The sequence below is a fragment of the Paenibacillus sp. YIM B09110 genome (assembly GCF_037167145.1).
Taxonomy (GTDB): Bacteria; Bacillota; Bacilli; order Paenibacillales; family Paenibacillaceae; genus Pristimantibacillus.
Window position 1 is genome coordinate 1 of record NZ_JBANSP010000027.1, and the last position, 57,671, is coordinate 57,671.

Here is a 57,671-nt window from a genome sequence, read left to right on the forward strand (position 1 = left end):
TTTTCCATTTTCGCGCAAGAAAAAGAGCAAGTTATCTTTTCGATAACCTGCTCTTTCCTTAACTTCGGCTCTTCGCCTTAACTTAATGACATTGGCCCAGCGGCTCGCCTTTTGTTGTTTACGTTTACTTCTCAGGTGCAGTGAGATTATCTATTCTTGCTCAAGCGTATCGGGATAGATCACCGTATCAAAAACTTCTCCCGTACTTTCGTCTTTGATATCAATTACGACTTTCGTCTTGCTGGAATCGATACCCTCGTACATTTGGTACATCATGCCTTGCAGCCCTATGCCGAAAGCAGCGAAAGCATCCATGCTGCCTTCGTATGCTGCCTTGTCCACGGTAAGTGTAAATTGGCTGAAAGAATCGTTAGCGGTGATGTCCTTAATAGAAGCAAAGGTTTGTTCTGTCTTCATTTCATCTATGGATTGCGTAATCGTAGCTCCTAGTTCCTTCAGCATTTTGTTATGAGCGGATTTCGACATCTTATACGTAACGGAGCCGTCTTCGTTTTTCGTTGCTTCCTTGACGCCGTCTTTTTTGGCTAAAGCAATCACTTCGTCGATGTTTTGCCCTTCGAATAGCGATGCGGGCAGCGTGACGGTTACGTTTAATAGATTTTTATCGACTTCGATGCCTTTTTCTTCTTCCTGCTCTTTGTTCGTTTCTTCCTTCTGCACGCCGGCAGCCGTATTCGTTGCATCCGCCTGTTCTGTGCTTTCCGGAGAAGCATTTTCGGTTTTGTCGCTCGAGCATCCTGTAATAACTACTGCTAACGCCAATGCAAAAGTAAATAATTTGATTTTCATAGCTGATTTCCCCCTTTTATGTACGAAAGCGTCCTAACGCTTTACTGTATTGCTATATACTTCCTTACACGCGCAAAGGTTTCAAATAAAAATAACCCCGACCTTAGATGGTCGGGGTTATCGGGTGTCCCGAAAGGGGCACCTGCATCGCTTAAAAACTAAACTATACGAGTCCTAATAGGCGATACAGAATGACCGCAGCTTGCGCGCGAGTCAGAAGGCCGCCAGGTTCAAGCGCGCCGCCGATACCGTTCACGATACCGGAAGCGACGAGTGCCGCTGCGCTTTCACGCGCATAGTCCGCGACTTCGGCAGCATCCGAGAAGCTAGCCAAGGATCCTTCGGAGTTAATCCGCTGTCCCGCCGCTTCGAGCGCGCGTGCCGTCAGCACCATCATTTCCTGACGCGTAATCGGAGCGTTGGGGTTGAAGCGTCCATTGCCATCGCCTTTCGCAATGCCAAGTCCTTTCGCAATGCGAACCGCGTCGTAATAGTAAGCTGTTGCCGCGACGTCTGCAAATGCCGATTCGCCATCGCTCTTAAGCTCAAGAGCTCGAACGAGAAGGAGCAGGAAATCTGCGCGTTTAATGTTGGCCGCCGGCGAATAGACAGTGCTGGATGTGCCTTTAATAATATCACGCGCTGCCAGTGCTTCAATCGCCGGTTGCGCCCATACATAACGCTCGATATCTTCGAAGCTTCTGTCCACGTAAGCAACAGCGTACATGCTGAAATGCGTAGTATGGAACACGATGCTTCCAGTTTCCACATCATAATGTCCGTTCGGAACTGCCGTTACGACGCCATTGTCATCCACGTACCATACGACAAGGTTGCCCGGCGATTCAAGCTCTTCGGCCGTCGGCTCATACGGAGCGATAATCGTTACGGGAGCATTGTCGTTGCTCCATGTTACAACTTCATTGTTCACAAGCACATGCAGGTCGAACACCGGCCGATCACCGATTTCGTCACGTACAGCCTGGCTTAGATCCTCTAGGCTTGCCGGACTGAATACGATCGTTACCGTATCCGACGAGATATCCATGCCTGCGAGCATGCTGCTCGGTAACTGAATGATGCCCATATCCGTCTTGATGGAAATGACGTATTCCTCATCATCGATCAAAGCCGATGTCGGCAATTGAATTGCGTAGCCGTTCGTGCCCGTTGCAGGCACAAGTTCGAACACGATTTCTTTTACGCCGTCGGCATTGTTCCCAGCTTCAGCTAATTTGCCGCCTAACATATCGTTGCTGATAATGCCTAGAGCGCGTCCGCCTGAAACAATCGTCGGAACAACCGCGTCATTCGAACCGCTGCCCGGATTGACTGGATCGACAGAAGGCGCGTTACCCGTGCGCTTGGACACGGCATCAGACAACGGCGATTCAAGTCCATTAGCATCAACCGACGAGATTTTGTAGTAATACGCTGTCGATGTGCTTAGATTGGAATCATTGTAGGTCTCCGCTTCGATTACAGCGGCATTCCGCTTCACGAACGGTCCGGATTCGGACGTTGCTCGATATACGTTGTAGCCTGCCGCTTGATCGACAGCATCCCATTTGACTTCGAGCTTGTTATAGGATGTTGCGCGAATCGTGACATTAGCCGGCGGGTTCAGAACCGTATCCGTATTGTTCACGAATTGAAGCACACCGAGCTTGGAAGTATCCTGGTAGGATTGACCGGAAGGATCCGCCCAATTCGCAACGCTGTCTCTCGTACCATTGCCATCCTCGTCATTATTGACCTGGAAGTCGAAGCCGATGACTGTACCTTCCGCTGGGGTAATCGTATCGAGGAGGATCGCTGCCTCTACGACATAACCAACGCCAGGCACAAGCTTCGTTGCCGTCTCGTAATTGCTTTGGGAAGCGTGACCGCCCACGGTTTTGATGTTGTTGAAGTTAATCCGGTACTGGCCGTCATCGTTTTGGTACAACGGCGATTTGCCGTTGTTCTGGTCGACGAAGATTTCTACGGAGTCCTCTTCATGCGCTTGCTGACTTTCATCGCTTAACACTGCATCGGTTACAACCGCATAGACATATAGGTATTGCTCATCCCACAGCGTCTTGAACTTCGCGGTCGATCCGCTTGTTCCTTGCACCCATAATGCCGTTTCAAGCTCGGCAGCATTAGCCCATTCCGCATCCTCTTCGCCGTCGATAACCGGAGTTCCCTTCACCGCCAGTGCCGACTTAGGAGCGGCAACCAGCGTCAGCGAGCCGTAACCGGCTGTATCCTGGTGCTGAATGTTGCGCCCATCGCTCCAAGAAACGATTGCTCCATTCTGTCCATGCTCCGTTCCGTCTTGCGCGCCGCCGGTCGTCAAGCGGATATCGAAATACAATGTTTTGCCGACCGTATTGCCACTGAGCGGAATAGCGGTTTCGACGATATAACCGCTTGTCTTCTCGGTTACTTGGTCTGATGTTTGACGAGCAATTTCGTATTTCGTGAAGCCATCGTCCGTTTTGACGAACAGCTCAGCTTTGTCTTCGCTCGTCTTAACACTGTCTTGCACATCAGCGAGCACATACAGATAGTTGTCATCCCATAGTGTTTTGAAACTCGCTCCGAACGCACTCGTTCTTTCCGTTTCCATTGCGGCAACCTTATTCCAGACGGCATCTATCTGCCCATCGATAATCGGAGTGCCTTCCGCAGCGCTGCCTTCCTTCGTTACGAGCGGCAGCTTGGGAGGAACGACTTCCTTCACCGCTTCAACCATTCCCCAATAAGCGTATTTCGCTTGATGACGTTTATCGAAAGGAAATGGCGCGTCTTGACGTGTCGTGCCGCGATTATGCAGCCACGTATGGTCATCCGCTAGACCCCAGATTGTTACGTTGCTGATCCAGCCGTCCGGATTGTACGCCTCGGTGTCCGGATCGGCGTTTTTTCCTTCCTCGTCGAGCTTTACCAGCTCCTCGAACAATTCCTTGTACCGATAACCTTGGCGTACAAGAATGTCCTCGGGAATCGGATCATAAGCCGTGCTGTTGTTCGTATATACGGATATATCGAGCTCTGTCAGCTGGTTGTCGAATCCGGCCTCGCCGAACTTGCGGATCGAGTCCGACATTTGTTGAATGGAAGGTCCGCTCACGTTAATATGGGTTTGGTGGCCCACACCGTCGATCGGCACGCCTTCGTCTCTAAGCTTCGTAACAAGATCGAACAGGAAATCGCGTTTCTGCGGGTTGTGCGTGCTGTAATCATTGATATACAGCTTCGCGGTCGGGTCCGCGTTATGCGCTTCCTCGAACGCTACGCGGATGAAATCCAGACCCGTAATGCGATACCAGTGTGTATCGCGCATGCCATCCGGACGGCCCTCGTCGATCACCTCGTTCACCACATCGTAGTAATCGGCGACATCCGCATATTTAGCGACGACCGCCTGAATATACGATCTGAGGCGGGAGAGCACAAGCGCCTTGTTCGTTTCGTTCGCTTCGAGCCACTCACCCTGCGAATCCTTCAGCATCCAGTCAGCGCCTTGCTCATGCCACAACAACGTATGGAATCGAAGCTTCATATCATTGTCTTTGGCATATTTCACAATGGCGTCCGCGCCCGTATAGTTGTACGTGCCTTCAGTCGCATTGATCGAAGCCGGCTTCATGGAGTTCTCGGCTACGATAGCGCTATAATGCTTCTTAAGCAGTTGATCTGCCGTGCCGGTGAACTGAGCTGGCTCGACCGCAGCGCCAATCTCGAAATAATTCTCGTACAGATCCTTCAAGCTATCGAGCCCGGTTTGGATCGGCAGCGTTCCTTCGAGCGGACCCACATAGGCTAACGCAAAATCGTCCATATAAAACGATCTAGGCTCGCCGTTATCATCCGCCGTTTCTACATAAGCGTTCAGTACGGTCGGCTTCGTTCTGAGCGAGAACTTGCCGGACAGCTGTACCCATGCCGCATCCGTTACGGTTGCATTGGCGGATACGTTCGTGAACGTGCTGTCGCCGGATTGCACGCTAAGACGGAGCCTTGTCGGATCTTCTCCCGGAGCCATCTTCACCCAAGCCGACAACGAATACTCGTAGTTTTTGTGCATTTTGCCAAGTACGTTCAAGAACGGACCGTCATATTGATCCGATACGGTTGTCAGCAAGCTGTTAGCCCCTCCGCTTGTATGATTATCGTCGGAGGATACTTCAATATTGCCGTCACCGTTTCTACGTACCCAGTCTCCTTGGCCGTCTTCAAACCCAGTGGTAATGCCTGTCTGATCGAGCGTGCTCGGATCGGGATCAGGCTCGGTCTGACCCGGCGTTACGTCGACTATGACGAACTCGTCAATATAGATATCCGCGATGGATGCGGCCGACTCGATATAAAGAAGCAATTCAGCCGAGCCGGACGGGAGCGTATAGCCTGTTTTGCTAAACGTTGTCCATTCCGTGCTCGTAACGGTCTTCTCTCCCATATGCCAGTCGAAAGCGCTTCCGTTTTTCCACGTCACATGGAGATTGTCCGAGCCTTCGCCTAGCTTTGCCTTGAGCGAAATATCGTACGTGTGTCCCTGTTGAAGCTTACTGAAAATACTTATGCTTGGACTTGCGCTCTTCGTCAGACGATCGGCAAATTTCAACGAATGCGTGCCTTCAGAAGCAGTGTCCGTGCTAACGGACAAGCTGCCCGAACTGCCCCATGAAAGAGGAGCCCAATCTCCTATTTCACCGTCCTCGAAGCCCTGGTCTACAATTTTCGTTACAGTCTGCGGCGTAGTATCCTTAATCAATACTTCATCGATATAGATATCCGCAGTTGATGCTAGCGTCTCAATATAGAGGAGTAGCTCCGATGATCCCGTCGGGAGCGTATAGCCCGTTTTGCTAAACGTTGTCCATTCGGTGCTCGATACCGTACTCTCTCCCATATGCCAATCGAAAGCGCTTCCGTTTTTCCACGTCACATGGAGTTTATCTAAACCTTCTCCCAGCTTTGCTTTGAGCGAAATATCATACGTTCGGCCTTGCTGCAAATAACTTAGAATACTAAGGCTCGGACTGGCCGAATTCGTTGTCCGTCCCGAGAATCGAAGCGAGTGGCTTCCCGACGATGCCTGATCTTGCGAGATGGCAACGGTGCCCGAGCCGCCCCATGACAGTGGCAGCCACCCGCCCGTACTGCCATCCTCGAAATCTTGGCTCAGCACTGTTGCAGCCACCGGTGCAACCGGATCCGTCACTGGCAGCGCAACCAGCTTGGCCTTGAACGTATCGATGTAGTACGATACCGTAGCGTTGCCCGAAGCTTGAACGTACAATTGATACTTAGTCGCCCGAGGATCCAAGGTGATATTGCCTTTAATCTCTACCCACTCGCCGGCGGTAACCGTCTCCGCACGTACGGCTTTATAAGCAGCCGAATCGCCTGCCGGCAAACCCTCTTGATTAACGTTAATCTCCAGTGTAGCTTCGCCAGCCGTGTCTTCCAGCAGCTTGGCATATACGGACAACTCGTAGGTCGCCCCTTTAACCAACGTATCCAAATACGTGCCAGGACCGTTCCAGTTCTCCGTTCTCCCCGTCGTCTTGAGGCTGCCTGCCCCAGTGTGCGCCGTATAGGTCGACTGTACAACTGTTTCCGAACCCCGCTTGAACCAGCCGTCTGTGTTCGTGTCGAAATTATTGGCAAGCACGACATCTCCGACTGCGGCCGCATGAGCGGATTCGCCCGTCCATACTTGCGGCAACAACAAGGCAACCGCAAGCAGCAAGGATAAATAAACCTTCAACTTTCTTCGCATTCCACTTCTTCCCCCTTATGCATGGATGTGAGAAAGGTAGCGCTTTCATGAACTAAAAAAGCAGCAATCCCCAAATCCATCGTAAACCTAATTCCGCTCCCTATTAACCCTAAAAACTATAGAAGTTTCTGCGAAAATTTGTAATAAATAAAGGCGGCACAGGGAGAATCAACTCCATGATGCCGCCATTGCTGCCTCTACTGAAAAATATCCAACCAAATCTTAATCGCCGTAGCTAAAATAAGTACCGCCAAGATGATCTGCAGCACCTTCGTGTTCATCTTCTTGCCGGCCATCGCGCCAAGCGGTGAAGCCAGCAAACTCGCAACGACCATAATAATAGCTGGCGTATATTCGACTTGCCCCGTCGATACCTTGCCGACCGTTGATCCGATCGAGGAAATAAAAGTGATCGCGAGGGAAGTGGCAATCGTCATTCGCGTTGGTATCTTAAGCACGACCAGCATGATCGGCACGAGCAGGAAAGCTCCGGCAGCGCCGACGATACCTGCGCCAACACCGACGATTAACGCCAGTACAGCGGCAAGCCATCTGTTATATTTCACTTGATTGAACGGTATATCATCCACGCCTTTTTTCGGAATGAACATCATGATCGCCGCGGTTAGCGCCAATATGCCGTAGATCAAGTTAATGCCGCTCTCACTCATCATTTTGGAGCCAAAGCCGCCAATGAAGCTTCCAAGCAGGATAGCCGAGCCCATATAGATAATAAGCGTTTTGTTCAAATAACCGCCTTTGCGGTACGCCCACACGCCGCCGATCGTTGCGAAAAACACTTGCACCGCGCTAATTCCCGATACCTCATGAGCCGTAAAAGCTGCAATTCCGAACAACGGCGGAATGTATAAGAGCATCGGATACTTAATTATCGAACCGCCAATGCCCACCATACCCGAAATATAAGATCCAATAAATCCGATTAAAAAAATCGTTGCGATATAGGTTAAACTTAGCTCCTCCATCATGCCGCCTCCTTATCATGCCGGTTAACGAACGGCACAACGATTAGGACCGATCTCCATTTCACGCTGCTGCTCGTCAGTTGGCGTTATCCTGCCCATGTTCGTCTGACGAATCTCCACATAAGCGTTAGGCTGCGGCGGCAAGTTTGTCGTCACCATCGCTCGGAAAGACTCCTCGTCCGCAATGTTTAATCCGTGGTTGTGTTTGAAAAGCTCGCCCAGCTTCATGGCTGCTGTTCCATCTTCGTTAAGCTCGTCCATGACCATGAAATGCGCTGGCAGAACGATCAGCTCTTCAGACAGTTCTCTATAGCGAGCGTAGAGCGTTTCTCTTAAGTCCACTACCCAATCCTCAGCTAAGCCCGCGAGATCAGGACGCCCGATGGAATCAATAAATAATATATCTCCTGTAAGCAGATACTGGTCATCGATGATAAACGACGTAGAGCCGATCGTATGCCCTGGGGAGTATAGCGCTTCAATGTCGATATTCGTGCTGCCGATCTTCACCCTAACTCCGCCTACCAGCGCCACGTAATCGAATACAACTTCGCCAGCATCCTTTGGCGGCAGCCAATACGTCGCTCCCGTTTGCTCCGCTATGACGCGCCCGCCCGAGATATGGTCGGCATGCAGGTGAGTATCGAATACATGCTTGATAGCCGCATTCTTGCTGCTTGCGAACTCAGTATACACTGCAGTCATTCGCGCCGCGTCGAACAATGCCGCTTCGCCATCCGATATCGCCATGTAGGACAGGCAGCCTTTGCCAATTCGCACGAATTGATACAGCTCTCCGCCATCCTTCAGATCGCCAACCTTAAGCGGAACAAGATGCTCGCTCCAAGCTTTCATCCCTCCATGCAGATATGCGACGTTGCGCCCTTGCTCGGACAGCATCTCCGCAACCATCACGGACGAGCCCTCTTTCGCGCAAACGACGAGTATTTCTTCATTTTCCGGCAGCTGCTCCAAAATCTCTTCTACGCCGTCAATAAGGTCAAAGTAAGGAACGTTCAAATGCTGAATACTCTCGCCTTCAATTTTCCAGTTCGCGAAGTCAGATTCATTACGAACATCCAGGATAAACAGTCTTTCCTTCCTAATGGCCTTCTCTGCCGCTTCCGCTGCTTGCATCGCTCTTATTGTCATTGTTATATCCTCCCTCGCATTCGCATTTGTACAAAAAGGTTCTTGCTAGTCACTTACCCCAATCCGTCAGTATGTCCAATCCATTCGCTCATGCCCGGCACAACGTTAAAGACATTAGCATATCCGTTCTCCGCCAGCTTCCGAGCCGCCATGTCACTGCGATTGCCGGAGCGGCAAACGACGTAGATCGTTTCCTGCTTACCCAGCTCATCCATGCGCTTATCCAGCTCGCCAAGCGGAATCGATACGGCATGGGGGATATGATTGAAGGCATATTCCGCCGCCTCTCTTACATCAAGAATGATTATTGGCTCGCTATTTTGGAGTCGTTGCTCCAATTCGGCATGATTAACGACATACGGGAAGACTTGCTCGGCCGCCTCTTCATTAGCAGCTTTTCGCAAGTAATGCTTGAGTACAACGCCTTCCTCGACCGTGCCGAGATAATAATTGCCCGTGCTTTCAGCCCAAGCTTTCATGTCAGCCTTGGAGCCTTTATCGGTTGCTTCAACCTCCAATACCTGCCCCGCTTCCAGCTCCTTCATCGCTTTCTTCGTGCGAACGATCGGCATTGGACACGCCAATCCTTTGGCATCTAATTTGACGTTGGATTCAATTATTGTCATCCTTATCGAACCTCCATTTATGCTCTATACCCACAGGGGTATAGAAATGATAAAAAAAAGAACTTGCCTTTAAATAAATAAGTTCACGTTTCCTTCCTGCGCATCCGCCAGGTAGGCCGCCACGCCGGCATATTCAATATCATCTAGCAGTTCTTCCTTCTGAAGACCCAGAAGATCCATTGTCATCGTACATGCTACGAGCTTAATATCTTGCTCCTTAGCCATCTCAATCAGTTGCGGGAGCGGAACGGCATTATGCTTCTTTATGACATCCTTGATCATCTTAGGTCCCATTCCGGCAAAATTCATTTTGGAAAGACCCATCTTGTCGGCTCCGCGCGGCATCATTTTACCGAACATCGACTCCATAAAGCCTTTTTTCTTCGGCAGCATAACGTTCTCATCCTTACGCAGTGCATTTAATCCCCAGAAGGTATGAAAAATAGTTACCTCGTGGTCATAAGCCGCTGCTCCGTTTGCAATAATATAAGCAGCCATTGCTTTGTCATAGTCGCCGCTAAACAATACGATTGTTGTTTTCTTTTGTTCGTTCACTTTAATAGAACCTCCCTTATTTGAACCTTTTATATACCCCTATAGGTATTAAAATGCGCAAAAAAATTTACCCCTTACGAATCCAAAACTTCAATACATCGCCGTCTTCTTGATGCTGGAGAAGATCGTTGCCTGTAGATTTAGCCCATGCCGCAAGATCGTTTTTGGCTCCTTTGTCCGTCGCATGGATTTCCAGCACTTGACCCGGCTGCAGCTCGTCTATCGCCTTCTTCGTTTTCACTATCGGCATTGGGCACGCCATGCCTTTAGCATCCAATAATTTATCTGTTCTCATTATAATAAAATCCTCCTTTGCTCAACTGCATAAACTCATACTATACCCCATAGGGTATATTGTCAAGCAAGTTTGAGCTAGCACGACAGGCACAATTTCCGGTAAAAGAACAAAAAAAAGAAGGATGTGTCTCCACCTCCTCCTTACTCCAATAAACTATTTATTCGGAAGCTGCGACACATAGCTGTCCGACAGATGAAGCAACTCAAGTGCTCGATTGTATTGCTCCTCCGTTGTTCCCGCTTCCGACTCGCTATTGCCCTGCAAGAAGTAATTCACGCCGTCCTCAAACCCGATGCCCGGCAGGAATACGTCTGTATCCGTAATGACCGAGCCGCTCGGCAAGAAATGCCTCATCGGCAGCAGGTTAGAGGTCTGATTGAGCAAATCTTGGCCAAAATGAATTTGATTGTCCAGAGACACGCCCGTCAAGTTCGCAACCGTCGGCAAAATATCGATCTGACCGCCGGTTTGCTCCATCACCGCTGGATACGTGACGCCTGGAGCATGCATAATCAGCGGGATTTTGAACATATCCGTATATCCGTATTCATGCCCGATCAATTCCTCGATCAGCTTCTTCTCGCTGCCGTCCAGCGAGTACAGCGGCAGCCCTTGATGGTCGCCGTACATTAACACAACGCTGTTATCCCACAGCCCGGTTTCCTTCAAGTCTGCTATAAACTGTCCAAGCGCATAATCGGCGTAATTTTGCGCATGAATATAGTTGCCTACGAGCGTATCATCGTACTTGCTTGGAAGCGTCATGCGGTACTTCGATTCCGGAATATGATACGGATGATGAGCGCTCATCGAAATAACCTGCGCGTAGAAAGGTTGCTCTTCCTTATCCATCTTCACAAGCTCGTCGATCGTCTTCGCATATAGAACCTCATCAGACGAGCCGAACGCTACGTGATCCTCGTCACCGAAGAAAGCCTGATCGTAGTAACGATCCCAGCCGAGCGCCTTATACAGCTCCGTGCGGTTCCAGAACTCCACCTTATTCGTATGGAATGTCGCCGTTGTATAACCATTCGCATGAAGTAGCTTCGGCAAGCTCGGAAGAGCTTTGTCTACATTATGTTCTGTGGCAGCCTCATGCTGAGGCACATAAAGCGACGTGTTCACTACATATTCGGCATCCGATGTTGTTCCAGATCCGACCATCGTGTAGAAATGGTTATAGTGAAATTCTTCACTTACCAGCTTATTCAAATTCGGCGTAATTTCTTGGCCGTCGATTTTTGCGCCGATCAAGAAGTTTTGGAACGACTCCATCTGAAGGATAATGACATTTTTCCCTTTGGCCGCTCCCCAATATTTCGGCGTCTCCGCCTGTGTCACAGGCTGCTGAATGCCCTTAAGCTCGTCGATAGCCGCCTGAGAAATGCTCTCCATCTCCACCGGCTCCTTAGCCTCCAAGCTGTCAGCGAATATCGTGAACACCTCGTAATTAAGAATGCCCATTTCGTTGGCTTGCTTGCTTTCGTTCATGCTGGCCCGATTGGGCAAGACGCTGAAGAGGCAAAGCGCGACCGATAGCGCGAATACGAAGGACAACACAGGTCCGCGCACCTTTCTCATGCTGATCGTTTTGCGAATATGCATGTGCTTCGGTCTCCACAAAATAATGGCCAGCACGATTATATCTAAGAATATAAGCAAATAATAAGGGTCCATCAGTGAATACGTGCTGTTGCCGACCTTAGTCACCTTATCGGCTTGGCTGAATGCATGATACGTGACGATGATGCCATAATATTTGTAATACATGAGGACGGTAAAATAAAGCAGCGTGAACATCAAGTTCACTATCATGTAATACAGCATCTTGCGTTTCTTGGCTAGCCATTCGATCAAGCAGAACACGATCCAGAAGAACGGAACCTCCGTTATGAGCATGTTCCATGAAGGGCCCTCTTGGAATACGATGTCCCAAGCGAGAACACCCTTTAATATAAGAATAATTGTAAAATAAATAAATCTCCGATTGAGCAGTCTCATTAACATAGACAACTCCAGTCACCCCTTCCCATAGCATCAAGAAGAATACTCCTTTATGAAGAAAAGGTAAATGGATGTTGCTGGATTGTGCGAAAAGATTCACAACCTTACTGATTTTTACCGTTTGAACTGGTTAGGGCTTTGCATTGTTGGCATACAGGCATGTTGGAAAACGTGAAATTATCTCTCATCCATCCAGGTACACGACCAGATGGAGGTTAAAAAAAAGGAAATGCCCCGAACGATACGTTCGGGGCATTTCCTTATTCCTTACAGTTTTACAACGTTTTCGGCTTGAGGTCCGCGGTTGCCTTGAACGACATTGAACTCGACGCGTTGGCCTTCGTCCAGTGCTTTGTAGCCGTCGCCAACGATCGCGCTAAAATGCACGAATACGTCGTTGCCGCCTTCGATTTCGATAAAGCCGAAGCCCTTTTCCGCGTTAAACCATTTCACTGTTCCTTGTTCCATTCTTATTACCACCTTTGATTGATTTACATGACCTTCTTATTTCAATACCAATAAAAAATTCACATATCGTACTAGGTTATTATTTCGAAAGAATAACCCACTACGATATGTGAATTCGGTCACGCGTTCTATGGTTTGATTATACTCTGTCCGACGGTGAATAGCTAATTCCAATGGTGCCCATTATAGCTGTTTTTATAAAAAAGAGCACTAATTAAAGTGCTCTTTCTCCGTTGATCGTTCTATGAATCGGAATTTACGTAAATCTCATACGCCCACGGCGCCAAATCTACCGCATGCTCCGCTTGCAGCTCGACCGGCGAATCATCGCCGCCGCTTAACGCTTGATAGGTGCCTGCGGATGCTCCAAGCTGGACGATGCTTGTCACGCTGTCGGCGGACAGGTTCATGAGCACAATGACCGTATTGCCGTCCTTCGTGCGTTCGAAGGCAAGCAGCCTGTCGTCTCCTCCCTCAAGCGAACGGTAAGCTCCGCCCGCGCTTCCATTCCACAGCGCTGGATTGTTGTGCTTCAAATCCACAAGCTGCTTATAGAACGGCTGCATGGATAGATCATCCCATGCGATCTCGTCTTTATCGAAGAATAGCAGTCTTCTATTCAGACCCGCCTCCTGCCCCGAATAGATAAGCGGCATACCCGGCAGCGTGAAGCTGAGCGCCGCCATCGGCCCCACCGCATCCCCCAACCGCTCATACTCCGTCCCTATCCATGAGTTCTCGTCATGGTTGGACGTGAAGTTGAGCGCATACGTGCCTGCCGGATAGCTGCTCTCGAGCCGCTCTGCGTAAAGCGCGATCTGCTTCGCATTGCCCTGCCCTTTAGCCACTCGATTCATTATATTGTACAGCTGCCAACCGTAATTGGCATTGAAAGCGCGGCTCAGCAGACTGATCTGTTGATCATCCTCCGCCAGCATAAAGACCGGCTTCAGCTTCTCCAACTCCACCCTTGCCTGCTCCCAGAACGCTTTGGGCACGCCGCCGGCATAATCGGCGCGATAGCCATCGATATCGAATTCGCTTACCCAATACTTCATGCCGTCCAGCATAGCTGCCTGCATGTCGGCATTGTCATAGTTCAGATCGGCGACATCCGCCCAGTTCGTCCCCGGCGGCATCACGATATTGCCCGCTTCGTCTTGCGTATACCAATCCTTATTGGCCGTCCAAGCATGATCCCAGCCGGTATGGTTGGCTACCAAATCGAGCAGCACCTTAAATCCCATCTCATGCGCTTTGTCGACGAGCGACTTGAAATCTTCATCAGTGCCGAATTCCGGATTAACTGCCTTGTAATCGTCCACCGCATAATACGAACCCAACGTTCCGTTCCGATTCGTCTCCGAAATCGGATGGATCGGCATGAACCATAAAATGTCCACCCCAAGCTCCTTCAGACGCGGCAGATGCTCCTCGAACGCCTTGAAAGTGCCCTCCTTCGTGTACTGCCGCACATTGACCTCGTACATGACGGACTTAGCCGCCCACTCCGGAACTGGCACACCCTGCCGCACGACGACTTCCTTCGTAGGCTCAGAATCCGGATCCGGCTCATCCGCCTTCCCCGCAGAACAAGCGGATAGCGCCAGCAGGGATGCGAGCAGGAACAGAACAACCATCCCTTTCGCTTTTCTTGGCATCGGTTCACCATCCCCTTCCTATCTCTATTTGAAATGCGATCCCATCATGGATGGCATTTGCAGTCGACGCCATTACCCTTTGACAGAGCCCAGGGTGATTCCTTTGACGAAATACTTTTGCAGAAACGGATAAATAACGAGCAGCGGCAGCATGGAAATAAAGATTTTCGCCGCATTAAGCGTCTGGTTGGACAACGCCGACATCCGCTTAACCGATTCTTCATCCATCCTCGTCGGATCGATCACGACAGCCACCTGCCGAATATACGATTGCAGCGGATAATGCTCGGATTTGTTCATAAGGACAAGCGCCTGGAAAAACTCGTTCCAATGGTACACGATCGTAAACACCATAATAGTAGCCAGCACCGGTACGGATAGAGGCAGGCAGATGCTGAACAAAATGCGCCAAGGTCCTGCACCGTCGATCATCGCCGACTCTTCCATTTCCTTCGGCATATTGCGTAAATAGTTCATCACGAGGATAACGTTGAAGACAGGCAGGCCGCCGCCAAGCACGAGTCCCCAAATGTTATTCGTCATGCCAAGCGTTTGCATCGTAAGATACCAAGGCACCAAGCCGCCATTGAAAAGCATCGCAAAGACGAGCAGCCACATGATAATATTTCTTGGCCTAAACTCCTTCGGCGTCTTCGACAGCGGGTAAGCCATCAATAAGATAACGAAGAAAGCGATAGCCGTGCCGTACACGACCCTTTTCACCGAAGTGAAAAACGATTTGAAAAATTGTCCGTCTTCCATAATGGTCATATATGAGCCCCACGTAAAGCCTTTCGGCCACAGGAACACTTGTCCCGCCGACGCTGCCGCCTTATCGCTTAGCGATATGGATAAGGTGTACCATATCGGAAGCAGGCACAGCAGCATAAGGATGATAAGCAATATGAGGTTCAGGCCGTTGAACAATCTGGAAAACACCGAACGTTCGGTTATCATGTCTCTTCACTCCTGCCTGTTTAGAATATTCGATAATTCGCGAACCGGTAAGCCAGCGTATACGAAACCGAGATAAGAATAAGTCCGACAACCGATTTCAATAGCCCTACCGCCGTAGCGAGACCGTGCTGGAAGTCGATGAGACCCGCCCGGAACACCCACGTATCGACAATATCTCCCGTCGAGTAGACCGATGGATTGTACATATTGAAGATTTGATCGAAGCCCGCGTTCAAAATATTGCCCAGGCTGAGCGTAGCCAGCAAAGCAGCTACGGGGAGAATGCTCGGAATCGTAATTTTCGTAAGCCGCTTCCACTGCGAAGCGCCGTCAATGGCTGCCGCTTCGTACATCTCGGGATTAATAGAAGTAAGAGCAGCGAAGAAGATGATGGCGTTGAAGCCGAATTCCTTCCACACGTCGCTTCCGACGACGAGCGCCGGGAAGATCTTCGCGTCCGCGAAAAACAAGATCGGCTCGATCCCGATAGCGCTCAAGAGCTGATTAATGGGACCCGAGTAAGAGAATATATCGAGCATCATGCCCGCTACGATTACCCACGACAGGAAGTGCGGCAGATAAACGATCGTCTGAACCGTACGCGTGAGCAAGCGGTTTTTCACTTCATTTAACATCAGCGCAAAAACAAGCGGAACGATCAGGTTGCCGACCATTTTCGCGAACGCGATAACGACCGTATTACGGAAGATCAGCTTGCTGTCGTCCAGCTCGAACATATACTTGAAGTTTTCCAGCCCGACCCATGGCGACTTCCAGATGCCCATGCCGGGATTGAACTCTTTGAACGCCGTTAAGACGCCGTACATGGGATAGAGATTGAAGAAGATTAACCATAAGAGTCCGGGAATCAGCATGATGTAGAAATGTTTGGCAAAGCTTCTGTGTAACATTCTCTCTCCACTTCCCTTGCTTGAAAGATAAAGACGGGCGACGAGCGCCCGCCTTGTTCCAATCACCTATTTCAATTCATTAACTTCTTCCGTAACTTTGTCGCCGCCTTGATCTTTCCACTTCGCTACAAACTCATCGAATGCGCTCAGATCTGCACTGCCCATAATGATTTTGAGGAACGTCTCGTCTTCCAGCTTCTTCAGATTCGTCCATCTCGATTCCATCGTTTTGGTCTGTGCTGTCGCAATACTGCGTACCCAGTTGATATCCGCGTCTACAAACGTCGAGCCGCCGTTCAGATGCGCATAGATGTGATTGAAGAAACCGGCATCCGTCTTCTGATCAAAGTACCCAATATCATAGTCGTCTACCGGAGCAAGCTTAACCGCTTTAGCGTGATTGGCCATTTCAAAAGCCCAACCGTAGTTGATGTTGTCGAAGTCCTCAAGCTTGATTTCATCCTTCAAGAACTTGCGAAGGTTATTAACCGCGTATTCCAGTTGATCGCCCGCGCCAAGGATCAGGAACAACGGCACCTGTTGGGACGTCATTTCTTTGCCTTCCGTCAGCGTCTTGAATTCTTCGTCCTTGCCCCATTTGTGAAGCGTCAGCATTTTGATAACAGCCTCTGGGTGCTTGGCGTTTTTGCTGACAACAATGTAGTTGCTGCCTGTCGCTTGGTTAGAGTTGAACTTACCTGCTTCGTTAAGCGGAGCCGCATAAGGTCTCCAGTTCGCTTTCGGATCATTAGCCATCGAGTCCGTCAAGTTGTAAGCCGACCACCATGGGCCGAAGAAAATGCCGGTTTGGCCGCTTGCTACAACCTCAGCCGTCGATTTACGAATGCCAAGCTCTTTGTCCAAAATGCCGTTTGCGTACCAGTCTTTCATCATGCCGAGCGCTTTTTTCGTTTCTTCCGTCGTCGAGCCGTATACCGCATTGCCGTCCTTATCCTTCACCCAGATACCTGGATACGCATCGTTCGCAAAAAACAACGAGGAGAAGTTATACCAATGGTCGGTCGAATTAAGGAAGTTGGATGATAGCGAACCGCCTTGCTGCGTTCCGACGATACCTACCGTTTTCTCTCCGCCCATCTTGTTGTCGATGAACGCTTTGGCGATGTTGCCAAGATCTTCGAGCGACTTCGGCGCTTCAAGCTTCAGACTGTCGAGCCAGTCTTTGCGAATCCAAGTGAGCGGCGCGGAAGGAAGCGTCGTCTCAGGCAATGCGTACAGCTTGCCGTCGAACGTTACGCTGTCCAGCAGACCCGGGTTGGAGTCGTAAACCGCTTTCAGCTCCGAGCTCGCATACTTGCCGTAAACCTCATTAAGGTCAGCCAGTTGGCCTGCTTTGACCATTTGGCGAAGCTGCGTTTCGTTGACGACCATCGCGTCAGGCAAGTCATTGCTGGAAATTGCGAGGCTCACTTTCTGTTGGTAGTCGTTGCCTGCGGCCGATTCCCATGCATGCTTCACGACGATGTTGTATTTATCTTTCAGCCAGCGTGTGTATACGTTGTCCTCCGATGTATCGCTGCCGTCGAACTTATAGTTCGGGTCGATCGCGCGGCCAATGGAAACCTCGGTCGCCTCAGCGAACTTGGCGAACGGATCGATGACCTCTTCCGCGACCGGTGCGTTAGTCGCTCCTCCGTTATTCGCTGGCGCATCCGTCGCCGCTGCGCCTTGCTTGTTGTTATTTCCGCTGCATGCGGCTACGCTAGCCGTCACGGTCATCATAGCCAGCATCGTTAATATGGCTTTCTTCATGTGAATCCCCCTTTGGTAATCGTCATTGTTTCCTTCGACAAACTCAATATAGCACGGGTGCGTTCGGCCTCGAGATAGAGAGCATTCCGCAATCAGGGTAAAGATTTTCATTACCGCATAAAGAAACGTGCGAAAAATGTCTATCCTCTTTTCGCACGTTATCTACCCTCTATAGTTTCATTCTTTGGTTCTCGGGCATTTGCCGAAACTCGCTAGGCAATACGCCCGCATGCTCGCGGAACAGCCGGCTGAAATATTTCTCGTCGCTGTAACCGATCTGTTCGGCGATCCACTGGATCGTCTTGTTCGTGCTCCGCAAATATTCCTTCGCCCGCTCCATGCGGATTTCCCGCACATAATCGGTGTACGTCTGACCCACGTACTGCTTGAAGCATTGGCTGAAGTAGCTGCCGCTCATGTTCACCATCTGAGCGATCTCCGAAGACGAGATCGGTTCGCCTATGTTCTGCTGCGCGAGATTCATCGCCTTCACGATGCTGTTCTGGATTTCCGGAGAGAATAACGGTTTTGCCCCCGCGCGGCTGATCCGCTCCCGCACCTCCCCAAGCCACCGCTCAAAGCTGAACCAGCTCGGGAAAAAATCCTCGATGGCGATCGGCTCCGCCAGAATCGCTTGATACAACCTGTTCCATTCGTCAGATAAAGAGTAGAAAATACGGGCAAGGCGTACCGGAGGCATCTTCAGCTCCTTCAGCTCGGATAGCTGCGACCTGAACACCGCATCGTCGTAAATCCAATCCGCCGCTCCCCACTTTTCCTTCATCTGATCGAGTGGAATACCGCTCGTTGACTTGTCTCCATTCATATAGTTCGCCGCATCGATATGGAGCAAGCCATTCTCGGGCTCATAATCGTAGAAAAGATCCTTTTTGGCATATCCCCTAATCATTTGCATGATCGACTTATGGTCTATACCTTCCAGACCGCTGAATTGAATGCTAACCATATTCGTATTCGGCATAGTCGCCCTCGGTAGCGGTTCCGAGGCATACCAAATGCCAGGGCCTGCCTCAGCCGCTTTGCCAGTAATCGCATGATCAGCCCATAGTTCCTCCGTGCCTGCGTTTAGCGCATAATACACATATAGTTGACCGCCTGCTGGCGTTGCCATGTCCACCTGATGCTCGGCAGCAGCTTTCAATCCATCCTTGCGTTCCATCAGCTTAACGATCCTGCCGAGCACTTCCTCGAACTGCTCTTGCTCAAGCTGGGTTTTCGCAATATAGTCAATAGCCCCGAGCCGAAGCGCCTCCTGTATATATTCAAAATCCTGATGCAGCGACAACACGACGATCTGCACGGAAGGGAATCTCTCTTGAACGATTCGCATGAGCTCAATACCAGACATGACCGGCATGGACAAGTCCGTCATCAACAGATCAATGGGATTCATCTCCATAAACTTGAGCGCGTTCTCTCCGTTATTCGCCTCGCCTACGATCTCCATGCCGAATTCCTGCCATGGCATCGAGGATATGATTCCTTTACGCACAAGCTTGTCATCGTCCACGATTAATAATCGGATCATACGGGGGGCTCACCTCCTGGTGCTAATGCTGGTGCTGCTAGGGCGGCAAGTGACTCAGAATCAGCCGCAGCGGCAGGCAAGGGTAGACGTACGGAAACGATCGTTCCTTTACCCTGCTCGCTCTTTATCTGAAGCTTGGACTCACTGCCGTAGTTGGCCTTTAGAATCCGCTTCACGTATTTCATGCCGATTCCCATTCCAACCTTATCGCTTTCTTCAGTATCGTCGTCCAAAAGCTGATCAATCATTTCTTTCGTCATGCCCGCTCCGTTATCTTGAATCGTAATGAGAAGTCCGTCCTCCTGCAGCATCACGCCGACATAAATATATCCGTCGTCGCTTACACCGTGATAGAGAGCGTTCTCCACCATCGGCTGCAGCAGGAAACGAGGGCTCGGCAGCCCTAAGCTCTTCTCGTCCACGTCGATATCAACATCGAATTGGAAGTCATAGCGAATTTGCTGCAGCTGCAAATATTCCTTAAGCGCATCAATCTCGTTGCCGATCGTGGACGTCTCGCCCATTTTGCCAAGATTATAATAGAGCAGCTTGTTCAAGCTGAGCACCAGCTTATCGATATCCTTCTGACCATTCATGACGGCAAGCCAGTGGACCGTATCGAGCGTATTCATCAAGAAATGCGGATTAATTTGATACAACAGCTTCTCTACCTCTAGGTCGGCTCTACGCTTCTCCTTCTGCTCTACTTCCTCGTACAGCGCCCATATCTTCCGCTTCATGCTGCGCGTCTGGTAGAGCAAATAATCGAACTCCGGAATATAGGTCTGCTCCTTATGCTCGCCCTCATTCGAATGAATGAGCGACTTAATCTCCCGGTGGAACTTATCAAGCGGCCGATAGACCATCTTCCACAGCAACCAAGCAAAGAACAAAGCCACAATTATGAACAAGAAGAAAATACCCGATATTTGAAGAAGCCATCGGTTTCGTTCCTGATTGAGCTCCTTCTCAGGAACAACGGATACGATGCTCCATCCCTGATTACTTACTTCCTTGTTCCAAAAGTACCCGCCGGAATAGCCGGATAACACATTCGGATCCGTCTCCGGGAATAGGCGCTGCACGGCAAAAGAATCCGATACTTCGCTGAATGCAACCTTTCCCGTTGGATCAAGCAGCAGCAATCGGCGCGAGCTTTCCTTCCGATTCTGCGGAGCGAATAGCGATGTGAGCGCATTGCGGCCTGACTCAATGTATAAATACATATCTTTATCCGGCAAATTCACCTTACGCATAATACTGAACACATATTGATTAATCGAGCCATTATAGCTGATATGAGGACCATAATAGGTGATTTCCGAATACTGAGCCAAGATCGGCAGCTTATCCGGCCGGAAATCGCCGCGAACGCGGAAGTTCTCGAAGTCGTACTCCTTATTCTCGGCATCGAAATACATCAGCAAGCCTATATTGGGATTCGAAAACGTAATATTGTTCAACTCGCTCCGAATTTCATTGTTCAGCCTCAGCTTCTCATAAGGCTCCTGTACCGTCTCGAGCTCTTCAAGCCGCTTAATCGTGCCTCCGCCATAAGCAAACTGCTGCGATACGTGATTGAGATTGTTCAGCGCATTCTCCAGCGTCAGAAGATCCTGCTTCAGATTGCTCTGCAGCGCGCTCTCCACCTTATTGCCGATGATGGAATCGATCGTGTAAAACGATATGAAACCCAAACAGATGAATGGGGTTAAACTGCTTATCAAAAAGATGAAAATAATTCTGTTTTTGAACGTTACATTGTTTAATCGTTTCATTCGCATAAGCGTGGAAATACCACCCTTTCCTGTACGAATCATGCTGATTGCGGGCATAATATCCGCTAATAATATCATAGCTTGAAACGCGGCGGATGAGGTATGACAATGTTGCGGGATTAGGGGGACAATTTTTAAATACATGTAGTTTTCATATATTTCCTGATTGCAATTAATCGCCCATTAACAAATGAGCACTATACTGACCGTAATGCCGCACATAATATATGGAAAAGGAATGATATGTCGTGGGAATTCATACGTATTTTCAATCTCTTAACGATCTCGAGCGTATTATTCGTTGTCCAGGGAAATTTAAGTTCGAAGAGCACAGCGTATCCGCTCATTCCTGGAAGGTTGTCCAATACGCCAAAACGCTCGCCGATATCGAGGAAAGCAATGGCGTGGCGATCGACTGGAAGAAGCTTTACGAAATTACGAGCAGCCATGACTATGGCGAAATCTTTATCGGGGATATCAAAACGCCCGTCAAGCATTCTTCGCTGGAACTTCGCGGCATGCTGCAGCAGGTAGAGGAAGGTATGATTGCACTCTTTATTGAGGAAAATATTCCGGAGGAGTTCAAGCCGATTTTCTTCAGACAGCTGCGCGAGGGCAAGGACGACTCCGTCGAAGGGCTCATTCTTGAAGTGGCCGATAAGCTCGATCAAGTGTACGAAGCTCTGACTGAATTGCAACGAGGAAATACCGAGAAAGAATTTGTTATCATGTACCGCGAAGCGCTTATTAAAATTAAGAAAATAAAGCTGCATTGCGTGGATTATTTTTTGGAGCATATCTTGCCGGATATTGTTAGCGAAAGCTCTCATTCTCCTATTGATATTAAGAAAATTACGAATGAGGCTTTGGGGGCTTAACCCTACCGCAAGCGATGACGATCTGCGCGTTGTCCGTACGATTCGCTCCCATCTCCACCAGCGAGAAGCCTTGGACGGGAGCTATTCTTTAAGGAAGCAATTGGTATTGCTGTTCTAGCTGATGCATCGTTTGGCCGAAGTGGCCTTTGCACGCCGTTAATCGTTCGTCGATCTCTTCGAGCGGGAGTCCGAATTTATGTATTAAAATCGCGATGCGCGCATCGCCGTTTGCTTGTTGAACTAGCCCTTGAGCCGTCCCTTCATCTACTTCGATCGCTTGCATCACTATATTTACGACACGATTTCGCAATTTCTCATTGGTCGCCTGTACATTGACCATCAGATTGCGATATACCTTTCCTAAACGAATCATCACCGTCGAGGAAATCATATTGACGACCATCTTCTGGCTCGTGCCTGCCTTAAGCCTGGTAGAGCCCGCAATAATTTCCGGTCCGACTTGTATTTCGATCGGGTAATCGGCTTCTTCTCCAAGCGGCGTTCCCACGTTGCATACAATTGCTACCGTCAGCGCCCCTATTCGTTTCGCTTCCCTAATCGCGCCCAGCACGTACGGCGTCGTTCCGCTTGCGGCCAATCCGACGAACACATCCTTGTCCGAAAGCCGCTCCCGCGCATCAAGCATACCGACCTCCACATCATCCTCGGCGTCTTCAACCGCCTGGAACATGGCCTCTTGACCACCTGCGATGACGGCATTGAACAGCTCCCTGTCAACGCCGAACGTCGGAGGACACTCCGTTGCATCCAAACTGCCGATACGGCCGCTAGAACCGGCTCCGAAATAATACAGCTTTCCGCCATTCTCTAGTCTCGCAACAATTTGCTCAATCGCTCTCTCAATCAGAGGAAGCGCCTCTTTCACTCGCAAAGCTACGGTCTGATCCTCCTCGTTCATGAGGCGGACGATCTCGCCTACGGGCAGCTGATCCAGATGCCGGGATCTGCCGTTACTTTGCTCAGTCAATAACGATGACGTTTCTTGCTGCATCTTGATTCCTCCTACTGTTAGGCCAGCTTAAGTTCAATAGAAAATACGCCATCCACGCTATGAAATGAAGCTACAGCCTCAGCGAGCTTTCAATAATTCCCCCCGATGCTGGGCTAGCAATTCCCGCTTCATGCAGCGCCAAATAATAGGCGCCAGCGGCGGGCGGGAGCGTCAGCAGACGGCACTCTCCTGCCCCCTCATCACGCTGTTGCAAGGCCGCTATGAATGCGGAATAGAAATAGGGAGCCGAGAACAAACCTCCTGCCGCGATAACAGGAAGGCTGTCATCACCCAGCCTCTTTCGAACGGCACGGACCATCTCGCTGAGCTCGCAGACGGCGTCAGCAATGATTGTCTCGCCCACGGAATCACCGTTCATCGCCGCATGGATGACGATATCAGACAGTGCCGCCAGCTCTCGGCGCATGGCAGGATGGCCATAAAGCCAATCAATTAGCGCTTCTGGTTGATCCAGTTCAAGCCTTGCAAGCACAGCTTCGGTCATAGCCGTTGCCGGACCGCGCCCATCATAATGACGCATGACGGCTTGCAGCGCCTTCCGCGATAGCTCGAAACCGCTGCCTTCGTCGCCAAGCAAATAACCCCAACCTCCAGCCCTCTCCTCACTGCTTTCAGGAGAGAGACGGCCATAGGCGATGGAGCCGGTTCCGGCTATCAAGACGATACCCGGCTGTCCCCATGTACCGGCGGCCCATGCGGCAGCGGCGTCGCTTTGCACAACGATTCGAGTTGCCGGTGAGAAGTAAGGGGTCATGAATTGCTTCATCGCGGCTTTGTCGCTCGGCCGGTGGCCGCCTGCTAAGCAAAGCGATAGACCGCTCACATCCCTCATCGACGCGCCGCAGCGGACCAGCGTCTCCTCTAGCAATTGAAGCAGTATAGCCTCCGTCTCTGCACGGGTACTTGATTTGACGTTGGTAGCACCGCCATAACCCACATGTCTTACTTGACCTGTACCATCCCCGACGACGCATAGAGTCTTAGAGCCGCCGCCGTCAATGCCAATATATAGACTCTGCTCCGGTCTTGTCATGCTCTTGCACCTCTTTGCCACACATTATTTCTTCCGCCTTACGGCCTGCTTCGTGCGGTCTAGGGAGGCAATGCTTTGCTCATAGCTGCCCGCAACCATACCGACGTACAAGATATCGATAACGTTTAATTGGGCGATACGGGAAGCCATCGCTCCGTTACGAAAATTCTGATCGATCGTGCTCGTAAAAAGTGCGATATCCGACATATCCGCGATCGGACTATTGCCAAATTGGGTTAAGGATATCACTGCCGCGCCGTTCGCCTTGGCGACCTGAAGCGCATACAGCACCTCTTCCGTGCGACCGGAATGCGATATGCCAAGCACGACATCTTGGTCTGTCAGATTGGCGGCAATAATCGCCTGGATATCTCCGCTTGCTCCAAGCTCGCACCATTTGTTAATGCGCGACGCTTTAAGTTGAAAGTCCTCCGCTACTAGCGCAGTCGGACCGATGCCGAACACCCCGATCTTTCTCGCCTGCAGCAGCTTCCCAACAGCTTGGTCGACAGCTTCCGGCGATAGCACCGTAAGCGAATCCTGTACAGACTTCAGATTGCTGCCGCTCACCGAGGAGATAAGCTCCTCCGTCGAGCTTCCAACTTGAAACTGCTGGTATTCCTCCTGCTTCGTATCGGAAAGAGCCAAATCAGCCGCAATGCGCAGCTTCAATTCCTTGAATCCCTTGCATTTCAACGAACGGGACAGCCTTACAATAGTCGCTTCACCGACCTTTGTCTTCTGCGCCAAGCTTTGGACGGAAATATTAACAACCTCGTTCGGATGATCCAGTATATATTTGGCTGCCTGCTTTTCCATCGAAGATAAGGAATCGTAAGCGCCTTCTATGCTCATTAATATCCCTTTTAGCATCATTCTGCTTCCACCCCTTTCCTCTTCCTATTATCATTAGCTTTTCATCCCCGTAAGAGCAATCCCCTCTATGAAAAAACGTTGCAGAAGCAAAAAAAGAACAACAAGGGGCAGTAGCGCCATGAAGGCTGCCGCCATCATAAGCGGGTATTCGGTTGAGAATTCACCAACGAAGCTAGCCACTGCCAGCGACAACACTCGCATCTCGTCGGAATTCGTCAGGATGAGAGGCCAAATGAAGTCATTCCAAGACGCAATCAGCACGAAGATTGCCAGCGCCACAAGCCCGGAACGAGACAACGGCAGATATAGACTCCAATAAATTCGGAAATAAGAACTGCCGTCAATCTGAGCCGCTTCGCCCAACTCACGAGGAATAGATAGGAAAAACTGACGAAGCAGAAAAATCCCGAACGCGCTCGCAAGCCCCGGAACAATAAGAGCATTATACGAATCCAGCCATCCGAGCTCCTTCATCAATACAAATGTAGGAATAATGACAATCTGGCTCGGCACCATCATATTGGAGAGGATGATGAAAAACAACGTGTTCTTGCCTGGGAAGGACATTGTCGCAAACGCGAATGCCGCAAGCGAGCAGAAGAACAACTGCCCTACTGTCTTGGACAGAGCCACGACGATTGTATTGAAATAATAACGGATGTAATCGGTTTTCGCGAATACCTCCGCAAAGTTAGACCACTGGATCACATCCGGCAACAGCTTCGGAGGCGTCAGCATCGACTCCTCGAACGTCTTCAATGCGGTGTCGAGCATCCATAAGAACGGAACAAACATGACGAACGCGCCTGCTATCAGTATGATATGGATCGTGACCTTGCTTGCCATTCGGTTCATCTTGTCGCCTCCTTTCTATTGATAGTGAACCCATTTTTTCTGAAGCGCGAACTGTACTAACGTGAAAGCCAAGATAGCAGTGAATAGAACGACAGCCTGCGCCGATGCGTAACCCATTCGAAATAGAACGAAGCCTTGATCATAGATCGTATAGACAATAGAACGGGTCGAATTCAGCAGCATGGGATTCGGTCCCGAAGTCCCGGTCGTGCCGCCTGTCATGACGAATACAAAGTCGAACAGCTGCAGACTGTTTATCAAAGCGATCAGCAGGACGAAAAACAGACTTGGCGTCAGCAGCGGCAGCGTGATGCGGAACAACTGATACCACTCCGACGCTCCATCCATCTCGGCGGCTTCGTAATAGGTTGCGGAAATGCCTTGCAGACCTGCGATCAAGATAATCATATAGTAACCCACCGTCGACCAAATCGAGACGATGACGATGGATAACATGGTCATCGATGGATCGGACAACCAGTTAGGCTGCGGCAAATGAAGCAATCCCAATACGTAATTGACAGGACCAAACTCCGCATTAAGCAGCCACTTCCAGATCAGTCCCACAGCTGTTGACATCGTAACAACAGGGACAAAATAAAGGGTACGGTAGAGCGACAATCCCCTTATACGCTGATTCAACAGTATCGAAGCTACTGTAGCCAGTCCGATCGATACCGGTACGCTAATTACAGTAAAGTAAACGGTATTTCGAATCGACTGAATAAACTCAGTGTCGCGAAACAACGCTGTGAAGTTATCCAAACCTACGAAGATCGGCTTTGTTAATCCGTTCCATTCCGTGAAAGACAGCACAAGGGATGCAGCTGCCGGGAGCAAGTGGAACAAGGACAGCCCAAGCAGCGCAGGCGCGATGAACAGATACGCCCATCTCATTTCCAATTTTCGTTTCATCCGCTCACCAACCTGATCGGAAACCGAAGGGACATCGTTGCTCCCTTCGGCTCCTTTAATCTCATTGCTATTTATCTCTGCTCAAAATCTCGTTCATCTGCTGTGCCGCTTTGGACAGTGCCTCTTCCACTGGAACTGCACCAGTCAATGCTTCCGTAATGGATGCCGCCATTACCTTCTGCCATTCGGACGTGTTCTGCGATACCGGATAAGCTACCGCATCCGGGAGGGATACGACGAACGCTTTCATGTCCAAAGACGGAATCGACTGCGCCCACAGATCGACATAATCAGTATAAGCCGGGAAGTTGATTGCGTTTTTCCCAAGAAGCTCCTGGCCCGCTTTGCCTGTCAGTAGATTCAGCAGTTCCCATGCCTCTTGCTGATGCTTGGACTGCTTATTAACGACCCAGCTGGAGCCATGCACATAGAAACCGCTCTGCTCTCCGCTTGGAAGAACCGTTACCCCCAGCTTGTCGCCGAGCAACTTGTTTAGATTAAAGGCATCGAACGAACCTCCCGGATACATGGCCGCGTTGCCAGAGCCGAAAATTTGCAATGCCTCCGTCTCCAATTGCTGCTGCGCGGAAGGAGAAATACCCTGATCCATCAAATCCTTCATGAATTGAATCGCCTTGATCGTGCCTTCGGAATCCAGTCCCGACGTCTTCTTATCGGCGCTGATCACACTGCCGCCCGCTTGATGGATGAGAGGATAGTAGCCGATTTGATCTGCGTTTACCGCAATATAACCGTATTTGTTAGCGGCTTTATCGGTCAATAGGGCTGCTTTCTCCTTCAGCGTTTCCCACGTCCAGCTTTCATCCGGATACGGAACGCCTGCTTGATCGAACAGCTCCTTGTTATAGAACAATCCGATAGAGCCGAGGTAGAACGGAATGCCATAAGCATGGCCGTCAAGCTTGTATAGCTCATTGATGCCTTGCGGATATACCGAAGTGTCCACTCCGTCTTTCTCAATAAGGGGTTGCAAGTCTGAGAGCAAGCCGAGCGATGCGAATTTATTGAAGTTCGGTCCGTTCATCATGAACAGATCGGGACCATCGCCTCCAACGAGACTCGATTGCGTCTTTGTCCAATAATCCTTGACTGGCGTTACCGTAACTTGCACATCCGCCTCGGGATGCTCCTGCTTATAAATCTCAATTACCTGATTGACGGTATCCTTCAGCTTCTCATCCCAGATGGCGAGGTTCAGCTCAAATTTTTCCTTGCTGCCCGTGTTCTCTTGAGCGGCCTCCGTACTTGCCGGTTGCGATTGATTCTGTGCCGCGCCGTTATTGCTGTCTGTCCCTCCGCATCCCGCTAGAATCAAGCCGAGCATAGAAACCAGGGATACAATTATTAGTGCCTTCTTCATTTTCATTCCCTCCGTTATGGTTCAGTTTCTTCAAGCACAGCTTCCAGCGGTCTGGTCAGCGGGTTCATTTGTAATAATGTTTCATTTTATATTATTCTTAATGTAACATTATTTCACGTTGAGCCAAAAAAATATGAACTCGCTTGATGAATTTTATTTTATTCACACTTTACCAACCTGTCAAGTATGAATTTAAAAACACCACAACCGCATAAAACCCGACCACTCTAGGTCGGGTTCTCATCATTTATTGATACCTAGCAGATCGGATCGAATTCTAATAATGATAGCGTCCGGCTCCATGCATTTTTTGCATGCTTTCGAAGGCATAGACAACAGCAGCAGCCACTTCAATGTCTTGGGCGCTGGTGCCCCCGCTAACGCCGATCCCCCCGACAATCTTATCTTCGCTGACCAATGGAATGCCTCCTCCCAGAATGACGAGCTTACCCTGGTTAGTCGTATTAATCCCAAAAGTAGGACCGCCCGGGAGGGCTGATTGCGCCAGATTAGCCGTCGGCATCTGCATCGCTACACTTGTCCAAGCCTTGTTCTGAGAAATTTCAATACCAGCGATTCGCGCATTATCCATACGATGAAATGCAATCAAATTCGCACCATCATCAACGATTGCGATATCGCAGGAGAGCCCCATTTGCCGCCCCTTCTGTTCCCCGATTTCAAGCAATCGTTTGGCGATTTCTAAAGTTAGTTTGACCATATTACACAACCCCTTGTAAAGAAATTCAGCATACAAAGATAGGCGACTGTCACTTTAACTGCATGATATGGTCATTTCCCCAGAATGGTGCAAATCGATGATAAGAGCACTGATCAATCTCCCTGTTCAAGCAATTGAAGCAGTGTATCCTCTCCCGCCGCATATCGATACTGTTTCGTTTCATCCTCGTTGGTTAACTGAAAAACTTGGCTCACGGGATCATACGTTACTGTATCTCCGTATTTCGTTTGAAACGCGGATTGAACATTTACCGATTGGATTTGACCCGCTATATTTTTGTAAATATAAATCTGCGTTCCATCAGTAACAACGATCGCCTCGGTTACTCCATCACCGTCCAGATCCTGCTCATAAATGATCGGTGAATTCATTTGATAATATACCTTGACCACATCCTCCTCTAAGGAAATCCAATACGTGCATTTCCTCTGAGGCCCGCATCTACCGTCCATTCTAAGGTCAGCCAATCCGAAAGCATCGCTTTTTTGGAAGTTCACTTCCGTCATTGCGCCATAACCAATCTCGTAAAACTCGCCATTTGCAGAACTGAAATGGTTGGAAAGCTCAAATCCGAAGAAGGAAGTGTCTCCTTCCTCCGCTTTCGTATAATTCAAGTACTTGCCGAAGCCGTCTATGGTGACCGCTTCTTTGATTTCAACAGAGGTTATCGGCAGTCGCAGCAAGGTCGAATTTCTCACTCCCATATCCGTTTGCGGAATGAATTTGAGATCCTTGGCAGGCTCATAGTCCAATAAGATGTTTTGGCCGGAGGTTGCTTCCGAGCCCATTATCGCTTTTGAAGGCAAACGGTCAATGAGAGGAAGGATCGTCATACAGATCATTAAGCCGATAAGCGGGATTATGACCAAGTAGAAAGGGCTGTTCATCTTCTTGCGCTGATTCTGCTGGGCCTGACTCATGACGGTTTGTTTCATTTCCTCCGTAAATACCCCCTTTGGAATGGAGCTTGCCTTAACCATTGCCGACCAGTCGGGTTTATCATGATTCATTATCTAGCCGCCTCCCATCTCTTCTGGGCTTCCTTGCGCGCCCTGTTCATCCTGGACTTAACCGTTCCTTCTGATATCTCGAGCAAGCCCGCCATTTCTTGAATCGTCAAATCATGCTCCAAATTGAGAATAAGCACCTCTCTCAGCTTGCGAGATAGGCTCATAATAATTTCTCGAAGCTCTGCTGCCGCTTGATTCCCCATATAGGTTACTTCTGCAGACTGAGCTGTCTGGGTGGATCTCACATTTTCGAACAATAACATCCTGCGAAAATAACTGGACCTCATCTCATTAAGCGCAATATTTCTAGTGATGGAAAACAGCCATGTTTTAAAAGAGGATTGCCCTCGGAACGTAGACATTTTCAAATGGACTTTTATGAATACTTCCTGTGCGATATCTTTGGACTGCTCATGATTTTTAGTTATCGCATAAGCGTATCTCCACACGTCGTCCCCGTATTGCGTCATCAAATTGTATAGCTCCGTACTGTCCACATCTTGTATGTATTTCAAGTATTCCGACTCCATCAGGTTCACCTCCACCCTATTAGACAAGTTAAAGCGCCCAAAGTTCCCTAAATCCCAAAATAAACCTAAGAGCAGGTGAATCTAATGGTACCTACAGAATCAATGTTCGTAAGAATAGACCTTTATAAACGAAAAACTCGAATGATATTATGAAGGTAATAAATTCAAAATCCACTTATATCGAAGAGGGATCAATATGAATAAATGGGTGCGAATGACGGTATTACTGGTAGGAGTGACCTTGGTTGGAGGCTGTTCAAACGGGGTATGGCCGGTAAAAGAGACATTGACCGAGACGATCGTCGAACCGGCTACCGACTACAAGCCAGATAAAGGCGCAGCGGACATGGTTCGCTCGTTGCGCGAACGAAAGGACCCTAACGCTAATCTATCCGACGTATACCGGGATCTAATCATGATCGATGTTCATAATCATGATGCCGCCCATCCGGATCCCGTGAGTTTGTGGGGCCGTCTTGGAATCGACCGCATCGTACTGTTCGGGGACGTATCCGAGCCTAGCGCGCAAATCACGGACAAAGCTGCCTGGGAGCATTATCGCCGGGATACATCACACCTTTATCCTTCCTTCGCCGGGTTTCCGATTTATGAGGAGGAGGGCACACGAATCGTAAAGGCCAACCTGGAGCAGGGATATCTCAACATCGGGGAAGTTGTTGCTGCTTCGACCGCTTCTCCAATTGTCAGTCAAGTGAAGTGGAAGGCGAACCATCCGAACGACGGTTTTTTTCCTCAAATCTATGATTTGGCTGCAGACTACAAAACGCCGATTCTACTGCATATCGATCCTCCCAACGGAATGCCCATCGAGTATCTGGTTCGCGCGTTGAAAGAACACCCGGATACAATCTTTATCTTCGCTCACGCCAATGTATTTAAGCCCCCTTCCCATATCGAGGGCTTGATTCAAGAGTTTCCTAATCTTTATATCGATTTTTATCCAGGATTCACCGCATATGACCCCAGCAGCACGAACAAGCTGGAAGACTTCGTCCCGCTGATCGAGCGCTATCCGGAACGGTTCTTCTTATCGACGGACAGCGGCTACAGCATCGGAAAGGAGAAAGCGGCAGCCGCCATGTTCCAGATGATCGATTTGCTAACGCCGGAAACTGCCGTAAAGGTCGCCTATCAAAATTACGAGAGTATCATTGAACGACAGCCTCCGACGGAAACGCAAATCGCGAAAATCAAAGAACTGACTGCTCGTCTTGTCGAGCCCAAAAGGTATTCCTTAAATAAGCGAAAAGCGAATGAACTGATCTTCGAGTTGGAGCAAAGGGTGCTTGAGAAGTCATAGTAGCTGCAACCGTGAATCGTATCATAAGCACGGCCATGGGACATAATGACTGCAGGCTCTCATATGAATGCTCCGATGTGAATGATCAAAGAGGTGGATAGGTGAGATGAAAAAAATATTGCGTTTGCTTACTTTTGTGCTGCTTATGTTGCCTATTATCGTTATATGCAGCTTTATTGACCAGAAGGGCGCTGATCGCGCAGTATTCGCAGGTGTGAAGGAATCCGAATATAAGAATCCGATTATTAAGCAACGCGCCGATCCTTGGATATACAAGCATTCAGATGGTTACTATTATTTTACGGGATCGGTTCCGGAGTATGACCGAATTGAGCTGCGTCGTTCGAAGACGATTCAGGGCTTGGATAAAGTTCAACCCGTCGTTATCTGGACGAAGCGAGAAAGCGGCCCATTGAGCAAGCATATATGGGCTCCTGAGATTCATCATATCAATGGCAAATGGTACATCTATTTCGCAGCAGCGCGAACGGATGCACCATTCGATCACCGCATCTATGTACTGGAGAACGATTCAGAGAATCCGATGTTAGGAACATGGGTCGAGAAAGGTCAAATCAAGACGAAGTGGGAAACGTTCTCTATCGACGCGACTACTTTCGAGCATAACGGCAAAAGGTATTTGGTTTGGGCACAAAAAGATCCGAATATATATGGAAATTCGAATTTGTATATCGCTGAGATGGAAAATCCATGGACCATAAAAGGAGAGCAAATTATGCTGTCCAAGCCGGAATTCCCTTGGGAAACTATCGGGTTTTGGGTGAATGAAGGTCCGGCTGTGCTGAAGCGTAACGGAAAAATCTTCATTACTTACTCCGGCAGTGCAACGGATGCAAATTATGCGATGGGCATGCTCACGACTGACGAGTCAAGTGAATTGCTGAATTCGGCTTCCTGGAGCAAATCCCAATCGCCCGTGTTCCAAAGCAACGCTAAAACGGGGCAATACGGACCTGGACATAACAGCTTTACGGTTACCGAAGACGGTAACCGGGATGTGCTAGTTTACCATGCCCGTGATTATAAAGAGATCGTAGGCGATCCGTTATACGATCCGAATAGGCATACACGCGCCCAAGTATTTACCTGGAACAAGGACGGTACGCCGAATTTCGGAGTGCCTGTAGCGTCTGAGCGCTCTGATCCTTAAACCTTGCCGATAATTGCAATTGCGTCGTATTGATAATAATTCTTTGCTCCGATACTCCCCCATGCAGCAACTTCGCTATGTCTAACCAAAACAAAACACAACCCGACCTGTTCCGGTCGGGTTGTGTTTTGTTAGTTGGAAGCGAACCATGGATACTATTTTCGAAGACTTTCCCATCATCCTGTCCGCCGCGGGGTCCGTTTAGGGATTCCCCCGGCTGCGGACGAGCTTCGCAGAAACATCCTGCCCCCGAACAGTCCCAGCGTAATCACGAAGGTGGCTATATACATCGCCTGAACCAACGGATGTGAAGCATCCGTTCCGACCTTGATGCCATGAAGTAAAGCGATGAGATAGATGGGATACGATAGCATATGGATGGCAATCCACAGCGGACGCTTCAGCTTGGGACGCATATCCGAGGATAACATCAACACCAACATGCCGTACATCGCGAGCGTGCCGAGTCCATACCAGAACGGATGCGAGCGAGCCGTAAAAGGAACCAATATTTCAACTGCCGTAAATGGGGAATAGGTATCGATCATCAAAATGAAGGCATGCAGCAGTGTGACGATGACGCCGCCGCCAGTCAGCCGCGTATGCCATCGGTGCAACTTCGCCTTCAGCGGTCCTTTTGCGAAGGGATAACCATACAACATGCCATGCGCCATGCCTCCGAACAATAGCAAATACGCCGCAATGCCGAATATTCGCGTCATGTGCCAGGTCGGCCAACTCAATACCCATTGAATCATACGATACTCCCCCTTCTGCTCCTTGATTCTCTTATCTCTCGGGACAACTACCTTGCTCGCGCCGACTCCTGTACTGACGGCACAAAATCGTCGCTCCGCCATTGGCATGCAAATTCCGATGATGATCGCCCGCTCCAAACCGTCTCTCCATCACGCATAACAACAAGCGCCTCGCAGCCGGATGAATGGCGCTGCATGGCTGTTATCGCCTCGGCGCCAGCCATGCACAGCACCTTGGCCCATATTTCGCAAGTGATGACATCTCTACCCGCGACCGTCGCCTGCACAACCTCGCTACGTGATGGCTTACCTGTGAAGGGGTCTATCAGATGATGGCGTTCGCCATCATCTGATAGCCAGCGTCTGCCCATCACGCTGGAGGTCGCGACCGCCCCGTTCAGCAGTTTCAGCTCGCCAATCGACGCATTCCCGTCCCACGGCGACTCAATTGCGAAGCTAGCTGGCTCGCCGTCACGGTCATGCTGCCAGACGAGGGCATCTCCCCCCGCGTTAATGAGACCCGCACGCAAACCTCTGCGGGCACGAAACCATTTCCCCGCGTGCGCCACCGTCCAACTCTTTGCTATACCGCCGAGGTCAATTGCCGCTCCTTCCGCTAGCCGTACCGCCTTCATGCCGGGGTTTCGTTCAAGAACGGCTGCGGAGGCTGCACTTAACCCCTCCTGACGCTTTCGAGAGCTTTCATCAGATGTGTAGCTCCCCCCGACTAGGGCGGGAAGCCTTGCATCAACGCCTGTTGCAAACTTCTCAAAAGAGCGGTCGTACCCCGCCGCTTCCAACGCGGGCAGAATGCGAATATCAAACCAACCGTTCGTTGCCTTCCGATAAATCTCGGCTTTGGCCAGCACGTCGTACAGCCTGTCAGAGAGAACGACCCATTCGCCTCTGGAGCTATTGAGCCTAGACAGCTCGCTATCAGGCCGGAATCGGCTGAATCGGCTCTCGCATTGCTCGAACCAACCTCGCAACTCACTGGCATATTGCTCGGAAGTTATGCCATCCCCCTCTTCATGCTCCAACTGCACCTCTATCCGCGTATTCATCGACGAGAACGCCATGTCCGTGCGCCGCACCATCACGATTTACCCGTCCGCGACGACATGCCGCTCGTACTCTCCCTCTCCGACCAGTACTCTCCGCCTTCATCGCTGCTCCCCGTGTCCCCATTCCCTCGGCCGTAGCTCCGGGATCCCGACTGCCAGGTGTCGGAGAAGCCTGCATCGGAGCCGCTATCCCCCGCAACGTAGCTGTCACCGCTCTCTTCCTGGCTTTTTGCCAGCACCTGGAGCTTGAACGTCTCGCTATTCTGTATAGCGCCGAGCAGCATCATGACCGCGGTCACGCTCCCCGCGCCGATCTTCCATTTCCTCCACTTATCTTTCCCTTTCGCCATCGCCCATCCCCATTTCTTCGTCATATTTAACGATGAATTTCCATTACCTGTTACCATGATAAGTCGGGCTACTTAAATAGAGCTTAAATTGAGCTAAAAACGGCTGACAGGCTTCTTCTGGTGTAGTCACGGTATAGATTTCTTCGCTTTAATGTTGACCTATAAGTTCATATTGAAACCTTGTACATGTATTCACCCGCATGGGCTTGCTATATTTTAAATTGGGTGATGAACTTGAGCTTTGACTATGGAATTATTGGACGCCGCATTAAAGGCGCACGCGAGAAAAAAGGTCTAACACAAGAGAAGCTGGCAGAAGAATTAGATGTTTCTAATGCTTATATAAGTAAAATAGAACGCGGCAAAACGCCAATAAGTCTGGATAGGCTATCAGATATATGTCATGTACTAGAGGAGTCTACAGAATATATTCTGAATGGTTCCGATAACACTTCTGAGGATTATTTGCGAAATGAAATTATATTAATGCTTGAGGGTTGCTCAGCAGAGAAAGTTAAGCTTATTTCACAGGTTATTAAGCCTATTATCGAATTTCGGGGCAAATAACGAAAAGCTGCAATCGTGTGCACCTAACGTTTATATTCGATCACGCAATAAACCCTTTACCGCGAGGCAAAAGGTTTATTGCGTGATCTTTTTCGTTTATGTGCATTATAATACCATCCTCTTCGCCTTCACTGTCCCTCGAAAAACTTCTCGCAGATGCCAGTTCAGATACTCAGCATACGGCAGGTAGACAGGATGATTAGGGAGACGCATAGCGAGTCCGTGAAGCTTTCTCAGTTCATCGTTATCGTGAGGTATTCCGCCTGCTTCCTGCGATACGATGATCTGACGTTCCGGTGTAATGGTCAACAAGCCGCAGTTATACCACTTGTGGTGCAAGAGGCACAAAGCTAGTCCGTTCTCTTCACTATCCGGCCCTCCGGCTTGTAGCCACTGAATATGCGATGCATAAATCCTTGTCAATATGTTATCAGGCTGCTCTTGCACATCGCATATGACGCAGCGGTAATCATAAGCTTTTAGTACACGATTATGAAAGTCTACATTTGTTAGACGTTTCACAGGAGGCGTCCTTGGCAATCCTAGTTCTTTCTGCAAATCCTCGTGAATACACACTGGAAAATGGCACTGTAAAACCTCTTCCACAATGGACTCGATTAAGCTCGTATTCCCATCTAACAGAAGAAGAACATTCGGATGGAACGCACCCGCAACTCCATTCTCGATTAATTGATTGTCCGTATACGGTTTGTTCCTTAACACAATGTTTAGTTGCCAAATGCCGTCCGACACCAAACTTATAAATGGATGAACCCCTCTCGCTGACGCTTTGGATGGACAAAATTTCGACATCAGACTCTTCAATTGAACATGTATCTCACTATATATCAATTGCTTATTCCCATGATGCAGCTGCGATAACGCAAATAAAATGAAAAGCGGTTTGTGTGGTAATCTCTTGCCGTTCCTACGCCACTTAGCCAAATGATGAATTAGTTTTCTTAATTCAAGGTCATCCCTATACGCCAAATGTCATCCCCCCATCCAAATATATCAAAATAACCCATCTACACGCATGCACTGAATAGTAAACTTTAACTCGTAAGTTCAATACCTACAGTTTTTTCTATAAAACACGAACAAAAACCCGACCTCGCGAGGTCGGGTTTTTCATGGTATGGGTGGAGGCGAACCGTGGCTGTGCACAAAACCACAATTCGCCGTTTCTCCGTTACCCTTCAAGCAGCTCCATCTGTTCCTTCATATATCGAGTACCATGAACGACATGCTTAGGACTAACCTTCTCAATACGGATCAAATCCTCAGGAGAAAGTTCAACATCCACGGAGGCTGCATTTTCCTCTAAATATTTTATTCGTTTAGTTCCCGGAATCGGCAATCTCTACATTTTTATTGAAATTATCACCTTGGAACCGCGGCATATACCTACGAAGATCATTTGCGTCTAAATCTTCAAACTTACGAAGTTCGCCAGTAATAAAACCTCTGCTCAGTGGGCTGTAGGCAACAGGAGTAATTCCTAATTCTCTAGTAGTCGGAAGTATCTCATCTTCAATATCCCGGCTCCAAAGCGAATACTCGCTTTCTAATGCGGAAATAGGATGTACTGCATGTGCACGACGAATGGTGGAAGCCGATGCTTCCGAAAGGCCGAGATAGCGAACCTTCCCCTCCCGAACTAACTCAGCCATCGCTCCAACTGTCTCTTCGATAGGGATATTGGGATCAACACGATGCTGGTAATAAAGATCGATATAATCGATTTTTAATCGACGCAGGCTCTCTTCCACTGCTTGTTTGACGTAAACGGGGTGACCGTTAATGGTCTCATAATTAGGTGTGTAAGAAAACTTTGTAGCAATTACGGCTTGATCTCGACGTCCTTTGAGCGCCGCTCCAAGAAGCTCCTCGTTATGCCCATTCCCATAAACATCAGCGGTGTCTATCAAAGTAACTCCTAACTCTAGAGCGCGATGTATGGTCTTAATAGACTGTTCATCATTGGTTTCTCCATACATCCCCGGAGACATCCCCATGATCCCCAAACCAATTGCAGAAACGACTAGATCACTATTCCCTAATTTAATTGTTTTCATATTTTTATCCCTCTCTATCGGTTCGTATATGTTGCTGATTTTCCATTTGGCTTAACCATTCACTTTCTGAACGGGCCCTTCCCATCTCTATATCCTCATAAATAGATAGCTTATTATTCACAGCATCAAGTGCTTCTGCAAGCTCACTCTGACGTCTATATAAGTCCTCTTTATATTGGTTAAGAATAGATTTTCTTTGCGGAATTGTGGAATCGCCATCCAATGCAAGATTGACCATTTGTTTCAGCAAAGACACTTTCATTCCAGTTGCTCGAAAACATGTCATCAGTCTAATCCAATCCAGATGATCCTGTTCAAACAGACGATTACCATGCTTATCTCTCTTAATATAAGGAAGCAATCCCTCCTTCTCGTAATATCGAATGGTATGTGCCGGGCAACCTAGCCGATCTGAAGCTTGTTTAATTGAAAATGCCATGTTCTTTGATCCCTCCTTTACGAATGATTTCAGATGTACTCGACCGGATCTTCTATAGGTTAATCCTTAAAGTGCACTTTAAGGCAAGCTCGAAATTTCGAGAAAAACGAAATCAAAAAGAGCCGCAACCACGCGGCTCTTAAACCTATTCTTTATTGCTGCTTATAAGAATGTTAAAAAATCGTCGGCACCATTCCGCCATCCATACGAATCGGAGATCCTTTAAACGCCGAAGCATAAGGACTGCATACGAATGTTGTTAGTCTGCCTATCTCACTAGGCTTAATAAATCGCTGTAATTCGGATTGAGGCAGGTTTGCAGCCATAAATTTTTGCTCTTTTTCTGAGAAAGTCATGTTTTCATCCGCATATATACCGTCAATGATTTGATGCACATTTTCAGAGAGCGTGGGTCCCGGCATGATCGTATTGACTGTAACTTCTGTACCTTTTGTTAGTTTGGACAAGCTTTTTGACAATGATAATAGCATTGATTTTGTCATGCAATACTGAGGCATTTGTCCCGAAGGCATGATGGCCTCTTCACTAGCTATAAAAATAATACGGCCAAAATTGTTTTTCAACATTTTAGGCAAATAAAACTTAGATAAATGATTTGCTGCAAGAACGTTTGTGCGGAAATAGGATTCCCACACTTCGTCGTCAACATCTTCATATTTCATAATTTCATATTTACCCATACTATTTACTAAAATATCGATTTGTGGGTATTTTTCAAATATAGCTTCTCTTTGCTTGGCATCCACAATATCGGCTGCAGCATTCTGAGGCGTTGTATCCGGGAACTTCAACTTGATTTCACTCACAGTACGTTCTACTTCATCATAATTGCGTCCATTGATGAGTACATTAACGCCTTCTTTGGCAAGTTCAATGGCGATTGCTTTGCCTATGCCTTTCGTTGATCCTGTAATTAGTGCTGTTTTATTATTTAATCCCATATCCATCATGCATGTCTCCTTTTATGTTGTGGATAGTGATTATATTACCTTGTATGCGTTGTTCGGTAACTAGCATATCCCGCCAATACTCTTGTTTTACACGCCAAATTGTTCTGCGCGCCAATTTGAAGGAGTATCACCTTCCCAATTGCGAAAGGCGCGGTAGAAAGAGTTCTGGTCTTCATATCCGATCAAGAAAGCCACTTCCTTAATATCAAGAGAGGGGTCCGCCAAGTACTCTCGTGACTGCTCATGTCTAGCCTCTGTTAACAAATTATTGAAGCTTGTGTTTTCGCTGCTAAGTCTCCGCTGCAAGGTACGGTCGCTCATACTGAGCTCCCTCGCTACAGCCTGAATGTCCGGACGTCCGCCTGTGAGGCTGCGTTTCATAATCCATTTGACCATCTCAGCAATTGTTCGGCCCTGCTTCTGTTCATTCAATGATTGGTCTAGAACGGGAGTTAGAATCTCCAGTAGCTCTTTATTATACGATACAAAGGAACGATCCAGATCTCTTCGATGCAGTGTCAGTCTGTTACATGTTGCATCGATTAGGACAGGGCAGCCAAAGTAAGCTTCAAGCGCCTTCACATCGCCCATGGATTGGGAAAACTCGACATTCCGCGCAGTCAATAGTTGCCCTGTACCCCTGCGTCCAAGCTCTAAAAGAAATGCCAGAGTGAGGCCTATAAGCATTGGCGGACCCGATTGCTCCGAATTCTGCCATTCCAGTTCGATCGTACAGCGATCGGCCTCTTCAGTGATCCGTAACCTTTCAGGAGGGCAAAGTTGTTTGTAACGAGCCATTCGGTTCAGAGCGTCACGGTAGTCACGAGCGTGGTAAGTCGCTAAAACAGTCGGCGGGTAGTGCGTTGTCTCGTAGGAGGTCGCCAGATTGATAATTGCCTTGGCCGTATCGCCTACAAGATCGGAATAAGCCTGCCATAACGCAAAATATTGGGCAGTGGTGACTTCCGGTTCAGATATAATGGTAAGCGGTAATCGTGCATTGCGTGCTACTTCGTAGTCGGCAATTCCCAATTGACGTAATCCTGCCCAAAAACCTGGTGAGAGTTTAATCCGATCTATGGTACGAGATTTCATTCGTATGGCACTCCTTTTTAAATACGGTCAAAATAACGATGCTATACTAGCAAGTAGATTAAGTATATTCCTCTTTAAGGAGCATGTGGAGCTAATTCTAAAGCGTAATGTCGAGGGAATAGCAAAAACCACATCCTCATGCGGATGCGGTTTACATATGGTGGTGGCGAGCGGTTATTTAGGAAATACGAAGGGCTTGTCTTCTCATCCACATCGTTGCAACCCACTTTTCCCCCTTAATGACCGGTGTCCCCGCATGCAGAGTGAAATCGTTTAATTCATGATTGCTGTAAAAATATTCAAAGTATACGGCCATGCCTTTGTTAGGGAAAACTGACATATTAAGCATGGGAAACGCCGTTTCCCCGCCCTCCTCCACATCATTCAAATACATCACGAGCGTACTAATTCGATTGTTAGCGCTTGCTCGACTCGTTTCTGCGAAGAAATCATAATGTGGTTGATACTCTTGGCCAGGGGTATATAGCAGAACTTGCAATCCGTCACCGTGCTCGATAGGAATATTCATAATTTGAGAGAAGCGCCTCTCGATTCTTGTAATCGTCTCACTGTCCTCGCAGAACACCCCGCTGCTCGTTCTAATTTGATTGACTGCATGATCTCCACCTATTTTAGAACGTTGCAATTGATCCCTGGAGTGTTTAATTAGCTCATCGCATTCCTCATCGCTCAGCACATTGCCCAGCACGACTACCAATGGCGCCTCATACTTGGCAAGTATACGAATTTCCCGATCATCCGTCTTGATCGTATTTCCAATGTGATCAAATATCGTCAGCTCTTTCTCAGTCGTATCTCCCATCATCGTTATGCAGCCCCTATAGAATGACATTCACCACAGAGTAACATACCATGAATCGAAACGATTTACTCTATTAATTTCAGAAAAGTCGAAATAATTTGACTGTATTTTGTCCAAAACCCGACCTCACAAGGTCGGGTTTTTCATAGCCAAACAACCGATACCTACGTCGCTCAAATTACCCCTTCACACTACCCGCGGTAACTCCTTCTATAATTTGCTTCTGCAATACGCTATAAATAATCATGACCGGAACAACGCAGAATACGATACCCGCAGCCATTTGCGCATAGTTGGACAGCTTTGCATCTCGGAACTGAACCATACCGACAGGCAAAGTGCGTAGAAGATCATCCGATAGGAAGTAGTTCGCAAGCAGGAACTCGTTCCAGTTCCCTAAGAAGGACATAATAAATACCGTCACGAGCGCAGGTCCGACTAGCGGCATGGCTATTTTCGCGAAAATCCCCTTTGCCGTAAGTCCATCGATAACAGCTGCCTCTTCAACTTCTTTAGGTAATGAACGCATGAAAGCAGCGATAATAATCGTAGATAACGGTATCGCGTTTGCCACATATGGGATGATAAGCGCAAGATGGGTATTCAATACTCCGATTTTTTGCAGCAATAAATAGATGGGAAGCATCAAGGATGTATTCGGAATCAGCATTCCTAGCAATACAATGCTAAATATGACCGAACTGATCTTATTATATTTCATGCGAGTTACAGCGAATCCAATCATGGCTGAAATGATAATCGTCAGAATGGAGGATACTAACGAAATGTATAAGCTATTAAAGAAATAAACATTAATTTTCGCATTTACCCATGCATCAACATAGTTTTCCCAATGAAATTGCTTAGGAAGCCCGAACGGACTTAAAGCAATCTCCGCATTGTTCATTTTGAATGAAGAAAATACGACGAATAGGAATGGAAACAAAATGATGAGGAGATACGCCATTAAAAATATATGATTACCGCTTTTTTTCAGCGCCTTCATCATTAGTAATCAATCCTTTCAGCACGTCTAGCAATTAAGACTTGATATAGAACCGTAACCACCATCGTGAAAATAAAGATAATTAAGGATAATGCATTACCGTAACCATACTTAAAGTTGGTGATCGCGTATTTGATCATATAAGTAGCCATTACATCCGTCGAGCCTGCAGGTCCGCCCTTCGTCATGACAATAATAATATCGGCTGCTTTCATTGAACCCGCGATGGAAAGCATAATGACAACACTGATTACAGGCGTGATGAGAGGCATCGTAATTCTTCTCACGCGCTGAAGGCCGGTTGCGCCGTCAATCATTGCAGCTTCATCCAGTTCCTTAGGAATCGTAAGAATAGCTGCAAGAATCATCACGATATAGAAGCCCGCCCATTGCCAGGTGTTCGTAATTAGAATAGACAGCATCGCTGTCTTCGGACTACCTAACCAATCGACCGGTTGTCCGCCTAAGAACACAATCATTTTATTGAGCAAACCAACATCATAGTTATAAATAAATGCCCACAATATTCCGATTACAGCCGTTGACATGACGGTAGGCATGAAGATCGCCGTCTTGTATAAGCCTTGCAGCTTCTTTACGTTCGCAATCATTAATGAAGCAACGATCGTAATCGGGACTTGAATAAATACAGAGAATAGGATGAAGTAACCGTTGTTTTTGACTGAGTTCCAGAACGCTGGGTCTGTAAGTGCTTTCGAGAAGTTTTTGAAGCCAACCGGCTTCACATTATCTGAAATCCCGTTCCAGTTCGTAAAGCTGTAATAAAGCGAACTCATGAGCGGGTAAATAAAAAACATGATAAGCAGCAGCAATGCTGGAATAATAAACAGTATATATGTGACTGGATTTCTTAGGGCTTTATTCATATCACTCACACCACCTTGCCAATTTATCATCCTGAAGATTTAAGTAAAGGCACCCTTCACTTCCTATAAGGGTGCCCTTATTGTTACAACCTATAGTATTTATTCTGCCTCAGCATTCGCTTCGTCCTGAACCTTTTGAATCGCAGCGGTTGCCTTCTCTGGAGTCGTTGTATTGCTAACTATTTTTTGAATTTGAGTACCGATCTCTGTAGTAACATCAGCAGGTACCAAGGCATCAAACGCAGCGTAAGAAGATTTTGTATGAAGAAGCATAGTCATAAGTTCCTTCATCATTGGGTCCTTCACCTGTTCCTGCACCTTTGCTTCGTCCAGCTTAATGCAAGGCAACGATCCACGTTCAACTAGGAATCGCATTTGCATCTCTTCCGTGTAGAAGTTTTTAATAAACGATTTGACAGCATCCAGCTTTCTTGGATTGTTGGCTACATCTGCCGAGAATGCATAACCGTTGTTCATATCCTGCATGATCGATGTTTGGTCGCCTACGCCGCCAGGCATAGGAGGGAAGTTGAAGAAGCCGACCTTACCAGCAAGGCTAATGCCCGCTCCGCCTTCTTGGAATAATGAAGCAGCCCAGCTACCGTCGAACATCATCGCCGATTCACCATTAATAAATTGGGTATTGTAGTCCACATACTCGAAGCCAAGCTCGCCCTTCTTGAAGTAGCCTTTATTGACCCAATCCTGATGAACCTTGAACGCTTCCGTTATTGCCGGATCGGTCCATTTCGCTTCGCCAGTGGAGAACTTCGCAGTTACTTCTGGACCTGCAGTACGGGACCAAATCTGGTTGGTCAGCATGAGTGGTACCCACGCAGACTTAGAACCAGCCGAGAATGGAATTTTGCCATCGGCTTTGATCTTGTCCATAAGCGTCAGCAGTTCATCGTAGGTTGTAGGTACTTCGAATCCTTTGGATGCAAAATACTCTTTGTTGTAGAATACGCCCTCAGCACTCGCCGACATTGGTAGTCCATATACTTTGCCATCTAGCGTCCACGCATCTAGATTAAGGAATTTATCTTTAATTCCGAGCTCATCGAGAATCGGCGTAATATCGAGTACTTTTCCTTCCTTGGCGAACGTTTTGACATCGGGACTACCGAATGCATCAAAGATCTCTGGCACGTTTCCGGACGCCATTTCACCTCTGATTTTATCTTTGCGGTTGACTTCACCGTCAACGCCATCCATTTTCACCGTTAATCCTGGAACTTCTGCTTCCATCTTCTTGACTGCTTCCATCGTTAAATCGAGCGTCCCCTGTCTTCTTTCCCCGATCAGAGCATGACGGAATGTGATCTCGATAGGCTTGTCATCCGTGGAATTGTTGGAGTTATTCTCTGGACTAGAGCCACAGCCAGCTAAAGCAGCGGAAGTTAACAGAATCAAGGACGATACTACTAGTGCATTTTTCTTCATTAACATGACCCCCAAGTTATGAATAATGGATTAAGCATAATCGCCTGGCTTCGTCTTGCTCTTCATTGCCACTCCAAAGTCGGTATAAATTCGATTGCGGAGTTCAATGCCTCTTGCGGTAGCAATATGATGGGCTAAAATTTGAAACGGAATGATCATGGTGAAAGGTGCCATCTCTTCTGTTAGTTCAAGTTCTAGACCAATCGTGTGTTCATCACTTGCACGGTTCAGCGACAACGTATACGTATAGTTTGTATACTTACTCTCATAGTCACGCAGCAGCACGAGCCTCTCTTGTACCTCACCTCCTATCTCCAAGAAAAATATCCGATGCTCGGGATTCACCTCAAGGTAAGGACCATGCATGAATGCCTCCAATTCAATCCCTTGCGAAGGCATGCGAACCGTCTCGCAGAATTTCGTCTCGAATTCTTTGATGGTTCCGTATGCAGGCCCATACCCAATTGCTGTAAAGCGAGGTGCGTTAACGAAATCATCTTTGTGCCTCTCAAAAAACTGCTCCGTCTTCTCAATGGTTAATGGAATCGCGTCGATCGCATGCTCGAAATGACGCAATATCTGTTGCTCCTTCTCGTGAGTGATCTTGCCATTCACGACAGCGGTACGGAGACCAGCAAGCATTAAGGTGAAGACAGTAGCAAGAAAACCCTTAGTTACGAAGCCTACTCGCTCCTTGCCACAGCCTATATCGATGGTGACATCCGCTACTGCCGAAATCTCGGCATTCACATCACTCGTAAGAGCAATCGTCGTAAGCTCTGTTTCGTGGCGAGTGCGCTCTAGCGCACCGATTGTCGATGTACTCTGACCGCTCTGGGATATCCCCAAGACGAGGTCCGTATACGGACTGAACGATTCATAGTTCGCAAAATGAAATGGCTCACGCACATCAATTCGAACGTCAATCAATCGCTCGATAAAGTATTTCGCACTGAGGGCTGCATTGATGCTTGAGCCTGTTGCAAACACGAGCCAATCCGCTTTCGTCCCAACCGTTGTTGCGAAGGCTTCTACATTGGCCGGATAGGAAGCAAGAATGCTGCGGGACATCGACTCTTCCTCATGAATGTAGGTCATCATCGTCGGTTTCGAATCAAGATTCACGGTGTACCTCCTCCGCTGCATACAAATCTGCCAATATGGACATCCATTTGCCTGCAAGGCCTACCCAAACTTCCTTATAAGTGGCGTTGTTGAATTGCGGCCAGTAAGGAACGTCCTCGTTACCGAACGTTTGTACACCTACGGGAAGCTCTCCCGTCATCTCACCGCTTAATACGGAATATTGCTGCGCGTAACGGTAGCCTTCACCGTACATGAGAGATTGACCGAAAGGATTTTTCCCGACAATCCACTGCAGCTGACCCTCCGCAATATCTAGGAGCTCATGATCCTTCAAGTATTGCCCGGCGATCGAAGCCGCTTTCCCTGTGGACAACACGATCGCATTATTTCCTTTGAAAGAGAACCATACTGGGAAACGGCGTACGTATATCTCCTCCGTAAGCTGAACGCCTTGTTGCAATTGAAGCGTATAGTCGACTTTCGCACGCTCATCTACAAGTAAGTGCTGATGTCCGAAGCTACGCTCATCCTGATGCTCATCCACATGATATAGACCGCTTGAGATCATCGGATATGGCGCCGTATACGAGCTTAATTTCTTCAGATACGAGCCATACGCTTGAATCGATTGAAGCCAGCGATCGGCTTCCTCGTGCTGAGGCTGTGACTCATGTACAGCGACCAACGCTTGCAAGTAAAGATGCTCGCGCGCCTGATGGTTGAAGTGCTGAATGATCTTCTTATCCGTATTGCGGTAGAAGAAACCTACGAATGACGTTCCATCGGGAAGAGAGATGCCATCAAGCTCCTGCGACTGTTCCACATAACGGATATATTCAGCCGCCTTCTCTGCGTAGCGCTCTTCCTGCGTTGCCTTGTACAGCATCGAGGCTGCCCAAGAGGCTGTAGCCATGAATAAGCTCTCCGACGTTTGATACGTATGCTCCCAGAAGATCGGCTTCTGATCGAAGCCCGCCTCTGCGAAGACATCGAGCGCATATTGAAAGTCTTCCTTCGCTATTTGCAGTAAACGCCCCGCTAGTGCTTCATCAGGGAGGCGGGAAGAAATATACGCCTCGATGCCTGCACAATAAAAATTCTCGTAGGCTTGTTTGTGCACACGTGCCTCGCAGTCATCCATATTGCCAATGAGACCGTCCGTCCAACGTGTAATTCCCGCACTAGTGGCACGATAGCCGTCACCGTATCTCGTTTGTAACAGGAAATCCAGACCCCACTCGCCTTCCTCCAATAAACGAAGGTACAAATCCTCATCGATCGGCTGAGTCCGCTCAGCTAACTCGAACAATGCAAGCGTTACTTCAGCGGTCTGAATCAGTTGCTGCGATACATCTCCCGCATCATGCCAACCACCGTGGAAGGCAAGCTTCGTCCCGTTATGCTCTGCGATAATATCTCCATGACAGGTACCATGAATGCCAGGAATCGGATAGCCGCAGCGTTCACAGAACACAAAGTTCAATGACTTCCAGATCGAAGCATGCCATACCGCCTCTGAGGACCCAATCGTGAACGGATGTGAAGTGATCTCGCCAGCCTGGATGTAGTAACGACCTTCCTCTGTAACCTCTGTAAATTCCATCAATTGAAACTGTCCGATACCTGTCTCAACGTGATTGATTGTTCCTGTATATACGGATGTGCCACTTTCCTCGCTAATGATCTGAAATTGCTCCGCATCCAGCTGCTGTGCCAATGCCGTCTTCGCGCTATCTGTCCGGTATCCAGAATGAGAGAATACAATTTCACGTAGACTTGGCAGCCACCCCTTCGTCACTTCCTGCTGATTGACGAGTTCTAATTGAATCGATCTCACGGACAGCTTCATAGAGTCACCTGTCGCATGGCTCTTACCGTTAATGTAGTAACCGATCTGTACCTCTGTAATCACATCTCGCGGAAGCTCTGCAATGTTAAGATGAACCGTATTCCACTCCGTGTTCGACAAGTTAATGCCGTGTACGCCCTCGCGGAAATAAATATCTGGAATTGGGATTTCGCCTTCATTCCGGAATTTGATCATCACGTACGTGTTCGGGGTGCCTTGGAAATCAGCCTTTAACTCGATTGAGATACGATTGAAGCGTTTCCAATTCTCGCCTTCGAAACGCCGCACAAGCCACGCCTCACCGAAGTTAACGTAATCTCCGTCCTCCGGCGCGCCTTCCGGCCAATGTGGCATCACCGTGGGCGATGCGATAGACACCGATCCATCAGGATCTGCACTCACTTCGCCAACACCCTTGAATGCCCACTTGCTTGCGTCAGTCTCACTCGCGCTGTACAGCACGCGTGAATCGATCACTTCCAGCTGCTCCTGAGCCGCCTCTAAGGAATGCTCGGTGTATCTAGGCAGCGGACGATGGATGTAACCCGACTGCTTAATATCTTTCTGCAACTGCTCACTTAACATCGCTTACTTCCTCCCATCTTCTTGATCGACTTGCCTCGAGGCCAACCAATGCTGCGCCAACAAGTCCCGTCTCTTCACTCTTTACTTTCGTGTATACGAGTCCATTAGCCACGAATCGCATCGTACGCGGATTCAATGCTTGCTTGATTCGCCGGAAGAAGTAAGGATTACGGGCAACGCTGCCGCCAAGCACAATCGTATCTGGATCAGTTACCCTTACCAGATTCATTATCGCCGCCGCAGCTGCACGCGATGCATCATCAACGATACGAGATGCTAGTTCATCTTCTTGTTCTGCCGCTTCCAATATCGTTTGCGCAGCAATCCGTTGTCCTTCCACAAGCTCAAGGGAGCTAGTCGGATACGTTGGGAGCAAGTCAATCACGCGCTCGTGCATGCCTAGGCCTGAAGCGATGCGTTCAACGCAGCCAGTACGACCACATCCACACCGCGCATCACTATCCATCGCAACGACCATGTGCCCGACTTCACCGGCATTGAATTGGTTCCCCTCCACGTAGCGTCCATCCACTACCGTTCCTGCTGCAATACCTGTCCCGATGTTGAAGTAAATAAAGTTTCTCGACTGTTGCCCCCAACCGAGTGCCTGCTCTGCACGCGTCGCGCAAGCCACATCGTTTTCTACGCCACACGGTACTTGAAACACCGATTCGAGCTGTTCACTTACGTTAGTGAGCTCCGACTTGCCAGGTTGTATCTCATGCCATATTCCATTATGCGTATCCACACGTCCAACCACGCCAATGCCAATCGCTATTTGCTCGCGGGCAATCAAGGTACTTCCTACTTGAAAATCGTTAATCGCATGTATAATTCCTTGTAGTGCAGTATGCTGGCTTGTGGTATCGCTTGGATACGACTTCGTTTGCAACACCTCACCCGCGGGGGTTACTTCACCGACAAGAATTTTAGTCCCGCCTAAGTCAACTGCAATAATCGATTGTGGAATTTTCATATGTGTATCTCCTTGCAAATTTGGTAACGATACCAAAAGTAGCTGAAATCTATTTCGCAGACCAAGCATAGCAAATTACAAAAAGAGCTGTCAATACACTATTTAGTTAGTGAAAAATCATTTACCGGCAGCAAGTTGGCCTTATTAGAAGTAAATAATTCTTTTGGTATCGTTACCAAAAATACTTGCTCAGTATGCTCATTTCCAGTATAATAAACCTATTCGATTGCTGATAGAAGGTGGCCTTTCCTTGAAACAAAATAAGCAAATCACGATATCAGAAATTGCGGAGAAATGCGGAGTATCGGTATCAACCGTATCCCGCGTATTGAATAATAGTCCCTCCGTCTCGCCCAAGAAGCGCGAGCGGATTCAGCGTATCATTGACGAATATCAATATACACCGAGTGTGTATGCTCGCGGCATGATTAATCATACGAGCAAAAATATTGGCATCATGCTTCCCGATATTACCAATCCATACTTCGCTTCGTTATTTACGGAAATCCAGCGTTTTGCACTAAAGAGCAACTATGCAACACTGTTGTTCAACACGATGTCCGTGCAGAAGAAAGCACAAGATAATGCTTCTTTGGCCGAGGAATCCTACTTGCGGATGATTCTTGAGAAGCAGGTGGATGGCGTTCTCATTCTAGGCGGAGTCATCGACCGTGAGGATATTCCAGATAGCTACATTCAAGCCCTCAACCAATTACATTCACGCATTCCCGTTATTATTGTTGGCTCAGCGATCGAAGGATGTGCATGCCTCTTTATAGAGCGTAACCTGAAGCAGGGAGTTGCTTCCATCGTCCATCACCTGATCGCACTGGGACATGATCGCATTGGCTTTATCGGCGGAGAACCCGGCATTCGCATTACATCGGCACGGATCGAGTCCTTCATGCAGGTTATGAATACACTGGAAAAGCCTATCGTACAAGAGCATATAATAACTTCAGATTACTACGCACCGGATGGCTACGAAGCGATGAAGCAGTTGTTACAGATGGAACGCAGTCAGCTGCCCACTGCATTGATTGCGATGAACGATATGGTTGCTATCGGAGCGATTCGAGCGATGGAGGATCTAGGACTTCATTGTCCTGACGATATCGCCATCGTAAGCTGTGATCAATTCGAACAAGGTGAGTACAGCGTTCCGCGGCTTACGTCACTAGATCAGCATAACGAGTATCTCGGACGCGTAGCCGTCATGCAGCTGATCAGCGCCATGAACGGCTCAGCAGAGAAGATCTCCATTCAACACACGCCGAAGCTGATAATTCGCGAATCCTGCGGAGCTAGGGATTAATCATTTCGTAACATGCCGAAGACCCCTCAATAGTCGTGGTCAACCACAAGTACACATTACAAGGCTTCTCCAACCTTCAACCATACAGAACAAACAAAAAAAGCACCTAGCACGGTGCTTTTTCTAATGATATTTTGGTGGAGGCGAAGCGTGGCTTTGCAAATCCACAATTCTTCACTCTCTCCCTCTATTCCCTTTGATACTGCCATTCTTTATTCACTCTTACTTAAATGTATCGGGATATTTTGCTAGTTCTAACTGATCTTCTATCGGAAAAATATCGGTAATTGGCTTATAACTTAATCGGATAATTCGTTCATTATCTTGGGCCGTATAGGGTTTGAAATCAGACTCTATTCCACCCCTTAGTTGATTATCCAGTTGCAAGGATAATACGGGGTCAACTTTAGAAAAGTTAAAGTTCTTCAGTTCAATTGAGCGTATGGCCTTATTGCGATAATCTCGATAATGAATCGTTAAATTCTTCATATCAAATACGATACTCCAATACGTAAAGGTAGGCGGAATCTTGTTCCCAACCCATCTCCAGATGCTTCCGAGAGAGGGTTTTACCGATACTTCGCCTAATACAGCAAATGCCTCCTCGATCGGAATTTGCGAAGATGCATACCTTAGACTCTTATTCTGCACTATACGATAGGCAAGTGTGAACCGGTCCAAAGAATTCACTCGCTTCGACAGCTTAGATACAGAGGTTTCTTTGAATTGATTCGCATGCTGTAGCGACTTATCGAAGCTGGTATTCGTTACCGTAAAGTACTGTGCATCCTTGATCACCTGTAGCTTTCCAGCAACAAATTCAATGATGACGGTATGTCCTGAAGCATCTGAAACCATATAGTGCAGCTCATACATTGATTTTTCTAATCGTATGTCATCTAGATGATTGACCACTTCTTCTACCGAAGCATACCGGTCTAACTGATATTGAATCCATTGCAGCTCGTTTAGAGCAGGTCTGTTGTCTTCTTCCGGGTATTGCCCATCTTCATGATACATCATAGCAACAGCCAAGCCTTTTTCGTTCAATCCACTCATCGGTAACTCACGTCCAAACTGCGTGAAGGTAACACTTCCGTATTTAGATCTCCACGTTACTCCTTCTTTGCCTTCTTCCTTAAGAGAATCCTTCAGCAGGTCTCTCTTACTTACTACAATTAAGCCATGCCCATAATAAAAATCATAGTTTTGTCCCAGCAAAATGGATACATTATTTTGAAGCGTAAAAGTAGTACACATAAACAATCCCTCCAATAAAATAAGCTCCCTAGATTGCCAAGCTAACTTCTCGTTAACTTAAAAATACCAGAACGCTCACCTTATCATTTGATTCTTATTGCTACTTTTATTTTTATTATCGAATTGAAAATGAAATATCCATTTTTGAGTCTTCTTGATACGGCCCCTTAAAATCTGCGCCATACCTTTCAAGCAATAACTCATTGGTTAGCTCGTACTCTAAATAAGGGATCCGATAACTATATAGGAACTGATAGGTATTAATAATTTTCTCTTCTTTACCTGTAAACAACATACCTTTATGGGTATAGGTAACCACCTTCGCGCTTTCAATACACTTCGCTGTCATACCTAATGGCAAGTCCGAGTGATCAGTAACCTCCACAGCAATCAACTCTTTATATTGAGCAATCTCTTCTGAATGATCAATATCATAACAAACGCGATATATGGTTTCATTCACAATGTTTGGTATTCGCTCAGCATCTCGTATAAAATGCTCCATTGCTTCAATCACTGTGAAACTGTTATTATCGTTGGTTACTCTTTCAATGCCCACCAGTCTTAAATCTTTTATGATCTCAACCTTCTCATAAACTACGATTTTTCCGCTAAAATTCTTTATTTTCAACTTAAGCGCATCAACATTGATTTTGTTCGTCCTGCTTGATTGCCAGTTAAACTCATTCATGCTTCGGAACTTACCAGGGGGATAGTGAAATAGCTTTTTGAAATTGCGCGTAAATACTTCTTGAGAATTAAAGCCATACTTTACAGCTGTCAATAAGATGTCATCGTTGGTGTTACGAAGATACTCTGCTGCCTTACTAAGTTTTCTTCTTTTTATGTATTCGTGAACGGTTATACCAACAATCGCTTTGAATAATCGGTAAAAGTGAAACTTGGAAATATGGGATTTACTCACCGCTTCATCCATATCGATTTCCTCATCAAGATGATCTTCCATGTAATCAACAAATCTCTGAATGGTTTGAAAGTAATCCAACAGCACCCCCCCTTCCCATAGTGATTAGCAGTAATCAATTTGGATTATGCTAGTCATGTAACTATTGAGTGCATTGAAATCTCATGAATGGTAAATTAATCATACATCAAGCATATGCTTAACACACACTGTAGAGTCGAGGAAACAGCAAAAATCCACAACCTCTTGCGGTTGTGGATTTACATGGTGGAGGCGAACCGTGGCTGTGGAAAACCACAATTCGCCAGGTGATGCTGAGCAACCTGATGCTAGAACATCCTATTAAAGCACTCGTCTAGCGTAAGTCACCACTCGAATGGCGCTTGCGACAATAAAACAAGCGAAGACAGACAGAGCGGAGACGATAATCCATTTCACTATCACTGGTAAGCCAATTCCATGAAAAGCAAGTGTCCATCCGACAATAATCGGCGGGTGAATCAAATAGACCGTATAAGCATTTTCGGAAAACCATCTAGATAATACACTCGTTTTATTGAACCTTCTTTGAAAAAAAGAAAAAAGAAACAAAATAATTCCCAAACAGATGAATGGCTCCCAGATCGCGTATAGTAATGCCTGAATATTAAACCCACCCTCAAAATGGACATCTCCCTCTAATCCCCCGGTTAAGATCAGTCCAAGAGGCAAAACGGGAATCATACCAATCGCGATCCACGTCCAAATCCGTTGTAATTTCTCTGGAATTTGTTCCAACCATCCTTGCCTTTGTGCGATAATACCTGCAATGAATAACAAAATGTAGGATGGAAAGTAACCCAACTGCAATTCCAAAGGCCCCGTGCCAGTCGGATAAACCAGACGTACAACAAATGCGATCAATCCGATAACAATCGCCACTACAACCAACTTCTTACCATTTGGAAATAGAATCGATTTCTTCTTAAGCCTACCTTTTGTAATAAAACTAAACAGAATATAGAACAATGTGAAGTAAATAGAAGCCTCCAAAAACCATGCAGGACCAAAAAACGTCCAACGAAAGCTCCAAACATTATCCTTATAGAACTGAACCAAAGTCTGTTGATCTCGAAACTTTGCAAACCATACCGTCATTGGACCTATCACAAAATAATAAATGAGCAGAGGAATCCCTAAGCGTACAAGTCGCTCCTTAAGAAAACGACTCATTCCTTTTCTCTCAAGCGATGTCGGGAGAAAATACGAAGAAATAAAGAAGAACAACCCCATAAAAAAAGACTGACATACTGCCGTAAAAATCGTTAACAGTACTATCGTTGCATTAACCTCACTTTTATCGACGTCCTCTAGAATCCAAGATCCAGCCGCTCCGTAAGCAATAGATGTATGGAATATGATAACCAGTATGGTTAGAAAAACTCGTATGTTATCTAGGAAGAATAGTCGTTTGTTCAAATTATGGTACTCTCCTTTCCAGTTTACCATATAGTACCATATAAATATTTTCATTGATATATATATTTAATAGACTAATCTTTTATAATATTCTAGCTATGAATGTAGAAGACAGCAAAAATCCACAACCTCTTGCGGTTGTGGATTTACATGGTGGAGGCGAGGGGATTTGAACCCCTGTCCGAAGATCACGCCACACAGGCTTCTACGGGTGTAGTCACGGTATTGATGTCACCCGAGCGTCGTCCCGTAACCGACTACGCGTTGGGTCAGCCTGATTATCTTCTTCCGTCGACCCCAGGCGGAGACCGAAGCGGCGTATCCCACTACTTGTTAGCCCCTAGTCTAGTCACATGGGCGATGCTAGGTAGGAGCACGCTCACAGGTTATTAAGCTGCGAAAGCGTAGTTTTGTTGTTGTTTGCCATTTAATTGGCTTTAGCGTTGATGAAGCAGACGACTCCCTGCTACCCGCAACCCGCGCTCGTACTATCCCCGTCGAATCCAAGAACGCCCCCATTTTGGCATAAACGGCTGACCGTTGAACATCATTCAACCTCAAGCGTTTAGCGTCAATGAAGCTTCAGGATTAGCGAGCAACAACAGCTGCTTATTGTCCAGCAGATCTGTTATTGATCAGTTGAGCTTGCGTTGTATTGCCTTTGCTACTGCTTTAGTATAACACGAATGATCGGCTAATGCTCGTCATTGTTGTTGCCAACAATGGCTGGGATCATCCATGGAAATGCTGCAACTATCTGGCGACCTTCTGCTTCTCGCGCAGCGCACGCTGAATGTCGCGTTGTGCATCGCGCTTAGCAGCTGTATCGCGCTTGTCATACTGTTTCTTACCTTTACCTAAACCGATGAGCAGCTTCGCATATCCGTTGCGCACGTAGATCTTAAGCGGCACGATGGCATAGCCTTCTTGCTTGGACAGACCGTATAGCTTATGGATCTGAGCCTTATGCAGCAGTAGCTTGCGCGCCCGGGTTGGATCGGTTGGATTGTGGATATTGCCTTGCTCGAACGGGCTAATATGCATGTTATGAATGAAGATTTCGCCGTTGCGAATCGTTGCGAACGCATCGCTTATATTCGCTCTGCCACCCCGCAGCGACTTGATCTCTGTGCCCGTAAGCACCATTCCCGCTTCAAACGTATCTTCGATGAAGTAGTCATGGGAAGCTTTCTTATTCTGGGCTAATTGCTTGCCGTCGGCTTTCTTGCCCATGCCGGTCACCTCAACTTTGCAGCGTAAAATGTTTATATTCAGAAATTTATTGTAGCAACTTTGTAAGCGGAATGCAAGAAGTTGCCAATCCCCTGTATACACAAAAACCGTCCTTAGCCAAAGCTAAGGACGGTTCCGTTCAACGAGTAAGCTATTACAGCTTAACTACGTTTTCTGCTTGTGGTCCACGGTTGCCTTGAACAACGTTGAACTCAACGCGTTGGCCTTCTTCAAGAGTTTTGAAGCCTTCGCCAGTGATTGCGGAGAAGTGTACGAATACATCGTTGCCGCCTTCAACTTCGATGAAGCCAAAACCTTTCTCTGCGTTGAACCATTTAACTGTACCTTGTTGCATGTGTAAAACCTCCAAAAAAATAATATTAATATGCGCCTGGTTTGTCTTTAAACAAAAAATTCACACATTGGAAAGGGTTTCATGACTATAATGACACCCTTTTCAATATGTGAATTCAGGTTCATATCATCGATTGACTTGAGTATACTATTCCCACAATTAAAAAGCAAGCGACAAGCCCAAATATAAATATAATTTCCCAATTCGTCCAAAACGCGGCGCACCCGTTGGGCCTCCCGAACGAGTGCGCCGCTAACCCTTTTATCGCTTATTTACGCTTCTTCCGGACGAAGGCAGCTGTCGCGTTGCCGCCTCCCCCTCCACTCTTTTTCTTACGTTTCTTCTTGCCTTCGCCGCCGCCAGCATCAGGTCCTGGCTGACTGCCGCTCGAACGGTTGGCATTGTATACGCCGCCAGACGTCGTGTTCTTACGCTTACCGCCGCCCTGACCGCTGCTGCCGTTCCTGCTAAAACCAACCGAATGGCCGCCGCTTGATGATGAACCGCTGCGACCTCCCCGGATCGGCAAGCCCCACATATCGGTTTGCTGCTTTTTGCCGCCTTCAGCAGAATCGCCTCGTGATTGAGACTCCTGACGATCACCTGCAGATCCATCGGGGATCTTCCACGCTGCCCGCTGCTCCTCGCGTCCTGGCTCGTTACCCGCAGCACCCGCTCCTACAGCGCCTGCGCCGTTACCGCCGCGCCCGCGTCGCTTGCCGCCTTGGCCGCCGCCAGTCGCCACCCACGGGTTCCCCCCGTGGCCGCCAGTTCCAGCTCCGGCTTCGCCTCCGCGCCCCGCGCCGCTGCTTCCGCCGGCGCGACCACCGCGACCGCCCGCTCCGCCAGGCCGGTCACCGCCACGCCCGCGACCGCCCGCTCCGCCCGAGCGGTCACCGCCGCGGCCGCCCTCACCGCGGCTGCCATAGCCGCCGCGCTTCTTGCCGCCGCGCCCGCCGACGCCGAATCCCGCGTCGGCAATGCCCTTCATCGCACCGCTCCGCGGCTTCATATCGACGAGCTCAAAGTCGATCGTATGATCCGTCATGCTCACGCGTGCGATCCGGATCTTCACTTCATCGCCGATGCGATAGATTTTTGACGTACGCTCACCGATGAGAATCATATGCTGCTCGTGGAAGTGGTAATAATCATCCGTCAGATCGCTCAAGCGAATGAGACCCTCAACGGTGTTCTCCAGCTCGATGAACATGCCGAAGCTCGTTACGCTGCTAATGATACCTTCGAACTCTTCTCCTACTTTATCGAGCATCAGCTCGCATTTCTTAAGCTGCTCCGTGTCGCGCTCGGCATCGACCGCCACCCGCTCGCGCTCCGAAGAATGCTGCGCAACCTCCGGCATTCTAGCCGTCAGCGCTTCATGCCGCGCTTCCGTCAAATGTCCGCCGCCCTCAATCACCTCGCGAATGATACGGTGGATGACAAGATCGGGATAACGACGGATCGGAGACGTGAAGTGCGAGTAGAATTCAGCAGCGAGACCGAAGTGGCCAAGACTCTCCGCATCATACTTCGCCTGCTTCATGGAACGCAGCATCATCGTCGAGATGACCGTTGCTTCCTTCTTTCCTTGTATCTCCTCCAGCAACGTCTGCAGCGCGCGAGGATGAACGGAATTTCCTTTGCCCTTCACCACATAGCCGAAGTTCGACGCGAACTGCATGAACGTGAGCAGCTTCTCCTGATTCGGGTCTTCATGGATCCGATATAGGAACGGCACGCGCAGCCAGTGGAAATGCTCGGCCACTGTTTCGTTTGCTACAAGCATGAATTCCTCAATAATCTGCTCCGCTACCGAACGTTCGCGTTTAACGATGTCTACCGCCTTGCCCGTCTCATCGACGATAACCTTCGACTCCACGAAGTCGAAGTCGATTGCGCCGCGCTTCATCCGCTTCGAGCGAAGCCGCATCGCAAGCTGCTCCATTAGCGCGAACATGTCGAGCAGATCCGCATAACGTTCTTTGAGCTCCGTCTGCGGCTCTTCAACCGTCGCCGTTAGAAGCTTCTTCACATTCGTATACGTCATACGCTCTTTCGTGCGGATGACGCTCGTGAACACATCATGCCTTACACGC

Annotated in this window: 49 protein-coding genes, 1 other RNA gene and 2 pseudogenes (1 of these 52 running past the window's edge); 5 read left to right on the forward strand and 47 right to left on the reverse strand. The window is 48.2% G+C overall.

Annotated features, from left to right (window positions below):
- Positions 1-150 precede the first annotated feature (150 nt).
- The 16 genes and pseudogenes from V8F51_RS26420 to V8F51_RS26495 all read right to left on the reverse strand — a co-directional run bounded on the left by V8F51_RS26420 (position 151) and on the right by V8F51_RS26495 (position 21,346).
- The gene (locus tag V8F51_RS26420) at positions 151-810 is read right to left on the reverse strand and encodes a hypothetical protein (RefSeq protein WP_337103495.1); all 660 of its coding nucleotides are present in this window, start codon (positions 808-810) and stop codon (positions 151-153) included.
- A gap of 163 nt (positions 811-973) precedes the next feature.
- Entirely contained in the window at positions 974-6,583 is a 5,610-nt protein-coding gene (locus V8F51_RS26425) for an endo-1,4-beta-xylanase (protein WP_337103496.1), read from the reverse strand.
- A gap of 197 nt (positions 6,584-6,780) precedes the next feature.
- Positions 6,781-7,569 (reverse strand): sulfite exporter TauE/SafE family protein, encoded by a 789-nt coding sequence (locus V8F51_RS26430; RefSeq protein WP_337103497.1) that lies wholly within the window; start codon positions 7,567-7,569, stop codon positions 6,781-6,783.
- A gap of 24 nt (positions 7,570-7,593) precedes the next feature.
- A complete protein-coding gene (locus tag V8F51_RS26435; RefSeq protein WP_337103498.1) occupies positions 7,594-8,721 on the reverse strand; it encodes an MBL fold metallo-hydrolase in 1,128 nt (375 codons plus the stop codon).
- A 53-nt stretch (positions 8,722-8,774) separates the two neighbouring features.
- Positions 8,775-9,347, reverse strand: coding sequence for a sulfurtransferase TusA family protein (locus tag V8F51_RS26440; RefSeq protein ID WP_337103499.1), 573 nt, complete (start codon positions 9,345-9,347; stop codon positions 8,775-8,777).
- Positions 9,348-9,416: 69 nt separating this feature from the next.
- Positions 9,417-9,902, reverse strand: a complete 486-nt coding sequence (locus V8F51_RS26445) for a DsrE/DsrF/DrsH-like family protein (RefSeq protein ID WP_337103500.1) — start codon at positions 9,900-9,902, stop codon at positions 9,417-9,419.
- Positions 9,903-9,969: 67 nt separating this feature from the next.
- Positions 9,970-10,197, reverse strand: a complete 228-nt coding sequence (locus tag V8F51_RS26450; protein WP_337103501.1) for a sulfurtransferase TusA family protein — start codon at positions 10,195-10,197, stop codon at positions 9,970-9,972.
- 156 nt (positions 10,198-10,353) lie between these two features.
- Entirely contained in the window at positions 10,354-12,210 is a 1,857-nt protein-coding gene (locus V8F51_RS26455) for an LTA synthase family protein (RefSeq protein WP_337103547.1), read from the reverse strand.
- Positions 12,211-12,311: 101 nt separating this feature from the next.
- Positions 12,312-12,398, reverse strand: a pseudogene (locus tag V8F51_RS26460) (hypothetical protein); the annotation flags it as partial.
- A 76-nt stretch (positions 12,399-12,474) separates the two neighbouring features.
- Positions 12,475-12,675, reverse strand: a complete 201-nt coding sequence (locus tag V8F51_RS26465) for a cold-shock protein (protein WP_337103502.1) — start codon at positions 12,673-12,675, stop codon at positions 12,475-12,477.
- A 242-nt stretch (positions 12,676-12,917) separates the two neighbouring features.
- Complete coding sequence (locus V8F51_RS26470; protein WP_337103503.1) at positions 12,918-14,336, reverse strand: alpha-amylase family glycosyl hydrolase; 1,419 nt, start codon at positions 14,334-14,336, stop codon at positions 12,918-12,920.
- A 72-nt stretch (positions 14,337-14,408) separates the two neighbouring features.
- On the reverse strand, positions 14,409-15,293 hold the full coding sequence (locus V8F51_RS26475) for a carbohydrate ABC transporter permease (protein ID WP_337103504.1): 885 nt from the start codon (positions 15,291-15,293) through the stop codon (positions 14,409-14,411).
- 20 nt (positions 15,294-15,313) lie between these two features.
- Positions 15,314-16,204, reverse strand: a complete 891-nt coding sequence (locus tag V8F51_RS26480; protein ID WP_337103505.1) for an ABC transporter permease — start codon at positions 16,202-16,204, stop codon at positions 15,314-15,316.
- Between the two features lie 66 nt (positions 16,205-16,270).
- Positions 16,271-17,977, reverse strand: coding sequence for an extracellular solute-binding protein (locus V8F51_RS26485; RefSeq protein WP_337103506.1), 1,707 nt, complete (start codon positions 17,975-17,977; stop codon positions 16,271-16,273).
- Positions 17,978-18,146: 169 nt separating this feature from the next.
- Positions 18,147-19,526, reverse strand: a complete 1,380-nt coding sequence (locus V8F51_RS26490; RefSeq protein ID WP_337103507.1) for a helix-turn-helix domain-containing protein — start codon at positions 19,524-19,526, stop codon at positions 18,147-18,149.
- A complete protein-coding gene (locus tag V8F51_RS26495; RefSeq protein ID WP_337103508.1) occupies positions 19,523-21,346 on the reverse strand; it encodes a sensor histidine kinase in 1,824 nt (607 codons plus the stop codon). Before V8F51_RS26495 ends, V8F51_RS26490 begins: the two co-directional genes overlap by 4 nt.
- A 206-nt stretch (positions 21,347-21,552) precedes the next feature.
- Here V8F51_RS26495 and V8F51_RS26500 point away from each other — a divergent pair, with 206 nt between their 5' ends.
- Positions 21,553-22,182 (forward strand): YfbR-like 5'-deoxynucleotidase, encoded by a 630-nt coding sequence (locus tag V8F51_RS26500; protein WP_337103509.1) that lies wholly within the window; start codon positions 21,553-21,555, stop codon positions 22,180-22,182.
- Positions 22,183-22,270: 88 nt separating this feature from the next.
- On the opposite strand, the gene murQ is transcribed toward V8F51_RS26500, so the two are convergent.
- From murQ to V8F51_RS26545, 9 genes are all read right to left on the reverse strand, one after another.
- The gene (murQ, locus tag V8F51_RS26505; protein WP_337103510.1) at positions 22,271-23,194 is read right to left on the reverse strand and encodes an N-acetylmuramic acid 6-phosphate etherase; all 924 of its coding nucleotides are present in this window, start codon (positions 23,192-23,194) and stop codon (positions 22,271-22,273) included.
- A 70-nt stretch (positions 23,195-23,264) separates the two neighbouring features.
- Positions 23,265-24,248 (reverse strand): N-acetylglucosamine kinase, encoded by a 984-nt coding sequence (locus V8F51_RS26510; RefSeq protein ID WP_337103511.1) that lies wholly within the window; start codon positions 24,246-24,248, stop codon positions 23,265-23,267.
- A 24-nt stretch (positions 24,249-24,272) separates the two neighbouring features.
- A complete protein-coding gene (locus V8F51_RS26515; RefSeq protein WP_337103512.1) occupies positions 24,273-25,124 on the reverse strand; it encodes a MurR/RpiR family transcriptional regulator in 852 nt (283 codons plus the stop codon).
- A gap of 33 nt (positions 25,125-25,157) precedes the next feature.
- Complete coding sequence (locus tag V8F51_RS26520) at positions 25,158-25,979, reverse strand: carbohydrate ABC transporter permease (RefSeq protein WP_337103513.1); 822 nt, start codon at positions 25,977-25,979, stop codon at positions 25,158-25,160.
- Between the two features lie 15 nt (positions 25,980-25,994).
- Positions 25,995-26,894: a carbohydrate ABC transporter permease gene (locus V8F51_RS26525; protein WP_337103514.1), complete on the reverse strand. Its 900-nt coding sequence runs from the start codon at positions 26,892-26,894 to the stop codon at positions 25,995-25,997.
- Between the two features lie 67 nt (positions 26,895-26,961).
- Complete coding sequence (locus V8F51_RS26530) at positions 26,962-28,275, reverse strand: ABC transporter substrate-binding protein (protein ID WP_337103515.1); 1,314 nt, start codon at positions 28,273-28,275, stop codon at positions 26,962-26,964.
- 277 nt (positions 28,276-28,552) lie between these two features.
- Positions 28,553-28,996, reverse strand: coding sequence for a GlcG/HbpS family heme-binding protein (locus tag V8F51_RS26535; protein ID WP_337103516.1), 444 nt, complete (start codon positions 28,994-28,996; stop codon positions 28,553-28,555).
- A 113-nt stretch (positions 28,997-29,109) separates the two neighbouring features.
- Positions 29,110-30,027, reverse strand: a complete 918-nt coding sequence (locus V8F51_RS26540) for a hypothetical protein (protein ID WP_337103517.1) — start codon at positions 30,025-30,027, stop codon at positions 29,110-29,112.
- Entirely contained in the window at positions 30,027-30,557 is a 531-nt protein-coding gene (locus V8F51_RS26545; RefSeq protein WP_337103518.1) for an RNA polymerase sigma factor, read from the reverse strand. Before V8F51_RS26545 ends, V8F51_RS26540 begins: the two co-directional genes overlap by 1 nt.
- Positions 30,558-30,753: 196 nt before the next feature.
- On the opposite strand from V8F51_RS26545, the gene V8F51_RS26550 reads away from it, so the two are divergent.
- Entirely contained in the window at positions 30,754-31,878 is a 1,125-nt protein-coding gene (locus tag V8F51_RS26550) for an amidohydrolase family protein (protein ID WP_337103519.1), read from the forward strand.
- Positions 31,879-31,984: 106 nt separating this feature from the next.
- Entirely contained in the window at positions 31,985-33,049 is a 1,065-nt protein-coding gene (locus V8F51_RS26555; protein ID WP_337103520.1) for a glycoside hydrolase family 43 protein, read from the forward strand.
- Between the two features lie 176 nt (positions 33,050-33,225).
- On the opposite strand, the gene V8F51_RS26560 is transcribed toward V8F51_RS26555, so the two are convergent.
- From V8F51_RS26560 to V8F51_RS26570, 3 genes are read right to left on the reverse strand one after another with little or no spacing between them, the layout of a single operon-like run.
- Positions 33,226-33,807: a ferric reductase gene (locus V8F51_RS26560; RefSeq protein WP_337103521.1), complete on the reverse strand. Its 582-nt coding sequence runs from the start codon at positions 33,805-33,807 to the stop codon at positions 33,226-33,228.
- Between the two features lie 47 nt (positions 33,808-33,854).
- Positions 33,855-34,871 carry an FAD:protein FMN transferase gene (locus tag V8F51_RS26565; protein ID WP_337103522.1) on the reverse strand — a complete coding sequence of 339 codons (1,017 nt, stop codon included), beginning with the start codon at positions 34,869-34,871 and terminating at the stop codon, positions 33,855-33,857.
- A 32-nt stretch (positions 34,872-34,903) separates the two neighbouring features.
- Positions 34,904-35,245, reverse strand: a complete 342-nt coding sequence (locus tag V8F51_RS26570) for a hypothetical protein (RefSeq protein ID WP_337103523.1) — start codon at positions 35,243-35,245, stop codon at positions 34,904-34,906.
- Positions 35,246-35,449: 204 nt separating this feature from the next.
- Between V8F51_RS26570 and V8F51_RS26575 the strand changes: the two genes are divergently transcribed.
- Positions 35,450-35,788: a helix-turn-helix domain-containing protein gene (locus V8F51_RS26575; protein WP_337103549.1), complete on the forward strand. Its 339-nt coding sequence runs from the start codon at positions 35,450-35,452 to the stop codon at positions 35,786-35,788.
- A gap of 105 nt (positions 35,789-35,893) precedes the next feature.
- On the opposite strand, the gene V8F51_RS26580 is transcribed toward V8F51_RS26575, so the two are convergent.
- The 12 genes and pseudogenes from V8F51_RS26580 to V8F51_RS26635 form a co-directional block, all read right to left on the reverse strand.
- Positions 35,894-36,778: a phosphorothioated DNA-binding restriction endonuclease gene (locus tag V8F51_RS26580; RefSeq protein WP_442956493.1), complete on the reverse strand. Its 885-nt coding sequence runs from the start codon at positions 36,776-36,778 to the stop codon at positions 35,894-35,896.
- A 202-nt stretch (positions 36,779-36,980) separates the two neighbouring features.
- Positions 36,981-37,866 (reverse strand): annotated as a pseudogene (locus V8F51_RS26585) (aldo/keto reductase).
- Positions 37,867-37,870: 4 nt separating this feature from the next.
- Positions 37,871-38,305 carry a MerR family transcriptional regulator gene (locus tag V8F51_RS26590; protein ID WP_337103525.1) on the reverse strand — a complete coding sequence of 145 codons (435 nt, stop codon included), beginning with the start codon at positions 38,303-38,305 and terminating at the stop codon, positions 37,871-37,873.
- A gap of 173 nt (positions 38,306-38,478) precedes the next feature.
- Positions 38,479-39,273 carry an SDR family NAD(P)-dependent oxidoreductase gene (locus V8F51_RS26595; RefSeq protein WP_337103526.1) on the reverse strand — a complete coding sequence of 265 codons (795 nt, stop codon included), beginning with the start codon at positions 39,271-39,273 and terminating at the stop codon, positions 38,479-38,481.
- Between the two features lie 90 nt (positions 39,274-39,363).
- Positions 39,364-40,371, reverse strand: a complete 1,008-nt coding sequence (locus V8F51_RS26600; RefSeq protein WP_337103527.1) for an AraC family transcriptional regulator — start codon at positions 40,369-40,371, stop codon at positions 39,364-39,366.
- Between the two features lie 178 nt (positions 40,372-40,549).
- The gene (locus tag V8F51_RS26605) at positions 40,550-41,197 is read right to left on the reverse strand and encodes a 2OG-Fe(II) oxygenase (RefSeq protein WP_337103528.1); all 648 of its coding nucleotides are present in this window, start codon (positions 41,195-41,197) and stop codon (positions 40,550-40,552) included.
- A 175-nt stretch (positions 41,198-41,372) separates the two neighbouring features.
- The gene (locus V8F51_RS26610) at positions 41,373-42,200 is read right to left on the reverse strand and encodes a carbohydrate ABC transporter permease (RefSeq protein WP_337103550.1); all 828 of its coding nucleotides are present in this window, start codon (positions 42,198-42,200) and stop codon (positions 41,373-41,375) included.
- A gap of 2 nt (positions 42,201-42,202) precedes the next feature.
- Positions 42,203-43,087 (reverse strand): carbohydrate ABC transporter permease, encoded by an 885-nt coding sequence (locus tag V8F51_RS26615; protein ID WP_337103529.1) that lies wholly within the window; start codon positions 43,085-43,087, stop codon positions 42,203-42,205.
- A gap of 99 nt (positions 43,088-43,186) precedes the next feature.
- A complete protein-coding gene (locus tag V8F51_RS26620) occupies positions 43,187-44,530 on the reverse strand; it encodes an extracellular solute-binding protein (RefSeq protein ID WP_337103530.1) in 1,344 nt (447 codons plus the stop codon).
- A gap of 30 nt (positions 44,531-44,560) precedes the next feature.
- Positions 44,561-45,631 (reverse strand): SIS domain-containing protein, encoded by a 1,071-nt coding sequence (locus V8F51_RS26625; RefSeq protein ID WP_337103551.1) that lies wholly within the window; start codon positions 45,629-45,631, stop codon positions 44,561-44,563.
- A gap of 13 nt (positions 45,632-45,644) precedes the next feature.
- On the reverse strand, positions 45,645-48,050 hold the full coding sequence (locus V8F51_RS26630; RefSeq protein ID WP_337103531.1) for a glycoside hydrolase family 9 protein: 2,406 nt from the start codon (positions 48,048-48,050) through the stop codon (positions 45,645-45,647).
- A complete protein-coding gene (locus V8F51_RS26635) occupies positions 48,040-49,026 on the reverse strand; it encodes an ROK family protein (RefSeq protein WP_337103532.1) in 987 nt (328 codons plus the stop codon). The genes V8F51_RS26630 and V8F51_RS26635 overlap by 11 nt, the downstream gene beginning before the upstream one ends.
- Before the next feature lie 250 nt (positions 49,027-49,276).
- On the opposite strand from V8F51_RS26635, the gene V8F51_RS26640 reads away from it, so the two are divergent.
- Positions 49,277-50,341, forward strand: coding sequence for a LacI family DNA-binding transcriptional regulator (locus tag V8F51_RS26640; protein WP_337103533.1), 1,065 nt, complete (start codon positions 49,277-49,279; stop codon positions 50,339-50,341).
- Between the two features lie 222 nt (positions 50,342-50,563).
- Here the strand turns inward: V8F51_RS26640 and V8F51_RS26645 are convergent, their stop codons facing one another.
- The 7 genes from V8F51_RS26645 to rnr form a co-directional block, all read right to left on the reverse strand.
- Positions 50,564-51,616, reverse strand: coding sequence for a linear amide C-N hydrolase (locus V8F51_RS26645; protein ID WP_337103534.1), 1,053 nt, complete (start codon positions 51,614-51,616; stop codon positions 50,564-50,566).
- Between the two features lie 100 nt (positions 51,617-51,716).
- Positions 51,717-52,607, reverse strand: coding sequence for an AraC family transcriptional regulator (locus V8F51_RS26650; RefSeq protein ID WP_337103535.1), 891 nt, complete (start codon positions 52,605-52,607; stop codon positions 51,717-51,719).
- A gap of 261 nt (positions 52,608-52,868) precedes the next feature.
- Positions 52,869-53,984: an acyltransferase family protein gene (locus tag V8F51_RS26655; RefSeq protein WP_337103536.1), complete on the reverse strand. Its 1,116-nt coding sequence runs from the start codon at positions 53,982-53,984 to the stop codon at positions 52,869-52,871.
- A gap of 151 nt (positions 53,985-54,135) precedes the next feature.
- Positions 54,136-54,501: a transfer-messenger RNA gene (ssrA, locus tag V8F51_RS26660) on the reverse strand.
- 236 nt (positions 54,502-54,737) lie between these two features.
- Positions 54,738-55,217: an SsrA-binding protein SmpB gene (gene smpB, locus V8F51_RS26665; RefSeq protein WP_337103537.1), complete on the reverse strand. Its 480-nt coding sequence runs from the start codon at positions 55,215-55,217 to the stop codon at positions 54,738-54,740.
- A gap of 154 nt (positions 55,218-55,371) precedes the next feature.
- Positions 55,372-55,572, reverse strand: a complete 201-nt coding sequence (locus V8F51_RS26670) for a cold-shock protein (RefSeq protein WP_028609190.1) — start codon at positions 55,570-55,572, stop codon at positions 55,372-55,374.
- Positions 55,573-55,840: 268 nt separating this feature from the next.
- Positions 55,841-57,671, reverse strand: the 3' portion of a protein-coding gene (rnr, locus tag V8F51_RS26675) for a ribonuclease R (protein ID WP_442956494.1). The gene runs 1,061 nt beyond the window's last position; 1,831 of the gene's 2,892 nt are visible here — the last part of the coding sequence; the start codon falls outside the window, past its right edge; the stop codon is at positions 55,841-55,843.

Coding starts and splice junctions, on each gene's coding strand:
- V8F51_RS26540 (WP_337103517.1), bottom strand. CDS start 30,027: ATGAATCATGATAAACCCGACTGGTCGGCAATGGTTAAGGCAAGCTCC.
- V8F51_RS26615 (WP_337103529.1), bottom strand. CDS start 43,087: ATGAATAAAGCCCTAAGAAATCCAGTCACATATATACTGTTTATTATT.
- V8F51_RS26480 (WP_337103505.1), bottom strand. CDS start 16,204: ATGTTACACAGAAGCTTTGCCAAACATTTCTACATCATGCTGATTCCC.
- murQ (WP_337103510.1), bottom strand. CDS start 23,194: ATGCAGCAAGAAACGTCATCGTTATTGACTGAGCAAAGTAACGGCAGA.
- V8F51_RS26670 (WP_028609190.1), bottom strand. CDS start 55,572: ATGCAACAAGGTACAGTTAAATGGTTCAACGCAGAGAAAGGTTTTGGC.
- V8F51_RS26610 (WP_337103550.1), bottom strand. CDS start 42,200: ATGAAGGCGCTGAAAAAAAGCGGTAATCATATATTTTTAATGGCGTAT.
- V8F51_RS26555 (WP_337103520.1), top strand. CDS start 31,985: ATGAAAAAAATATTGCGTTTGCTTACTTTTGTGCTGCTTATGTTGCCT.
- V8F51_RS26535 (WP_337103516.1), bottom strand. CDS start 28,996: ATGGTCAAACTAACTTTAGAAATCGCCAAACGATTGCTTGAAATCGGG.
- V8F51_RS26515 (WP_337103512.1), bottom strand. CDS start 25,124: ATGATGCTAAAAGGGATATTAATGAGCATAGAAGGCGCTTACGATTCC.
- V8F51_RS26530 (WP_337103515.1), bottom strand. CDS start 28,275: ATGAAGAAGGCACTAATAATTGTATCCCTGGTTTCTATGCTCGGCTTG.
- V8F51_RS26575 (WP_337103549.1), top strand. CDS start 35,450: ATGAACTTGAGCTTTGACTATGGAATTATTGGACGCCGCATTAAAGGC.
- V8F51_RS26620 (WP_337103530.1), bottom strand. CDS start 44,530: ATGAAGAAAAATGCACTAGTAGTATCGTCCTTGATTCTGTTAACTTCC.
- V8F51_RS26470 (WP_337103503.1), bottom strand. CDS start 14,336: ATGCCAAGAAAAGCGAAAGGGATGGTTGTTCTGTTCCTGCTCGCATCC.
- V8F51_RS26605 (WP_337103528.1), bottom strand. CDS start 41,197: ATGATGGGAGATACGACTGAGAAAGAGCTGACGATATTTGATCACATT.
- V8F51_RS26510 (WP_337103511.1), bottom strand. CDS start 24,248: ATGACAAGACCGGAGCAGAGTCTATATATTGGCATTGACGGCGGCGGC.
- V8F51_RS26420 (WP_337103495.1), bottom strand. CDS start 810: ATGAAAATCAAATTATTTACTTTTGCATTGGCGTTAGCAGTAGTTATT.
- V8F51_RS26495 (WP_337103508.1), bottom strand. CDS start 21,346: ATGATTCGTACAGGAAAGGGTGGTATTTCCACGCTTATGCGAATGAAA.
- V8F51_RS26440 (WP_337103499.1), bottom strand. CDS start 9,347: ATGACAATAATTGAATCCAACGTCAAATTAGATGCCAAAGGATTGGCG.
- V8F51_RS26625 (WP_337103551.1), bottom strand. CDS start 45,631: ATGATGACCTACATTCATGAGGAAGAGTCGATGTCCCGCAGCATTCTT.
- V8F51_RS26490 (WP_337103507.1), bottom strand. CDS start 19,526: ATGATCCGATTATTAATCGTGGACGATGACAAGCTTGTGCGTAAAGGA.
- V8F51_RS26600 (WP_337103527.1), bottom strand. CDS start 40,371: ATGAAATCTCGTACCATAGATCGGATTAAACTCTCACCAGGTTTTTGG.
- V8F51_RS26635 (WP_337103532.1), bottom strand. CDS start 49,026: ATGAAAATTCCACAATCGATTATTGCAGTTGACTTAGGCGGGACTAAA.
- V8F51_RS26450 (WP_337103501.1), bottom strand. CDS start 10,197: ATGAGAACAGATAAATTATTGGATGCTAAAGGCATGGCGTGCCCAATG.
- V8F51_RS26550 (WP_337103519.1), top strand. CDS start 30,754: ATGAATAAATGGGTGCGAATGACGGTATTACTGGTAGGAGTGACCTTG.
- V8F51_RS26455 (WP_337103547.1), bottom strand. CDS start 12,210: ATGTTAATGAGACTGCTCAATCGGAGATTTATTTATTTTACAATTATT.
- V8F51_RS26430 (WP_337103497.1), bottom strand. CDS start 7,569: ATGGAGGAGCTAAGTTTAACCTATATCGCAACGATTTTTTTAATCGGA.
- smpB (WP_337103537.1), bottom strand. CDS start 55,217: ATGGGCAAGAAAGCCGACGGCAAGCAATTAGCCCAGAATAAGAAAGCT.
- V8F51_RS26425 (WP_337103496.1), bottom strand. CDS start 6,583: ATGCGAAGAAAGTTGAAGGTTTATTTATCCTTGCTGCTTGCGGTTGCC.
- V8F51_RS26565 (WP_337103522.1), bottom strand. CDS start 34,871: ATGAATACGCGGATAGAGGTGCAGTTGGAGCATGAAGAGGGGGATGGC.
- V8F51_RS26630 (WP_337103531.1), bottom strand. CDS start 48,050: ATGTTAAGTGAGCAGTTGCAGAAAGATATTAAGCAGTCGGGTTACATC.
- V8F51_RS26475 (WP_337103504.1), bottom strand. CDS start 15,293: ATGATAACCGAACGTTCGGTGTTTTCCAGATTGTTCAACGGCCTGAAC.
- V8F51_RS26525 (WP_337103514.1), bottom strand. CDS start 26,894: ATGAAACGAAAATTGGAAATGAGATGGGCGTATCTGTTCATCGCGCCT.
- V8F51_RS26520 (WP_337103513.1), bottom strand. CDS start 25,979: ATGAACCGAATGGCAAGCAAGGTCACGATCCATATCATACTGATAGCA.
- V8F51_RS26465 (WP_337103502.1), bottom strand. CDS start 12,675: ATGGAACAAGGAACAGTGAAATGGTTTAACGCGGAAAAGGGCTTCGGC.
- V8F51_RS26560 (WP_337103521.1), bottom strand. CDS start 33,807: ATGATTCAATGGGTATTGAGTTGGCCGACCTGGCACATGACGCGAATA.
- V8F51_RS26545 (WP_337103518.1), bottom strand. CDS start 30,557: ATGGAGTCGGAATACTTGAAATACATACAAGATGTGGACAGTACGGAG.
- V8F51_RS26570 (WP_337103523.1), bottom strand. CDS start 35,245: ATGACGAAGAAATGGGGATGGGCGATGGCGAAAGGGAAAGATAAGTGG.
- V8F51_RS26590 (WP_337103525.1), bottom strand. CDS start 38,305: ATGGCATTTTCAATTAAACAAGCTTCAGATCGGCTAGGTTGCCCGGCA.
- V8F51_RS26435 (WP_337103498.1), bottom strand. CDS start 8,721: ATGACAATAAGAGCGATGCAAGCAGCGGAAGCGGCAGAGAAGGCCATT.
- V8F51_RS26595 (WP_337103526.1), bottom strand. CDS start 39,273: ATGGATATGGGATTAAATAATAAAACAGCACTAATTACAGGATCAACG.
- V8F51_RS26485 (WP_337103506.1), bottom strand. CDS start 17,977: ATGAAGAAAGCCATATTAACGATGCTGGCTATGATGACCGTGACGGCT.